The sequence below is a fragment of the Bacillus sp. FSL R5-0443 genome (assembly GCF_038608285.1).
Taxonomy (GTDB): Bacteria; Bacillota; Bacilli; order Bacillales; family Bacillaceae; genus Bacillus; species Bacillus velezensis.
The window spans coordinates 12,501-70,171 of record NZ_CP152013.1; the positions used below are offsets into that span (position 1 = coordinate 12,501).

At 46.1% G+C, this 57,671-nt stretch carries 56 protein-coding genes, 3 tRNA genes, 5 rRNA genes, 1 other RNA gene and 1 other annotated feature (2 of these 66 cut by a window edge); of the genes, 58 read left to right on the top strand and 7 right to left on the bottom strand.

Annotated features, from left to right (window positions below):
- Together NYE28_RS00055 and rrf (NYE28_RS00060) are read left to right on the top strand one after the other, a co-directional pair.
- Positions 1–1,678 (top strand): 23S ribosomal RNA (locus NYE28_RS00055); it begins 1,252 nt to the left of the window's first position.
- Between the two features lie 50 nt (positions 1,679–1,728).
- Positions 1,729–1,844, top strand: a 5S ribosomal RNA gene (gene rrf / locus NYE28_RS00060).
- 44 nt (positions 1,845–1,888) lie between these two features.
- Here the strand turns inward: rrf (NYE28_RS00060) and NYE28_RS00065 are convergent.
- Positions 1,889–2,839 carry a YaaC family protein gene (locus NYE28_RS00065; RefSeq protein ID WP_069007427.1) on the bottom strand — a complete coding sequence of 317 codons (951 nt, stop codon included), beginning with the start codon at positions 2,837–2,839 and terminating at the stop codon, positions 1,889–1,891.
- Positions 2,840–2,959: 120 nt separating this feature from the next.
- Between NYE28_RS00065 and guaB the strand changes: the two genes are divergently transcribed.
- From guaB to serS, 5 genes are all read left to right on the top strand, one after another.
- Complete coding sequence (guaB, locus tag NYE28_RS00070; protein ID WP_007408741.1) at positions 2,960–4,426, top strand: IMP dehydrogenase; 1,467 nt, start codon at positions 2,960–2,962, stop codon at positions 4,424–4,426.
- A gap of 152 nt (positions 4,427–4,578) precedes the next feature.
- Complete coding sequence (gene dacA, locus NYE28_RS00075; protein WP_015239011.1) at positions 4,579–5,910, top strand: D-alanyl-D-alanine carboxypeptidase; 1,332 nt, start codon at positions 4,579–4,581, stop codon at positions 5,908–5,910.
- A gap of 197 nt (positions 5,911–6,107) precedes the next feature.
- Positions 6,108–6,992 carry a pyridoxal 5'-phosphate synthase lyase subunit PdxS gene (pdxS, locus tag NYE28_RS00080; protein WP_003150714.1) on the top strand — a complete coding sequence of 295 codons (885 nt, stop codon included), beginning with the start codon at positions 6,108–6,110 and terminating at the stop codon, positions 6,990–6,992.
- A gap of 21 nt (positions 6,993–7,013) precedes the next feature.
- On the top strand, positions 7,014–7,604 hold the full coding sequence (gene pdxT, locus NYE28_RS00085; RefSeq protein WP_007615126.1) for a pyridoxal 5'-phosphate synthase glutaminase subunit PdxT: 591 nt from the start codon (positions 7,014–7,016) through the stop codon (positions 7,602–7,604).
- A 52-nt stretch (positions 7,605–7,656) separates the two neighbouring features.
- Positions 7,657–7,869 (top strand) — a binding site (T-box leader).
- A gap of 54 nt (positions 7,870–7,923) precedes the next feature.
- Entirely contained in the window at positions 7,924–9,201 is a 1,278-nt protein-coding gene (serS, locus tag NYE28_RS00090) for a serine--tRNA ligase (protein WP_007408744.1), read from the top strand.
- A 10-nt stretch (positions 9,202–9,211) separates the two neighbouring features.
- Here serS and NYE28_RS00095 read toward each other — a convergent pair whose 3' ends face one another.
- A complete protein-coding gene (locus tag NYE28_RS00095; RefSeq protein ID WP_220007658.1) occupies positions 9,212–10,357 on the bottom strand; it encodes a glycerate kinase in 1,146 nt (381 codons plus the stop codon).
- Between the two features lie 217 nt (positions 10,358–10,574).
- Between NYE28_RS00095 and NYE28_RS00100 the strand changes: the two genes are divergently transcribed.
- Positions 10,575–10,667, top strand: a tRNA-Ser gene (locus NYE28_RS00100).
- 130 nt (positions 10,668–10,797) lie between these two features.
- Here the strand turns inward: NYE28_RS00100 and dck are convergent.
- The 4 genes from dck to NYE28_RS00120 form a co-directional block, all read right to left on the bottom strand.
- Positions 10,798–11,451, bottom strand: a complete 654-nt coding sequence (gene dck / locus NYE28_RS00105) for a deoxyadenosine/deoxycytidine kinase (RefSeq protein WP_007615132.1) — start codon at positions 11,449–11,451, stop codon at positions 10,798–10,800.
- Positions 11,448–12,071, bottom strand: coding sequence for a deoxyguanosine kinase (gene dgk, locus NYE28_RS00110; protein WP_011996159.1), 624 nt, complete (start codon positions 12,069–12,071; stop codon positions 11,448–11,450). The genes dck and dgk overlap by 4 nt, the downstream gene beginning before the upstream one ends.
- A 95-nt stretch (positions 12,072–12,166) precedes the next feature.
- Positions 12,167–13,450 carry a glycoside hydrolase family 18 protein gene (locus tag NYE28_RS00115; protein ID WP_151298032.1) on the bottom strand — a complete coding sequence of 428 codons (1,284 nt, stop codon included), beginning with the start codon at positions 13,448–13,450 and terminating at the stop codon, positions 12,167–12,169.
- A 71-nt stretch (positions 13,451–13,521) separates the two neighbouring features.
- Positions 13,522–14,073, bottom strand: a complete 552-nt coding sequence (locus NYE28_RS00120) for an isochorismatase family cysteine hydrolase (RefSeq protein ID WP_025284073.1) — start codon at positions 14,071–14,073, stop codon at positions 13,522–13,524.
- Between the two features lie 82 nt (positions 14,074–14,155).
- On the opposite strand from NYE28_RS00120, the gene tadA reads away from it, so the two are divergent.
- From tadA to rsmI, 25 genes are all read left to right on the top strand, one after another.
- The gene (gene tadA, locus NYE28_RS00125) at positions 14,156–14,638 is read left to right on the top strand and encodes a tRNA adenosine(34) deaminase TadA (protein WP_206584437.1); all 483 of its coding nucleotides are present in this window, start codon (positions 14,156–14,158) and stop codon (positions 14,636–14,638) included.
- 84 nt (positions 14,639–14,722) lie between these two features.
- An RNA gene (gene ffs, locus NYE28_RS00130) (signal recognition particle sRNA large type) lies at positions 14,723–14,987 on the top strand.
- A 133-nt stretch (positions 14,988–15,120) separates the two neighbouring features.
- Complete coding sequence (dnaX, locus tag NYE28_RS00135; RefSeq protein WP_011996162.1) at positions 15,121–16,812, top strand: DNA polymerase III subunit gamma/tau; 1,692 nt, start codon at positions 15,121–15,123, stop codon at positions 16,810–16,812.
- Positions 16,813–16,836: 24 nt separating this feature from the next.
- Positions 16,837–17,160, top strand: a complete 324-nt coding sequence (locus tag NYE28_RS00140; protein WP_007408754.1) for a YbaB/EbfC family nucleoid-associated protein — start codon at positions 16,837–16,839, stop codon at positions 17,158–17,160.
- Positions 17,161–17,174: 14 nt separating this feature from the next.
- On the top strand, positions 17,175–17,771 hold the full coding sequence (gene recR / locus NYE28_RS00145) for a recombination protein RecR (RefSeq protein WP_003150697.1): 597 nt from the start codon (positions 17,175–17,177) through the stop codon (positions 17,769–17,771).
- An 18-nt stretch (positions 17,772–17,789) separates the two neighbouring features.
- Entirely contained in the window at positions 17,790–18,014 is a 225-nt protein-coding gene (locus NYE28_RS00150; protein WP_007408755.1) for a YaaL family protein, read from the top strand.
- A gap of 60 nt (positions 18,015–18,074) precedes the next feature.
- The gene (locus NYE28_RS00155; protein ID WP_003150686.1) at positions 18,075–18,338 is read left to right on the top strand and encodes a pro-sigmaK processing inhibitor BofA family protein; all 264 of its coding nucleotides are present in this window, start codon (positions 18,075–18,077) and stop codon (positions 18,336–18,338) included.
- A gap of 248 nt (positions 18,339–18,586) precedes the next feature.
- Positions 18,587–20,136: ribosomal RNA gene (locus NYE28_RS00160) — 16S ribosomal RNA — on the top strand.
- Positions 20,137–20,236: 100 nt separating this feature from the next.
- Positions 20,237–20,313 (top strand) — tRNA-Ile (locus tag NYE28_RS00165).
- A gap of 14 nt (positions 20,314–20,327) precedes the next feature.
- Positions 20,328–20,403 (top strand) — tRNA-Ala (locus NYE28_RS00170).
- Positions 20,404–20,485: 82 nt separating this feature from the next.
- Positions 20,486–23,415: ribosomal RNA gene (locus tag NYE28_RS00175) — 23S ribosomal RNA — on the top strand.
- A 50-nt stretch (positions 23,416–23,465) separates the two neighbouring features.
- Positions 23,466–23,581 (top strand): 5S ribosomal RNA (rrf, locus tag NYE28_RS00180).
- Together the 16S, 23S and 5S rRNA genes with 2 tRNA genes alongside form the textbook arrangement of a ribosomal RNA operon.
- A gap of 174 nt (positions 23,582–23,755) precedes the next feature.
- Positions 23,756–23,950, top strand: a complete 195-nt coding sequence (locus NYE28_RS00185; protein ID WP_007409914.1) for a sigma factor G inhibitor Gin — start codon at positions 23,756–23,758, stop codon at positions 23,948–23,950.
- A 148-nt stretch (positions 23,951–24,098) separates the two neighbouring features.
- Positions 24,099–24,713 carry a 5-bromo-4-chloroindolyl phosphate hydrolysis family protein gene (locus NYE28_RS00190; protein WP_337681425.1) on the top strand — a complete coding sequence of 205 codons (615 nt, stop codon included), beginning with the start codon at positions 24,099–24,101 and terminating at the stop codon, positions 24,711–24,713.
- 15 nt (positions 24,714–24,728) lie between these two features.
- Positions 24,729–25,847, top strand: coding sequence for a toxic anion resistance protein (locus NYE28_RS00195; protein WP_305175968.1), 1,119 nt, complete (start codon positions 24,729–24,731; stop codon positions 25,845–25,847).
- Between the two features lie 77 nt (positions 25,848–25,924).
- Positions 25,925–27,358, top strand: coding sequence for an aminotransferase class I/II-fold pyridoxal phosphate-dependent enzyme (locus NYE28_RS00200; RefSeq protein ID WP_337681424.1), 1,434 nt, complete (start codon positions 25,925–25,927; stop codon positions 27,356–27,358).
- On the top strand, positions 27,355–27,993 hold the full coding sequence (gene tmk / locus NYE28_RS00205) for a dTMP kinase (RefSeq protein WP_007409918.1): 639 nt from the start codon (positions 27,355–27,357) through the stop codon (positions 27,991–27,993). Before NYE28_RS00200 ends, tmk begins: the two co-directional genes overlap by 4 nt.
- Before the next feature lie 70 nt (positions 27,994–28,063).
- Entirely contained in the window at positions 28,064–28,393 is a 330-nt protein-coding gene (gene darA / locus NYE28_RS00210) for a cyclic di-AMP receptor DarA (protein ID WP_004264734.1), read from the top strand.
- Between the two features lie 12 nt (positions 28,394–28,405).
- Positions 28,406–28,846: a DUF327 family protein gene (locus NYE28_RS00215; protein WP_004264730.1), complete on the top strand. Its 441-nt coding sequence runs from the start codon at positions 28,406–28,408 to the stop codon at positions 28,844–28,846.
- Positions 28,847–28,857: 11 nt separating this feature from the next.
- Positions 28,858–29,847: a DNA polymerase III subunit delta' gene (gene holB / locus NYE28_RS00220; protein ID WP_007409919.1), complete on the top strand. Its 990-nt coding sequence runs from the start codon at positions 28,858–28,860 to the stop codon at positions 29,845–29,847.
- A gap of 2 nt (positions 29,848–29,849) precedes the next feature.
- Positions 29,850–30,677, top strand: a complete 828-nt coding sequence (ricT, locus tag NYE28_RS00225) for a competence/sporulation regulator complex protein RicT (protein ID WP_004264723.1) — start codon at positions 29,850–29,852, stop codon at positions 30,675–30,677.
- A gap of 14 nt (positions 30,678–30,691) precedes the next feature.
- Entirely contained in the window at positions 30,692–31,051 is a 360-nt protein-coding gene (gene yabA / locus NYE28_RS00230) for a replication initiation-control protein YabA (protein ID WP_004264720.1), read from the top strand.
- A gap of 60 nt (positions 31,052–31,111) precedes the next feature.
- Entirely contained in the window at positions 31,112–31,855 is a 744-nt protein-coding gene (locus tag NYE28_RS00235; protein WP_342490247.1) for a tRNA1(Val) (adenine(37)-N6)-methyltransferase, read from the top strand.
- Positions 31,842–32,141, top strand: a complete 300-nt coding sequence (locus NYE28_RS00240) for a GIY-YIG nuclease family protein (protein WP_060561981.1) — start codon at positions 31,842–31,844, stop codon at positions 32,139–32,141. The genes NYE28_RS00235 and NYE28_RS00240 overlap by 14 nt, the downstream gene beginning before the upstream one ends.
- Positions 32,116–32,997 carry a 16S rRNA (cytidine(1402)-2'-O)-methyltransferase gene (gene rsmI / locus NYE28_RS00245; RefSeq protein WP_043020647.1) on the top strand — a complete coding sequence of 294 codons (882 nt, stop codon included), beginning with the start codon at positions 32,116–32,118 and terminating at the stop codon, positions 32,995–32,997. Before NYE28_RS00240 ends, rsmI begins: the two co-directional genes overlap by 26 nt.
- A gap of 49 nt (positions 32,998–33,046) precedes the next feature.
- Here the strand turns inward: rsmI and abrB are convergent, their stop codons facing one another.
- Positions 33,047–33,337 carry a transition state genes transcriptional regulator AbrB gene (abrB, locus tag NYE28_RS00250; RefSeq protein WP_169510469.1) on the bottom strand — a complete coding sequence of 97 codons (291 nt, stop codon included), beginning with the start codon at positions 33,335–33,337 and terminating at the stop codon, positions 33,047–33,049.
- 483 nt (positions 33,338–33,820) lie between these two features.
- Here abrB and metG point away from each other — a divergent pair, with 483 nt between their 5' ends.
- The 25 genes from metG to divIC all read left to right on the top strand — a co-directional run.
- Positions 33,821–35,812 carry a methionine--tRNA ligase gene (gene metG, locus NYE28_RS00255; RefSeq protein WP_011996169.1) on the top strand — a complete coding sequence of 664 codons (1,992 nt, stop codon included), beginning with the start codon at positions 33,821–33,823 and terminating at the stop codon, positions 35,810–35,812.
- 75 nt (positions 35,813–35,887) lie between these two features.
- A complete protein-coding gene (locus tag NYE28_RS00260; protein ID WP_025284081.1) occupies positions 35,888–36,655 on the top strand; it encodes a TatD family hydrolase in 768 nt (255 codons plus the stop codon).
- Between the two features lie 134 nt (positions 36,656–36,789).
- Positions 36,790–38,115: a G5 and 3D domain-containing protein gene (locus tag NYE28_RS00265; RefSeq protein ID WP_023356663.1), complete on the top strand. Its 1,326-nt coding sequence runs from the start codon at positions 36,790–36,792 to the stop codon at positions 38,113–38,115.
- A 134-nt stretch (positions 38,116–38,249) separates the two neighbouring features.
- On the top strand, positions 38,250–38,813 hold the full coding sequence (gene rnmV / locus NYE28_RS00270; protein WP_004264696.1) for a ribonuclease M5: 564 nt from the start codon (positions 38,250–38,252) through the stop codon (positions 38,811–38,813).
- A complete protein-coding gene (gene rsmA / locus NYE28_RS00275) occupies positions 38,803–39,684 on the top strand; it encodes a 16S rRNA (adenine(1518)-N(6)/adenine(1519)-N(6))-dimethyltransferase RsmA (RefSeq protein ID WP_015239023.1) in 882 nt (293 codons plus the stop codon). The genes rnmV and rsmA overlap by 11 nt, the downstream gene beginning before the upstream one ends.
- 172 nt (positions 39,685–39,856) lie before the next feature.
- The gene (gene yabG / locus NYE28_RS00280) at positions 39,857–40,732 is read left to right on the top strand and encodes a sporulation peptidase YabG (RefSeq protein WP_025284083.1); all 876 of its coding nucleotides are present in this window, start codon (positions 39,857–39,859) and stop codon (positions 40,730–40,732) included.
- A 211-nt stretch (positions 40,733–40,943) separates the two neighbouring features.
- Positions 40,944–41,204 (top strand): Veg family protein, encoded by a 261-nt coding sequence (locus tag NYE28_RS00285; RefSeq protein ID WP_003218330.1) that lies wholly within the window; start codon positions 40,944–40,946, stop codon positions 41,202–41,204.
- A 162-nt stretch (positions 41,205–41,366) separates the two neighbouring features.
- On the top strand, positions 41,367–41,555 hold the full coding sequence (locus NYE28_RS00290; RefSeq protein WP_011996172.1) for a small, acid-soluble spore protein, alpha/beta type: 189 nt from the start codon (positions 41,367–41,369) through the stop codon (positions 41,553–41,555).
- A 143-nt stretch (positions 41,556–41,698) separates the two neighbouring features.
- Entirely contained in the window at positions 41,699–42,568 is an 870-nt protein-coding gene (ispE, locus tag NYE28_RS00295) for a 4-(cytidine 5'-diphospho)-2-C-methyl-D-erythritol kinase (RefSeq protein WP_007409927.1), read from the top strand.
- 55 nt (positions 42,569–42,623) lie between these two features.
- Positions 42,624–43,481 carry a pur operon repressor gene (gene purR / locus NYE28_RS00300; protein ID WP_004264666.1) on the top strand — a complete coding sequence of 286 codons (858 nt, stop codon included), beginning with the start codon at positions 42,624–42,626 and terminating at the stop codon, positions 43,479–43,481.
- The gene (gene ridA / locus NYE28_RS00305; RefSeq protein WP_004264663.1) at positions 43,478–43,858 is read left to right on the top strand and encodes a 2-iminobutanoate/2-iminopropanoate deaminase; all 381 of its coding nucleotides are present in this window, start codon (positions 43,478–43,480) and stop codon (positions 43,856–43,858) included. Before purR ends, ridA begins: the two co-directional genes overlap by 4 nt.
- Before the next feature lie 195 nt (positions 43,859–44,053).
- Positions 44,054–44,347: a septation regulator SpoVG gene (gene spoVG / locus NYE28_RS00310; RefSeq protein WP_004264660.1), complete on the top strand. Its 294-nt coding sequence runs from the start codon at positions 44,054–44,056 to the stop codon at positions 44,345–44,347.
- Positions 44,348–44,538: 191 nt separating this feature from the next.
- Positions 44,539–45,909 carry a bifunctional UDP-N-acetylglucosamine diphosphorylase/glucosamine-1-phosphate N-acetyltransferase GlmU gene (gene glmU / locus NYE28_RS00315; RefSeq protein WP_004264658.1) on the top strand — a complete coding sequence of 457 codons (1,371 nt, stop codon included), beginning with the start codon at positions 44,539–44,541 and terminating at the stop codon, positions 45,907–45,909.
- Positions 45,910–45,930: 21 nt separating this feature from the next.
- Positions 45,931–46,884 (top strand): ribose-phosphate diphosphokinase, encoded by a 954-nt coding sequence (locus NYE28_RS00320; RefSeq protein ID WP_007409928.1) that lies wholly within the window; start codon positions 45,931–45,933, stop codon positions 46,882–46,884.
- An 84-nt stretch (positions 46,885–46,968) separates the two neighbouring features.
- Positions 46,969–47,577 (top strand): 50S ribosomal protein L25/general stress protein Ctc, encoded by a 609-nt coding sequence (locus NYE28_RS00325; RefSeq protein WP_011996173.1) that lies wholly within the window; start codon positions 46,969–46,971, stop codon positions 47,575–47,577.
- Between the two features lie 84 nt (positions 47,578–47,661).
- A complete protein-coding gene (gene pth / locus NYE28_RS00330; protein WP_004264652.1) occupies positions 47,662–48,228 on the top strand; it encodes an aminoacyl-tRNA hydrolase in 567 nt (188 codons plus the stop codon).
- 61 nt (positions 48,229–48,289) lie between these two features.
- Complete coding sequence (locus NYE28_RS00335) at positions 48,290–48,520, top strand: anti-sigma-F factor Fin family protein (RefSeq protein ID WP_004264650.1); 231 nt, start codon at positions 48,290–48,292, stop codon at positions 48,518–48,520.
- 69 nt (positions 48,521–48,589) lie between these two features.
- Positions 48,590–52,123 carry a transcription-repair coupling factor gene (mfd, locus tag NYE28_RS00340; protein ID WP_342490248.1) on the top strand — a complete coding sequence of 1,178 codons (3,534 nt, stop codon included), beginning with the start codon at positions 48,590–48,592 and terminating at the stop codon, positions 52,121–52,123.
- A 136-nt stretch (positions 52,124–52,259) separates the two neighbouring features.
- Positions 52,260–52,796 carry a stage V sporulation protein T gene (gene spoVT, locus NYE28_RS00345; RefSeq protein WP_004264646.1) on the top strand — a complete coding sequence of 179 codons (537 nt, stop codon included), beginning with the start codon at positions 52,260–52,262 and terminating at the stop codon, positions 52,794–52,796.
- 168 nt (positions 52,797–52,964) lie between these two features.
- Positions 52,965–54,545 carry a polysaccharide biosynthesis protein gene (locus tag NYE28_RS00350; protein ID WP_337681422.1) on the top strand — a complete coding sequence of 527 codons (1,581 nt, stop codon included), beginning with the start codon at positions 52,965–52,967 and terminating at the stop codon, positions 54,543–54,545.
- Complete coding sequence (gene mazG / locus NYE28_RS00355; RefSeq protein WP_337681421.1) at positions 54,535–56,010, top strand: nucleoside triphosphate pyrophosphohydrolase; 1,476 nt, start codon at positions 54,535–54,537, stop codon at positions 56,008–56,010. The genes NYE28_RS00350 and mazG overlap by 11 nt, the downstream gene beginning before the upstream one ends.
- 1 nt (position 56,011) lies before the next feature.
- Positions 56,012–56,272, top strand: a complete 261-nt coding sequence (locus NYE28_RS00360; protein ID WP_007409934.1) for an RNA-binding S4 domain-containing protein — start codon at positions 56,012–56,014, stop codon at positions 56,270–56,272.
- Between the two features lie 78 nt (positions 56,273–56,350).
- Entirely contained in the window at positions 56,351–56,653 is a 303-nt protein-coding gene (yabP, locus tag NYE28_RS00365) for a sporulation protein YabP (RefSeq protein ID WP_004264638.1), read from the top strand.
- On the top strand, positions 56,650–57,285 hold the full coding sequence (gene yabQ, locus NYE28_RS00370; RefSeq protein WP_025284087.1) for a spore cortex biosynthesis protein YabQ: 636 nt from the start codon (positions 56,650–56,652) through the stop codon (positions 57,283–57,285). The genes yabP and yabQ overlap by 4 nt, the downstream gene beginning before the upstream one ends.
- A 17-nt stretch (positions 57,286–57,302) precedes the next feature.
- A protein-coding gene (divIC, locus tag NYE28_RS00375) for a cell division protein DivIC (RefSeq protein ID WP_004264632.1) crosses the window boundary here: on the top strand, positions 57,303–57,671 show its 5' portion. 9 nt of this gene lie beyond the right edge of the window; 369 of the gene's 378 nt are visible here — the first part of the coding sequence; the start codon lies at positions 57,303–57,305; its stop codon lies off the right edge, out of view.

The following is a 57,671-nucleotide window of genomic DNA, read 5'->3' on the forward strand; positions in this document are numbered from 1 at the left end:
GAAGCAAGACCGGAAGGACTTGTGGAGCGCTTAGAAGTGAGAATGCCGGTATGAGTAGCGAAAGAGGGGTGAGAATCCCCTCCACCGAATGCCTAAGGTTTCCTGAGGAAGGCTCGTCCGCTCAGGGTTAGTCGGGACCTAAGCCGAGGCCGAAAGGCGTAGGCGATGGATAACAGGTTGATATTCCTGTACCACCTCCTCACCATTTGAGCAATGGGGGGACGCAGGAGGATAGGGTAAGCGCGGTATTGGATATCCGCGTCCAAGCAGTTAGGCTGGGAAATAGGCAAATCCGTTTCCCGTGAAGGCTGAGCTGTGATGGCGAGCGAATTATAGTAGCGAAGTTCCTGATTCCACACTGCCAAGAAAAGCCTCTAGCGAGGTGAGAGGTGCCCGTACCGCAAACCGACACAGGTAGGCGAGGAGAGAATCCTAAGGTGATCGAGAGAACTCTCGTTAAGGAACTCGGCAAAATGACCCCGTAACTTCGGGAGAAGGGGTGCTCTGTTAGGGTGCAAGCCCGAGAGAGCCGCAGTGAATAGGCCCAGGCGACTGTTTAGCAAAAACACAGGTCTCTGCGAAGCCGTAAGGCGAAGTATAGGGGCTGACGCCTGCCCGGTGCTGGAAGGTTAAGAGGAGCGCTTAGCGTAAGCGAAGGTGCGAATTGAAGCCCCAGTAAACGGCGGCCGTAACTATAACGGTCCTAAGGTAGCGAAATTCCTTGTCGGGTAAGTTCCGACCCGCACGAAAGGCGCAACGATCTGGGCACTGTCTCAACGAGAGACTCGGTGAAATTATAGTACCTGTGAAGATGCAGGTTACCCGCGACAGGACGGAAAGACCCCGTGGAGCTTTACTGCAGCCTGATATTGAATGTTGGTACAGCTTGTACAGGATAGGTAGGAGCCTTGGAAACCGGAGCGCCAGCTTCGGTGGAGGCATCGGTGGGATACTACCCTGGCTGTATTGACCTTCTAACCCGCCGCCCTTATCGGGCGGGGAGACAGTGTCAGGTGGGCAGTTTGACTGGGGCGGTCGCCTCCTAAAAGGTAACGGAGGCGCCCAAAGGTTCCCTCAGAATGGTTGGAAATCATTCGCAGAGTGTAAAGGCACAAGGGAGCTTGACTGCGAGACCTACAAGTCGAGCAGGGACGAAAGTCGGGCTTAGTGATCCGGTGGTTCCGCATGGAAGGGCCATCGCTCAACGGATAAAAGCTACCCCGGGGATAACAGGCTTATCTCCCCCAAGAGTCCACATCGACGGGGAGGTTTGGCACCTCGATGTCGGCTCATCGCATCCTGGGGCTGTAGTCGGTCCCAAGGGTTGGGCTGTTCGCCCATTAAAGCGGTACGCGAGCTGGGTTCAGAACGTCGTGAGACAGTTCGGTCCCTATCCGTCGCGGGCGCAGGAAATTTGAGAGGAGCTGTCCTTAGTACGAGAGGACCGGGATGGACGCACCGCTGGTGTACCAGTTGTTCTGCCAAGGGCATCGCTGGGTAGCTATGTGCGGACGGGATAAGTGCTGAAAGCATCTAAGCATGAAGCCCCCCTCAAGATGAGATTTCCCATTCCGCAAGGAAGTAAGATCCCTGAAAGATGATCAGGTTGATAGGTCTGAGGTGGAAGTGTGGCGACACATGGAGCTGACAGATACTAATCGATCGAGGACTTAACCAATTTGAATGTATGCTTACTGTTATCTAGTTTTGAGAGAACACTCTCAATGGTTTGGTGGCGATAGCGAAGAGGTCACACCCGTTCCCATGCCGAACACGGAAGTTAAGCTCTTCAGCGCCGATGGTAGTCGGGGGTTTCCCCCTGTGAGAGTAGGACGCCGCCAAGCTATCATTACGGTAAAGGCAGCTCATCATGAGCTGCCTTTTTTGTTTATAAGTATTGCTTTAGAAAATTAGAAACGTAATACGGAAATTTTCGTTCCGTGACCTCTAAGAACCGGCGGATCATCACATAATCATCACTGACATGCTGTGTCAGCAGTTCATACCACCACTCCGTTTCATATCTCGCAATCATCCCGATATTGTAGAGGACCAAATAATGAATAATCATTTCCGGAAGATGGAGGAAGTGATCACGCTGAGAGGGAATATAATATTGATTTTTCTCCAAGTGAAACAATAAATTTGGCGAAGACCAAGGTTCTCTGTCTATCGGGTCAGCCTCAAAAACCAAGTGGTTATGGTCTTTCCTCAGAAAAGACCACTTCAAATGATGGCTGATATATTCAGCAAAGCGGGAATCAGACATATTGTAATGAATTACCGCATGCTCAGGCACTGAAATAAGGTCATCTTTGAGCTCTACTCGGGTCAGCCAATTCTTTTTCTCTTGGAAGTAAAAGACAGTATGCAATTCAGGTATGGCTGTCAGCAATTTCTTCATTGTGTACCGTTCTTCCTCAAGACCAGCTATCCCGAATAAGTGCTTCATTACATGAATACATAAGCCATTGCGCTGCACCTTCACTTCATCATCCCTAAAGGAGTAATTTTGCTTTTTGCGTTTCCGGGCAGTCACGCCATGCGCGAGTACTGAGGCATGGCTTGGATAGCTTGGATCTGTGGTCAGAAGACAGGCTTTCAGCAATTGTGACATCCCATAAAACAACAGAATAGGCTTAATTTCTAAAGGGGAAAGAGATGCCTGCTTATAAAAGGACTCGGCGTGTTTGATAAAGAATATGAAGCGCTCACTGTTCTTAAACGCATATCGTTTTGGTTCTTCCATGCCGCTTTCTGTATAGATTTTATTTAGAAATTTCTGGGAAGATTCTACGGAATAAAATAATGATAACTCTTTCCACTCATGATCTCTCATATGTATTTTTAAACCCTTTCCTTTATCTAAATATTTCAACTCTTTTTCGCTTCCTTGACATGCTGTTTTCTAGTTGATAATCTACATATAATATTTTGCCGAAAAGAGGGGGATTTACTAATGTGGGAAAGTAAATTTTCAAAAGAAGGCTTAACGTTCGATGATGTACTGCTCGTACCGGCTCAATCAGACGTACTTCCGCGTGATGTGGATTTATCTGTTGAACTGACAAAGACGTTAAAGCTTAACATTCCTGTCATCAGTGCGGGAATGGATACAGTAACAGAATCAGCTATGGCGATTGCGATGGCCAGACAGGGCGGCTTGGGCATTATCCATAAAAACATGTCCATCGAACAGCAGGCTGAACATGTTGACAAAGTCAAACGTTCTGAACGGGGCGTTATTACAAATCCCTTCTTTTTAACACCTGATCATCAAGTATTCGATGCGGAGCATTTGATGGGGAAATACAGAATTTCCGGTGTTCCGATCGTAGATAATAAAGACGATCAAAAGCTTGTCGGTATCATTACAAACCGTGATCTTCGCTTTATCTCTGATTATTCAATGAAAATCAGTGATGTCATGACAAAAGAAGAGCTGGTTACGGCTTCTGTGGGAACCACATTAGACGAAGCAGAAAAAATCTTACAGAAACATAAAATTGAAAAACTTCCGTTAGTGGATGACCAAAACAAATTAAAAGGTCTTATCACGATCAAAGATATTGAAAAGGTTATCGAATTCCCGAATTCATCTAAAGATGAACATGGACGCCTTATTGTCGGCGCTGCGGTAGGCGTGACAGGCGATACAATGACACGCGTCAGCAAGCTTGTTGAAGCGAATGTCGACGTTATCGTGGTTGATACGGCTCACGGACATTCCAGAGGCGTACTGAACACAGTCGCGAAAATCCGTGAAACATATCCTGAACTGAACATTATCGCAGGAAATGTTGCAACGGCTGAAGCGACAAAAGCTCTGATTGAAGCCGGAGCAAATATTGTCAAAGTGGGAATCGGACCTGGTTCAATCTGTACGACACGCGTCGTTGCAGGTGTAGGCGTACCGCAGATCACTGCCATTTATGATTGTGCCACTGAAGCGAGAAAACACGGCGCGACAATTATCGCAGACGGCGGTATTAAATTCTCCGGAGATATTACGAAAGCGTTGGCTTCAGGCGGACATGCCGTAATGCTCGGAAGCCTGCTTGCCGGTACTTCAGAAAGCCCGGGAGAGACTGAAATCTATCAAGGCAGAAGATTTAAAGTGTATCGGGGTATGGGTTCTGTCGCTGCCATGGAAAAAGGCAGTAAAGACCGATATTTCCAAGAAGAAAATAAGAAATTCGTCCCTGAAGGTATCGAAGGACGGACTCCGTACAAAGGTCCTGTAGAAGAAACAGTGTATCAGCTTGTCGGCGGTCTTCGTTCAGGTATGGGATATTGCGGTTCAAAAGACTTGCGCGCTTTAAGAGAAGAGGCTCAATTCATCCGCATGACAGGTGCCGGACTTCGCGAAAGTCATCCGCATGATGTCCAAATTACGAAAGAATCACCAAACTACACAATCTCATAATTGTTACAAATAAAAAACATTTGACAGGGTCGCTGACTCTGTCTATTTTTTTTATATCGAGTGTGATAAAATTTATACTGTTGTGTTTTGAATTTGAATATGTCCTTAACGGCTTAATTATAGATTTAAAATGAATGACGGAGGTCGTAAGATTGAACATCACGAAATGGAAACAGCTGTTGGTGTCATTAGTGGTACTGGCACTGGCCGCAACTTGCTTTGTTCCAATGTCTAAAGCGGAGGCAGCCGGCAATGACCCGATTGATGTCAACGCATCAGCTGCGATAATGATTGAGGCTTCATCGGGAAAAATTTTATACAGTAAAAATGCAGACAAAAGACTGCCGATTGCCAGCATGACAAAAATGATGACTGAATATCTGCTTCTGGAAGCCATTAAAGAAGGAAAAGTGAAATGGGATCAAACGTATACTCCTGATGATTATGTCTATGAAATTTCTCAAGACAACAGTTTATCAAACGTCCCCCTTCGAAAAGACGGCAAATACACGGTTAAAGAACTGTATCAGGCTATGGCGATTTACTCTGCCAACGGAGCCGCGATTGCAGTTGCCGAAATTCTTGCCGGAACTGAAACGAAATTTGTCGCTGAAATGAATGCGAAAGCCAAAGAATTAGGCATGACAAACTATGATTTTAAAAATGCCACAGGGCTTGTGAATGAAGACCTTCACGGCAAGCAGCCGCAAGGAGAAGGCGTTAAAGAAGAGAGTGAAGTTTCTGCTAAAGACATGGCGCTTCTTGCAGACCGCCTGATCACTGATTATCCGGAAGTTCTCAAAACAACAAGCATCGCTAAAACGAAATTCAGAGCCGGCACTGATGATGAAATGGACATGCCGAACTGGAACTTCATGTTAAAAGGTCTTGTTTCTGAATACCCTGGCGTTGACGGCTTAAAAACGGGTTCTACTGATTCTGCGGGATCTTGTTTTACAAGCACAGCACAGCGGAACGGAATGCGGGTCATCACGGTTGTATTAGACGCAAAAGGCAACCTGCATACCGGACGTTTTGATGAAACGAAAAAAATGCTCGATTACGCATTTAACAGCAATTTCTCCATGAAAGATCTTTACCCTGAAGGCTCTCAAGTAAAAGGGCACAAAACGATTGACGTTGAAAAAGGGAAAGACAAGCAAGTCGATATTGTTACTGACAAGGCGCTTTCTATTCCTGTGAAAAGCGGGGATGAAAAGAACTATAAAGCCGAAGTGACTTTAGATAAAAAAGAAATCACGGCTCCTGTGAAAAAGGGAACGAAAGTCGGAACGCTGACAGTTACATACAAAGGCAGTGACAAAGACTATGGCTTCCTCAAATCCAAAGAGTTCAGCGTGAATCTTGTAACGAAAAATGATGTAGATAAAGCAAACTGGTTTGTTCAGATGATGCGCGGCATCGGCGGATTCTTCTCCGGAATCTGGAACAGCGCCGTTGACACGGTAACAGGCTGGTTTTAAGAAATAAGAAAGAGCTCTGATGAAAGTTAGGGCTCTTTTGCTTAATATACTGAAAAAACCAAATTATTAGTAAAAAAAAGATATCTATCTTATTCATCTCGCTGTAAAATAAGAATACCCATATGAAATATTGTATTTCTGGGATACAATAAGAGATAGAAATTATCTAACTATACATTGACTAGGGGGACCAAATAATGGCTCAAACAGGTACTGATCGTGTAAAACGCGGCATGGCGGAAATGCAAAAAGGCGGCGTCATCATGGACGTTGTAAATGCTGAACAAGCGAAGATTGCGGAAGAGGCGGGAGCTGTTGCCGTAATGGCGTTAGAACGCGTTCCGGCTGATATTCGCGCTGCCGGCGGTGTTGCCCGCATGGCTGATCCGACAATCGTTGAAGAAGTAATGAATGCTGTATCCATTCCCGTAATGGCAAAAGCGCGTATCGGACATATCGTTGAAGCGCGTGTCCTTGAAGCAATGGGAGTAGATTACATCGATGAAAGTGAAGTTCTGACTCCGGCTGACGAAGAATTTCATTTAAATAAAAACGAATATACAGTCCCGTTCGTATGCGGCTGCCGTGATCTCGGCGAAGCAACGCGCCGTATCGCCGAAGGAGCTTCCATGCTTCGTACAAAAGGCGAACCGGGAACAGGAAACATTGTGGAAGCTGTCCGCCATATGAGAAAAGTAAACGCGCAAGTGCGCAAAGTTGTTGCGATGAGCGATGACGAGCTGATGACTGAAGCTAAAAACCTCGGCGCTCCTTATGAACTGCTTCTTCAAATCAAGCGTGACGGCAAACTGCCTGTAGTGAACTTTGCTGCCGGCGGAGTAGCGACGCCTGCTGACGCGGCATTGATGATGCAGCTTGGCGCTGACGGCGTATTTGTCGGTTCAGGTATTTTCAAATCAGACAACCCTGCTAAATTCGCCAAAGCAATTGTTGAAGCAACGACTCATTACACAGACTACAAACTGATCGCTGAGCTTTCTAAAGAATTAGGCACAGCAATGAAAGGAATCGAAATCTCAAATCTATTGCCGGAACAGCGTATGCAAGAACGCGGCTGGTAAAACCATAGGAGAGCTGGAAGCATGTTAACAATTGGTGTACTTGGACTTCAAGGAGCAGTAAGAGAACATATTCGTTCAATTGAAGCATGTGGTTCAAAAGGTGTCGTCATTAAGCGTCCTGAACAGCTGAATGACATCGACGGCTTAATCCTGCCGGGCGGGGAAAGCACGACGATGCGACGTTTAATGGATACGTATCATTTTATGGAGCCGCTTCGCGAGTTTGCCGCCCAAGGCAAGCCGATGTTCGGCACATGCGCCGGTCTGATTATTTTAGCCAAAGAGATAGCAGGAACGGATAACGCTCATCTAGGGCTGTTGAACGTTGTCGTCGAGCGTAATTCCTTTGGCCGTCAGGTCGACAGCTTTGAAGCTGATCTGACGATTAAAGGCCTTGATGAGCCGTTTACGGGTGTATTTATTCGCGCGCCGCATATTTTAGAAGCCGGAGAAGATGTTGAAGTGCTTTGTGAGCATAACGGACGCATCGTGGCTGCAAAGCAGGGGAATTTCCTCGGCTGCTCGTTCCATCCTGAACTGACGGATGATCACCGGGTGACAGAGCTGTTTGTGAAGATGGCGGAAAAGCATAAGCAGGAAACAGCTGTATAAAACAGTTGAAAACCGCTGATACTTATAGTACATTATAAACACAAATAAAGATCGAAAAGCGTTGACAGGAAGCAGTAGGAAGCCTCTCTTTCAAAGAGAGCCGATGGGTGGTGCGAATCGGTGAAAGATGCTGTCCGAATCCGTCCTTGAGCGAAATGCTGAAACCAAGTAGGCATTTACGGGAAAACCGTTATGTGTTAAAGCGGGAAGCAAGTGTGAGCTTGTTTTCAATCAGGGTGGCAACGCGAGAGCTCTCGTCCCTTTTAGGGGATGAGGGCTCTTTTTTATTTTCGATAAAAACAGATAGGAGTTGTTAGACATGATTGATACGAAGGTGCTGAGAGCCAATTTTCAAGAGGTGAAAGCGAAGCTCATTCCAAAAGGCGAAGACTTATCTGACTTTGACAAGTTTGAAGAGCTGGACGAAAAGAGAAGAGAGCTTATCGGTAAAGTAGAAGAACTGAAGGGAAAACGCAATGAAGTATCTCAGCAGGTCGCCGTTTTGAAACGGGAGAAAAAAGACGCTGATCATATTATTAAAGAGATGCGCGAAGTGGGCGAAGAAATTAAGAAGCTTGATGAAGAGCTTCGTACTGTCGAAACGACGCTCGAAACCATCCTTCTGTCTATTCCGAACATCCCGCACGATTCAGTGCCCGTCGGGGAAACGGAAGATGATAACATTGAAATCCGCAAGTGGGGAGAGGCGCCGGCATTTTCATATGAGCCGAAACCGCATTGGGATATCGCAGACCATTTAAACATTCTTGATTTCGAACGCGCTTCAAAAGTAACAGGCAGCCGGTTTGTGTTTTATAAAGGATTAGGCGCCCGCCTCGAACGCGCGCTCTACAACTTTATGCTGGATCTTCACGTTGATGAATATGATTACACGGAAGTCATTCCTCCTTATATGGTAAACCGTACGAGCATGACAGGCACGGGACAGCTTCCTAAATTTGAAGAGGATGCTTTTAAAATCAGAGAAGAGGATTATTTCTTAATTCCGACGGCGGAAGTGCCGATTACAAATATGCACCGCGATGAAATCTTATCCGGTGAAAACCTGCCGATCAATTATGCCGCATTCAGCGCTTGCTTCCGTTCAGAAGCGGGATCTGCCGGCCGTGATACACGCGGTTTGATCCGCCAGCATCAGTTCAACAAGGTTGAGCTTGTGAAATTCGTGAAGCCGGAAGATTCTTATGAGGAGCTTGAAAAACTGACGAATCAAGCTGAGCGGGTGCTTCAGCTGCTTGAACTGCCGTATCGTGTCATGAGCATGTGTACCGGTGATCTCGGCTTTACAGCCGCGAAAAAGTACGATATTGAGGTATGGATTCCAAGCCAAGACACATACCGTGAAATTTCTTCTTGCAGTAACTTTGAGGCCTTCCAGGCGAGACGCGCAAACATTCGATTCAGACGCGAAGCGAAAGGCAAGCCGGAGCATGTGCATACATTAAACGGTTCAGGTCTTGCAGTCGGCAGAACAGTAGCTGCCATCTTAGAAAACTATCAGCAGGAAGACGGAAGTGTCATCATTCCGAAAGTGCTTCGTCCTTATATGGGAAATAAAGAAGTCATCAAACCGTAAAAGGTGCGCCCTAGAGGCGCGCCTTTTTTGCTGCCCGGTATAGAGCGGCGGCATTCCGGGCTGTGCTTTCAAGGTTAAAACGGCCGGATGCTAAGGCGTCTTCAAGACTTACAGCGCCGGGCACGATAGAAAATACAGCCGTTATTCCTGCGCTGTAAACATGCTCGAAATTTTTGCCTAAGGAACCCGCCAATGCGATAACGGGAATTTCTTGAGCAGATGCGCGTGCGGCGATCCCGGCGGGGGTTTTGCCGAATATCGTTTGTCCGTCAATCTGCCCCTCTCCGGTAATGACAAGGTCAGCGCCTCTTATCTGATCTGAGAAGGACAGTGTATCTAATACAACGTCAATCCCGCTTTGAAGTTCTGCCTGTAAGAAAGCGATCAGTCCGGCGCCGAGTCCCCCTGCGGCGCCCGCACCTTTTACGGTATCCGCTTCGATATCGTGCTGACGTCTCAATACGTCAGCGAAATGGCGTAAGTTGCGATCCAATACAACTTTAGTCTTCTCGGATGCCCCTTTTTGCGGGCCGAAGACATATGAAGCGCCGTTTTCACCAGTCAGAGGATTTTCGACATCACATGCGGCACGGATACGGATATGTTTCAGTTCAGGAGAGAGACCGCTTATATCAATAGAAGCTAGGGTGTGCAGAGCGCCTCCGCCGTCAGGTATCTCCTGACCTTCCTCATTTAAGAAACGCACACCGAGCGCGCTCGCCATTCCTGTTCCGCCGTCATTGGTTGCGCTCCCGCCAAGCCCGATGATGATCTCGCCCGCCCCGCGGGAAGCTGCATCTGCTATCAGTTCACCCGTTCCTCTTGTCGTTGTGATCAACGGATCTCTGAGATGGCGGGGAACGAGATGAAGTCCCGATGCTTCCGCCATTTCAATGACTGCCGTGCGTCCGTCTCCCAGAAGTCCATATGCGGCGTTTACCGGCGTTCCCAGCGGACCGGTCACAGTTTTTTTGATGATGCTTCCGCCAGTGGCATCCGTCAAAGCCTGAACGGTTCCTTCTCCGCCGTCGGCCGCGGGTATCTTGATATATTCCGCGTCAGGGAGGACCGCTTTGAATCCTTTTTCTATGCTGTCAGCGGCTTCTTTTGATGTCATGCTTTCTTTGAAAGAATCCGGTGCAATAATGATTTTCATTATGTTCTCCACCTTTATGAGCAGGTTATCTGTTTGAATCTATTCTTGATTTTTACTGTGTTTTCCTGCCCGTATGGCATACTGAGGTTGAATTGGACGCAAGACTTTTGTATGATAGTAAAGCTGACGGACAAGCCGTTTAAGAAATGAAATAAAAAATATGAAAAAGCGCTTGACTGAAATTTAGGTCATGTGTTATATTATTAAATGTCGATACGGAGGAATACCCAAGTCTGGCTGAAGGGATCGGTCTTGAAAACCGACAGGGGTGTCAAAGCCCGCGGGGGTTCGAATCCCTCTTCCTCCGCCATATTGATTTTAAACCTAATGAAACTCGAGCATATATTGGAGATTGTTTTGTCCGCTGCATGTGATGCAGCGGATTTTTTATATGCAAAAAAAGCGATTTTCTCTGTCCGGGGAAAATCGCTTTGCTGTTTTTATTTATTTCTGTTTTCGTTGATCACGTGACTGATTTTTTCGATCAAAGGTTCCAGTGACTGTTCATCAGCTTCAAGGTCATAATCTTCAATGCGCACTTTCAGCACAGGGCAGGCGTTAAAACCGCTGATCCAGTCTTCGTACCGTGTATACATCTCTTCCCAATAAGAGCGGTTTGTCTGCAGCTCCATCTCGCGGCCCCGCTTTTCAATCCGGTTTATAATGTTTTCAAGGTCGCCTTCTAAATAGATCAAAACATCAGGATGGGGGAAGTACGGCGTCATGACCATCGCCTCAAATAGACTTGTGTATGTTGTGTAATCTGTCAGCGACATGGTTCCTTTATCGGCATGCATTTTTGCGAATATGCCTGTATCTTCATAAATCGAACGGTCCTGCACGAATCCGCCGCCTGATTCAAACATGTTTTTCTGCTCTTTGAACCGCTCAGCCAGAAAATAAATTTGTAAATGGAAGCTCCAGCGTTCAAAATCATGATAAAACTTCTCTAAATAAGGGTTTTCATCCACTTCTTCGAGTGAGGTATGAAACCCGAGCCGTTTTGCTAAAGCTTTGGTCAAAGTCGATTTTCCGACTCCTACCGTTCCCGCTACTGTGATAATGGCGTTGTTTGGAATATGAATGTCTTTCATTTAATAAGCTCCTTTACCTGACGGGCAATTCTTTCATAGTCTGTCTTATTCAAAACAAAGTCTTCAGTATCACCGTCAATGGTCAGTACAGATATATCCGGGTCTTCTTCCTGAAGCTGTCTGATGGCTGTGTCGTAATCTGTAATGAGACGTTCCAGATATTGATGTTCGATATTTTTCTCAAACGGGCGTCCGCGTTTTTCAATGCGTTGAAGCAATGTCGGCAGGCTTGCCTTTATGTATACAATGATATTCGGTTTCGGCAGGTCGTGAGTGAGCAGATGATAAATCTGCTTATATTTCTCAAGCTTTTGGCCGTGCAATGTACGCTCTGCGAAAATAACATTTTTATAAATATGATAATCGGACAATACGGGCTGTCCTTGTTTTAAATAATCTCGATCGGTGTCCTCAAGCTGTTTATACCTGTGACATAGAAAAAACATTTCAAGCTGGAAACTCCACTCCTCGATATTGTCATAAAACTTATCGAGATAAGGGTTGTCTTCCACAATCTCATTAATCATAGGAAAACCGAGCTCTTCAGAAAGCATCGTAGCGAGTGTCGTTTTTCCTGCCCCGATAGGACCTTCTACCGCGATAAAAGGGGCTCTGTTCATTGAAAATCCTCCTTAATTCTGCAAACATCCGTCAGCTGCCGGCCTTTATATTGTATCACACTCTCAGAAAAGCCCATGAAAAAAGACGCTTCCAATTAACGAAACGTCTCTTTTACAATATGAAATTGATCGTTGAGCAAAAGCCAGTTTTGCGGGAAAGAAAGGCCGAGTTTCCAATAGCTGATTCCTCTTAAATGAAGTTCTTTAATTAAATTGAATTTCGCTTGAATGGATCGTGCGTCTTCAAACCATACTTCATGCCGTCTCTGATTTTCATCCGTGTATCGGAAGAATGGAGCCTGGGCGGTTTCGTCATATTGAATGTCGACTTTATAGCGTGCTGCCAGAGCGATTGCCTGCTGAGGACTGACGGCTTTGGCTGTCGTTCCCTGTTTAAAAGGCAGTGTCCAATCATAGCCGTACATATTTTGGCCCATGACGATTTTTGAAGAAGGCATTTCCGTCAGCGCGTACTCAATGACATTTCTTACAGGGCCGATAGGTGATACGGCCTGAGCCGGGCCTCCGCTGTACCCCCACTCATATGTCATGATCACGACAAAATCGACGATTTCTCCATGTGCCCTATAGTCATGTGCTTCGTACCATTTGCCGGCCTGAGTCGCGCTCGTTTTCGGAGCAAGCGCCGTTGAAATCTTCCAGCCTTCCCGATGAAAAATCGTCCTCGCTTCACGTAAAAAACGATTGTAGGCTTCTCTGTCCTGTGGACGTAAATATTCGAAATCAAAGTGAATATCGCGAAAGCCGTACTTTTTAGCCGTGGAGACGATTTCCTGAAAGAGTTTTGTTTTCACTGTATTGTCATTCAAGATGAGCCGCCCGAGTTCATCGCTGAATGCGTCATTTTCAAGGTTGGTGATGATCATCATCAGTGTGGTGTTGTGCCTGTCACTGATGCTTTTTAAATTGGTCAGAGGCGGTTCCTTTAAAGTCCCGTTCCGCTGCACTTGAAAACTGAATGCGCCGAGGTATGTTAAATAAGGAGAGGCCTCCCTTGCCGCCTGTTGGAGATTAGCGCTTACGCTCGTTCCCCGCGGTTCTATATATGCATTTGATTCGATATCGGGCTTATTCGCCTGCTGCGGAATGTAAAGGCGGGTTCCGGCTCTCAATGTGGTGCTTGGCTGAATTCCGTTCACCCTCGCAAGCTCCGCGGCCGATATATGAAAACGGCCGGCGATTGCAGCGAGAGTATCACCTTGTTTCACTTCGTAATATTGACCCTCAATCGGGATGACAAGGGTTTGTCCGACAACCAATGTATTTGGATTAGGCAGTTTATTTGCTTCCGCAATGACATTTGCGGCAGTCCGGTAGCGCGCCGCAATAGCGGAAAGCGTGTCGCCCCGTTTCACTATATAGATCTGAATGAAAAACGCCTCCTTTCATATCCGCTATCAAATATATGAAAAAAGGAGGCTGATCATGTTTATTTTTCGGCGGTAATTTGTTTTTCCGTGGTTATTTCTGCGAAGAGAACATTCTCCATCATGGTCAAAGCGAAATCATTGTCTTCGTCGTTATTGGAAGCGGTGCAGTCTTTCGGAATGGCAATGCTGTATTCTCTCATATAGGCGTCGTTGGCCGTGAACAGCACACAAATGTTCCCGGCAATCCCCGTGATGATTAATTGGTTCACTTGTAATTCGGTCAGAAGGGTGTGAAGCGCCGTTTCGTAAAAAGCGGAATGCTTCGGTTTAATGAGAAAATAATCATCCGGCTGAGGCGAAATATCTTTTATAATGGGGGCGCTTCTGTCGTTGCTGCATTCCTCCCTGATGGCATCAATATCAGCCTTCCAGAGCCCGTAATGATCATTAATATAAATAATCGGCCAGTTGCTTTGTTTTGCATGCTTCTTTAATGATAAAATACGGGGGACAATTTGTTTGGTTTTTTCAGCAAGACGTTCGCCCATATCAAATTGAAAATTGTTAATCATATCGACAATCAGAAGGGCTGTGTTGTTAGGTTCAGACAATACCGGCAACTCCTTTCTGCTGGGGTATTCCTATTTTAACCTTTATGAGACATGAAAAAACTTAAGAAGAGAGCTCGAACCTATGAATGATGAATATTATATGAGAGAAGCCATAAAAGAAGCGAAGAAAGCCGAAGCGAAAGGTGAAGTGCCGATCGGAGCAGTTCTTGTTCTGCACGATGAGATCGTGGCGCGGGCGCATAATCTGAGGGAGACTGAACAGAGGTCGCTTGCCCACGCCGAAATGCTGGCGATAGACGAAGCGTGCCGTAAGCTGGGGACATGGAGACTTGAGGATGCCGTTCTTTATGTCACTCTGGAGCCGTGTCCGATGTGCGCGGGAGCCGTCGTGCTTTCGAGAGTCAATAAGGTCGTATTCGGCGCATTTGATCCCAAGGGGGGCTGTACAGGAACGCTGATGAACCTCTTGCAGGAAGAGCGGTTCAACCACCAAGCGGAAGTGGTGAGCGGCGTGCTCGGAGAAGAGTGCGGAGAAATGCTCAGCGCTTTTTTCAGAAAGCTGCGCCGGCAAAAGAAAGACATGAGGAAAAAGTTGTCTGAGTAGTACGGTTGCATTTTCTGCCTGAAGCAGATATACTTATGTGTGCATCATGAATGGTGCTCATATAAAAATTTGATATTTATTTTGCCGTGCTAAGCGGGGAGGTAGCGGTGCCCTGTACCCGCAATCCGCTCTAGCGGGGCCGAATCCCTTCTCGAGGTTCGTTTACTGTAAGGTCTGCCTTAAGTAAGTGGCGTTGACGTCTGGGTCCTGCGCAATGGGAATTCATGAACCATGTCAGGTCCGGAAGGAAGCAGCATTAAGTGAAACCTCTCATGTGCCGCAGGGTTGCCTGGGCTGAGCTAACTGCTTAAGTAACGCTTAGGGTAGCGAATCGACAGAAGGTGCACGGTAAATCAATCATCAAATTTCAGACTCACCTGTTTATGGCAGGTGAGTTTTTTCGTATATGAAAAACGGGTTTTGGCGTTAAAAGCACGTTCATGTATAATAAACATGATGAATAACAGAGGAGGGCGCATCCTGTGGGTTACCAAGCTTTATATCGAGTATTTAGGCCTCAGCAGTTTGAAGATGTGGTCGGACAGGAACACATTACGAAAACGCTGCAAAATGCCCTTTTGCAAAAGAAATTTTCTCATGCATATCTGTTTTCTGGACCGCGGGGAACGGGAAAAACCAGTGCAGCTAAAATATTTGCGAAAGCAGTCAACTGTGAGCACGCCCCCGTAGAAGAACCGTGCAATGAATGTGCGGCGTGCAAGGGGATCACAAACGGCTCTATATCAGATGTGATTGAAATAGATGCGGCGTCGAATAACGGCGTAGACGAAATCCGCGACATCCGTGACAAAGTAAAATTCGCCCCGTCGGCCGTCACCTACAAAGTATATATTATAGATGAGGTGCATATGCTCTCTATCGGCGCATTCAATGCGCTTCTGAAAACGCTGGAAGAACCGCCGGCACATTGCATTTTCATATTAGCTACGACTGAGCCTCATAAGATTCCTTTAACCATTATCTCCAGATGTCAGCGTTTTGACTTCAAACGGATTACATCCAAAGCAATTGTCGGACGAATGAAGACAATCGTCGATGCAGAGCAGCTGAAGGTGGAAGAAGGAGCCCTTGATATCATAGCGAGTGCTGCGGACGGAGGAATGAGGGACGCGCTGAGCCTGCTCGATCAAGCCGTATCATTCAGCGGCGAGGAGCTGTCGGTGGATGACGCATTGCTCATTACCGGAGCCGTTTCTCAGCACTATATTGGGAAACTGGCATCTGCTCTTCACCGCAAACAGGTTTCCGAGGCATTGGAGACACTGAATGAATTGCTCCAGCAAGGGAAAGATGCGGCCAAACTGATTGAAGATATGATTTTCTATTTCAGGGATATGCTCTTGTACCAGGCCGCTCCCGGTTTAGAAGGAGTCCTGGAGAAGGTGAAGGTCGATGAAACGTTTCGGAATCTGAGCGGTGACATACCGGCCCCCGCTTTATATGAGATGATTGATATCCTGAATAAAAGCCATCAGGAAATGAAGTGGACGAACCACCCAAGAATCTTTTTTGAAGTGGCTGTCGTGAAAATATGCCAGACGGCACAGCAATCCGCCGGAGACATCCCTGAGGTCGGCATGCTGATGAATAAGATTCAGCAGCTTGAGCAGGAAGTAGAAAGGCTGAAAACCTCCGGTGTGAAGGTTCAGATGGAAAGCGCTCCGAAAGAAGCTCCGCGTCCTCAAAAAGGCGGAAAAAGCCATTACAAAGCTCCGGTCGGAAGAATTCATGAGATATTGAAGGAAGCTACAAGACCTGAACTTGAACAGCTTAAAAGCAGCTGGGGCAAGCTTCTGGCACACCTGAAACAGCAGAATAAGGTGTCTCATGCGGCTCTTTTGAATGACAGTGAACCGGTGGCTGCTGCTCAAAAGGCATTTGTGCTTAAATTTAAATACGAAATCCATTGTAAAATGGTTGCAGAAGACAATAACGGAGTCCGTACGAATCTTGAACAGATTCTCGAATCAATGCTCGGGAAAAGAATGGATTTGATTGGCGTTCCGGAAGCACAATGGGGTAAAATAAGAGAAGAATTTTTAAATGATCACCAGCAGGAAAGTGAAGGATCAAACGAACCGGCTGAAGAAGATCCGCTGATTGCAGAGGCGAAAAAACTTGTCGGAGCGGATTTAATCGAAATAAAAGACTAATAAGATGAAAGAGAGTGATTGAATATGCGTGGCGGAATGGGAAACATGCAAAAAATGATGAAACAAATGCAAAAAATGCAAAAGGATATGGCGAAGGCTCAGGAGGAGCTTGCTGAAAAAGTGCTTGAAGGCACAGCAGGCGGCGGTATGGTGACTGTAAAAGTCAACGGCCAAAAAGAAGTTGTAGACATTGCCATTAAAGAAGAAGTCGTTGATCCGGAAGATATCGAAATGCTTCAGGACCTGGTTCTTGCTGCGACAAACGACGCCCTCAAAAAAGTGGATGACATGACGAATGAGACAATGGGACAATTTACAAAAGGAATGAACATACCGGGTTTATTCTAGGGGGATAAATAAACATGCAGTATCCTGAACCAATATCAAAGCTGATTGACAGCTTTATGAAATTGCCAGGGATCGGACCGAAAACAGCGGTTCGTCTGGCTTTTTTTGTTCTAGGTATGAAAGAAGACACAGTATTGGATTTTGCTAAGGCGCTTGTCAATGCGAAGCGGAATCTGACATATTGCTCGATTTGCGGACATATAACAGATCAAGACCCTTGTTATATATGTGAGGACACAAGAAGGGATAAGTCTGTTATTTGTGTCGTGCAGGACCCTAAGGATGTGATCGCAATGGAGAAAATGAAGGAATATAACGGCCAGTACCATGTTCTTCACGGCGCGATTTCACCAATGGACGGCATCGGCCCGGAGGATATTAAGATTCCGGAGCTGCTGAAACGTCTTCAGGATGATCAAGTGACAGAAGTTATTCTCGCAACCAACCCTAATATTGAAGGGGAAGCAACAGCGATGTATATATCAAGGCTGTTAAAGCCCTCAGGCATCAAGCTCTCCCGTATTGCCCACGGTCTGCCCGTCGGCGGTGATTTGGAATATGCTGATGAGGTCACTCTTTCAAAAGCTCTTGAAGGAAGACGTGAATTGTAAGGGAGGAAAAAGCAAGGCATGGGTTTTCTTCGCAGAAATACATTAAGAAAAGAGTTTGATGAGAAGCTGATAGAACAGCTCTTTAAACAAAAAGAAGAATGGAACAGACAGAAGAGTCTGGTCGAGAAAAGTCTCGAGCCCTCCGCTGAGGTGTTGTTTGAGCTGAAAGTCGCTGAATCTAAGTACTTTTTTTATTTGAAAGAAGCGAAGCAGCGGAATTTGAAAATGAGCAGATGGAAGTAAGAGGTCTATTCTCCGGGATCTTCTCATAAGCTTGTACTAAACAAGCGAGGGGGAAGATTCATGGAGCCTTTTTTCATTATCGGTTTGATTGTCGGTCTGGTTGCTTTGCTTTTTTTATGGGGAGTATCTTCAAAACCGCTAAGATGGATTGGTGTGACTGCCATTAAATTTATTGCCGGCGCGATTCTGCTGGTGGGTGTGAACTTGTTCGGAGGCAGTCTCGGTATTCATATCCCTGTTAACCTGATTACAACGGGCATCAGCGGGATTCTGGGGATTCCCGGCATCGCAGCTTTGATAGTCATTAAACGCTTCATCATTTAATTTATCAATTATTGTTGACATGTTGGATCAAGGGTGGTATTCTAATATACGTCGCTGATGACGAAACGAATTCTAAAAAAGAAATTTTAAAAAGTTGTTGACGACATTGAAGTTGATATGTTACAATAATTAAGTCGCTTCAAGAGCGATGGACAAAGTTCTTTGAAAACTAAACAAGACAAAACGTACCTGTTAATTCAAAGTTTTAAATAAATCGCACAACGATGTGCGTAGTCAGTCAAACTACTTTATCGGAGAGTTTGATCCTGGCTCAGGACGAACGCTGGCGGCGTGCCTAATACATGCAAGTCGAGCGGACAGATGGGAGCTTGCTCCCTGATGTTAGCGGCGGACGGGTGAGTAACACGTGGGTAACCTGCCTGTAAGACTGGGATAACTCCGGGAAACCGGGGCTAATACCGGATGGTTGTCTGAACCGCATGGTTCAGACATAAAAGGTGGCTTCGGCTACCACTTACAGATGGACCCGCGGCGCATTAGCTAGTTGGTGAGGTAACGGCTCACCAAGGCGACGATGCGTAGCCGACCTGAGAGGGTGATCGGCCACACTGGGACTGAGACACGGCCCAGACTCCTACGGGAGGCAGCAGTAGGGAATCTTCCGCAATGGACGAAAGTCTGACGGAGCAACGCCGCGTGAGTGATGAAGGTTTTCGGATCGTAAAGCTCTGTTGTTAGGGAAGAACAAGTGCCGTTCAAATAGGGCGGCACCTTGACGGTACCTAACCAGAAAGCCACGGCTAACTACGTGCCAGCAGCCGCGGTAATACGTAGGTGGCAAGCGTTGTCCGGAATTATTGGGCGTAAAGGGCTCGCAGGCGGTTTCTTAAGTCTGATGTGAAAGCCCCCGGCTCAACCGGGGAGGGTCATTGGAAACTGGGGAACTTGAGTGCAGAAGAGGAGAGTGGAATTCCACGTGTAGCGGTGAAATGCGTAGAGATGTGGAGGAACACCAGTGGCGAAGGCGACTCTCTGGTCTGTAACTGACGCTGAGGAGCGAAAGCGTGGGGAGCGAACAGGATTAGATACCCTGGTAGTCCACGCCGTAAACGATGAGTGCTAAGTGTTAGGGGGTTTCCGCCCCTTAGTGCTGCAGCTAACGCATTAAGCACTCCGCCTGGGGAGTACGGTCGCAAGACTGAAACTCAAAGGAATTGACGGGGGCCCGCACAAGCGGTGGAGCATGTGGTTTAATTCGAAGCAACGCGAAGAACCTTACCAGGTCTTGACATCCTCTGACAATCCTAGAGATAGGACGTCCCCTTCGGGGGCAGAGTGACAGGTGGTGCATGGTTGTCGTCAGCTCGTGTCGTGAGATGTTGGGTTAAGTCCCGCAACGAGCGCAACCCTTGATCTTAGTTGCCAGCATTCAGTTGGGCACTCTAAGGTGACTGCCGGTGACAAACCGGAGGAAGGTGGGGATGACGTCAAATCATCATGCCCCTTATGACCTGGGCTACACACGTGCTACAATGGACAGAACAAAGGGCAGCGAAACCGCGAGGTTAAGCCAATCCCACAAATCTGTTCTCAGTTCGGATCGCAGTCTGCAACTCGACTGCGTGAAGCTGGAATCGCTAGTAATCGCGGATCAGCATGCCGCGGTGAATACGTTCCCGGGCCTTGTACACACCGCCCGTCACACCACGAGAGTTTGTAACACCCGAAGTCGGTGAGGTAACCTTTTAGGAGCCAGCCGCCGAAGGTGGGACAGATGATTGGGGTGAAGTCGTAACAAGGTAGCCGTATCGGAAGGTGCGGCTGGATCACCTCCTTTCTAAGGATTTTAACGGAATATAAGACCTTGGGTCTTATAAACAGAACGTTCCCTGTCTTGTTTAGTTTTGAAGGAACTTTGATTCTTTCATATGGTAGATGGGCCTGTAGCTCAGCTGGTTAGAGCGCACGCCTGATAAGCGTGAGGTCGGTGGTTCGAGTCCACTCAGGCCCACCATCTTTACCCAATACGGGGCCTTAGCTCAGCTGGGAGAGCGCCTGCTTTGCACGCAGGAGGTCAGCGGTTCGATCCCGCTAGGCTCCACCAACGTGTTCTTTGAAAACTAGATAACAGAAGTAATTCACATTCAATTAGTAATGCAAGATATCACGTAGTGATTCTTTTTAACGGTTAAGTTAGAAAGGGCGCACGGTGGATGCCTTGGCACTAGGAGCCGATGAAGGACGGGACGAACACCGATATGCTTCGGGGAGCTGTAAGCAAGCTTTGATCCGGAGATTTCCGAATGGGGAAACCCACCACTCGTAATGGAGTGGTATCCATATCTGAATACATAGGATATGAGAAGGCAGACCCGGGGAACTGAAACATCTAAGTACCCGGAGGAAGAGAAAGCAAATGCGATTCCCTGAGTAGCGGCGAGCGAAACGGGACCAGCCCAAACCAAGAGGCTTGCCTCTTGGGGTTGTAGGACACTCTGTACGGAGTTACAAAGGAACGAGGTAGATGAAGAGGTCTGGAAAGGCCCGCCATAGGAGGTAACAGCCCTGTAGTCAAAACTTCGTTCTCTCCTGAGTGGATCCTGAGTACGGCGGAACACGTGAAATTCCGTCGGAATCCGGGAGGACCATCTCCCAAGGCTAAATACTCCCTAGTGACCGATAGTGAACCAGTACCGTGAGGGAAAGGTGAAAAGCACCCCGGAAGGGGAGTGAAAGAGATCCTGAAACCGTGTGCCTACAAGTAGTCAGAGCCCGTTAACGGGTGATGGCGTGCCTTTTGTAGAATGAACCGGCGAGTTACGATCCCGTGCAAGGTTAAGCAGAAGATGCGGAGCCGCAGCGAAAGCGAGTCTGAATAGGGCGAATTGAGTACGTGGTCGTAGACCCGAAACCAGGTGATCTACCCATGTCCAGGGTGAAGTTCAGGTAACACTGAATGGAGGCCCGAACCCACGCACGTTGAAAAGTGCGGGGATGAGGTGTGGGTAGGGGTGAAATGCCAATCGAACCTGGAGATAGCTGGTTCTCTCCGAAATAGCTTTAGGGCTAGCCTCAAGGTAAGAGTCTCGGAGGTAGAGCACTGATTGGACTAGGGGCCCCTACCGGGTTACCGAATTCAGTCAAACTCCGAATGCCGATGACTTATCCTTGGGAGTCAGACTGCGAGTGATAAGATCCGTAGTCGAAAGGGAAACAGCCCAGACCGCCAGCTAAGGTCCCAAAGTATACGTTAAGTGGAAAAGGATGTGGAGTTGCTTAGACAACCAGGATGTTGGCTTAGAAGCAGCCACCATTTAAAGAGTGCGTAATAGCTCACTGGTCGAGTGACTCTGCGCCGAAAATGTACCGGGGCTAAACGTATCACCGAAGCTGCGGACTGTTCTTCGAACAGTGGTAGGAGAGCGTTCTAAGGGCTGTGAAGCAAGACCGGAAGGACTTGTGGAGCGCTTAGAAGTGAGAATGCCGGTATGAGTAGCGAAAGAGGGGTGAGAATCCCCTCCACCGAATGCCTAAGGTTTCCTGAGGAAGGCTCGTCCGCTCAGGGTTAGTCGGGACCTAAGCCGAGGCCGAAAGGCGTAGGCGATGGATAACAGGTTGATATTCCTGTACCACCTCCTCACCATTTGAGCAATGGGGGGACGCAGGAGGATAGGGTAAGCGCGGTATTGGATATCCGCGTCCAAGCAGTTAGGCTGGGAAATAGGCAAATCCGTTTCCCGTGAAGGCTGAGCTGTGATGGCGAGCGAATTATAGTAGCGAAGTTCCTGATTCCACACTGCCAAGAAAAGCCTCTAGCGAGGTGAGAGGTGCCCGTACCGCAAACCGACACAGGTAGGCGAGGAGAGAATCCTAAGGTGATCGAGAGAACTCTCGTTAAGGAACTCGGCAAAATGACCCCGTAACTTCGGGAGAAGGGGTGCTCTGTTAGGGTGCAAGCCCGAGAGAGCCGCAGTGAATAGGCCCAGGCGACTGTTTAGCAAAAACACAGGTCTCTGCGAAGCCGTAAGGCGAAGTATAGGGGCTGACGCCTGCCCGGTGCTGGAAGGTTAAGAGGAGCGCTTAGCGTAAGCGAAGGTGCGAATTGAAGCCCCAGTAAACGGCGGCCGTAACTATAACGGTCCTAAGGTAGCGAAATTCCTTGTCGGGTAAGTTCCGACCCGCACGAAAGGCGCAACGATCTGGGCACTGTCTCAACGAGAGACTCGGTGAAATTATAGTACCTGTGAAGATGCAGGTTACCCGCGACAGGACGGAAAGACCCCGTGGAGCTTTACTGCAGCCTGATATTGAATGTTGGTACAGCTTGTACAGGATAGGTAGGAGCCTTGGAAACCGGAGCGCCAGCTTCGGTGGAGGCATCGGTGGGATACTACCCTGGCTGTATTGACCTTCTAACCCGCCGCCCTTATCGGGCGGGGAGACAGTGTCAGGTGGGCAGTTTGACTGGGGCGGTCGCCTCCTAAAAGGTAACGGAGGCGCCCAAAGGTTCCCTCAGAATGGTTGGAAATCATTCGCAGAGTGTAAAGGCACAAGGGAGCTTGACTGCGAGACCTACAAGTCGAGCAGGGACGAAAGTCGGGCTTAGTGATCCGGTGGTTCCGCATGGAAGGGCCATCGCTCAACGGATAAAAGCTACCCCGGGGATAACAGGCTTATCTCCCCCAAGAGTCCACATCGACGGGGAGGTTTGGCACCTCGATGTCGGCTCATCGCATCCTGGGGCTGTAGTCGGTCCCAAGGGTTGGGCTGTTCGCCCATTAAAGCGGTACGCGAGCTGGGTTCAGAACGTCGTGAGACAGTTCGGTCCCTATCCGTCGCGGGCGCAGGAAATTTGAGAGGAGCTGTCCTTAGTACGAGAGGACCGGGATGGACGCACCGCTGGTGTACCAGTTGTTCTGCCAAGGGCATCGCTGGGTAGCTATGTGCGGACGGGATAAGTGCTGAAAGCATCTAAGCATGAAGCCCCCCTCAAGATGAGATTTCCCATTCCGCAAGGAAGTAAGATCCCTGAAAGATGATCAGGTTGATAGGTCTGAGGTGGAAGTGTGGCGACACATGGAGCTGACAGATACTAATCGATCGAGGACTTAACCAATTTGAATGTATGCTTACTGTTATCTAGTTTTGAGAGAACACTCTCAATGGTTTGGTGGCGATAGCGAAGAGGTCACACCCGTTCCCATGCCGAACACGGAAGTTAAGCTCTTCAGCGCCGATGGTAGTCGGGGGTTTCCCCCTGTGAGAGTAGGACGCCGCCAAGCTATCATTACGGTAAAGGCAGCTCATCATGAGCTGCCTTTTTTGTTTTTGAATAAAAACAAAACAAACACCGAAATACGGAAACGCCCATATACTAATTGCAAACTTCAAAAAGGTCCAAATTGTGTATACAATCAACAGCTTAAGGGAAGGCTATTCATACGGAGGTGGGCAAAATGAATGAAACGTCCAGCCATGAAGAAACATGTATTGTGTGTGAAACCAAAAAAAGCAGGGGAATCCATATTTATACGAAATTTATATGTTTAGAGTGTGAGAAGAAAGTAGTTTCCACTCCGACCTCTGATCCAAATTATGAATTTTTCGTTCGTAAACTGAAAAGCCTTCATACACCGACGTTATATTCTTAACCCTGAAAAGGGTCTTTTTTTTGCCTGAAATCAGAGGAGTTTTTACACTTTTTATAAAAGAACTGATACGATAAGAAGAGGAACTTGTTTAGACATGGAATGTAATAGATAATACTGATAAAAGTGAATAAATAGGAGTCGATCAAGTATGAAACCGTTTATTCAATATATGAAATGGACGCTTTGCGGCAGCACAGTTTTTGTATTAGCGGGGATAACCTTCTTTACGATAGGGCATCAGCCTTTTTTGTATTCGTTTTTATACGGGGCAGCCAGCGGAGCCGCAGCCAGTGCGGCCGGACTATGGAATGCGAAGCGTCTCTTTTTAAAAAAACACCGGCTGACAAGAAAAGAATATGTTTATATCAAGGAAAATCTTGAGGAAGCAAAGGGTAAAATCATCCGATTACGCAGGGCGCTTTTTCGCTCTAAAAGTATACAAATGCTGAAGCAGAATGCAGAGATACTGCGGATAACCCGACGAATATATCTGCTCACAAAGCAAGAGCCGAAGCGTTTTTATCAGGCAGAGCGTTTCTATTATCAAACGCTTGATTCTGTTGTGGAACTGACGGAAAAGTATGCTCTGCTCTCCTCACAGCCGCGAAAAAATAAAGATTTATCAATGTCCTTGAGTGAGACGAGGATGACTCTGGCAGAGCTCTCCAGAAGGCTGGAAGAGGATCTTCATGAACTGATGAAGGAGGACATCGACGACCTGCACTTTGAATTAGATATGGCAAAGCATTCACTGAGAAAATAAGAAAGGAAGAAGGAAATGGCCAAAGACCGTTCCGACGACAGCATGGGCGCCCAAAATGACCAGACCCCTCTAAAGCATGCAGATACGCTGCCGGAAGAAAAAAGAGAGGCGGCACTTCAGCTCGCTGAAAAACTGGACCCTGAGAACATGCAAAGCATTGTTCTGTTTGGTTCACAGGCGCAGGCGAATCTTCTGGAATTTTCCCATACGATGATAGAGCACGTGCAAAGAAAAGATGCAGGAGAGATGGGACAAATATTGGCTGATCTGATGATGAAGCTTGACCAGGTAAACCCTGATGATCTGCAGATGAAGAACAAAGGGTTTTTCGCCCGGCTGTTTAAAAGGGTATCCGGTTCTGTGCAGGAAGTGCTTTCGAAATATCAAAAGACAAGTGTGCAGATTGACCGTATCAGCAGAAGGCTGGAACATTCTAAAAATGTGCTGTTGAGTGACAATAAATTGTTAGATCAGCTGTACGCCCAAAATAAACAATACTTTTCTGATTTAACTATGTATATAGCAGCGGGGGAATTAAAATTAGATGAGCTGAAAACAAAGATGATACCCGAAGCGGCAAGAAAAGCCGAATTACAAGAACACAATCAAATGGCCGCGCAGGAAGTGAATGATCTTCGCCAGTTTGCCGACCGTCTGGATAAGAGGGTGCATGATCTGCTGCTGAGCAGGCAGATTACGCTTCAGAGTGCGCCGCAAATCCGCCTGATTCAAAACACGAATCAGGCACTGGCAGAGAAAATCCAGTCCTCCATTGTTACGGCTATTCCTTTATGGAAGAATCAAGTCGCCATCGCGCTGACGCTTATGAGGCAGCGGAGTGCGGCAGATGTGCAGCAGAAGGCGGCGGATACGACAAATCAATTGCTGCTGAAAAACGCTGAACTTCTGAAAACAAGTACAGTCGAGACCGCCAAAGCCAATGAGCGCGGACTTGTTGAGGCAGAAACCCTCAAAAAAGTGCAGGAAAGCTTAATCAGCACACTTGAAGAAATCATGTCTATTCAAGAAGAAGGCAGAATGAAACGCAGGCGTGCCGAGGAGGAGCTTGTTATCATGGAAGGCGATTTAAAAAAGAAGCTGCTTGATATGAGGTCCGGCCGGGATAACGGCTAGATGGCAAAAAGTCTTAGCTTTAAGTTGGCTCGCAGGCACGATATAATAAGAAAGACAGGCAAAGGATTTGTTTAAAAATGGAGACACCTTTATATACAGCGCTGATGAAGCATGCGCACCGAAATACGTATTCTTTTCATGTTCCGGGACATCACAATGGAGATGTCTTTTTTGATGAAGCCAAATCTGTATATCAATCTCTTTTATCTATTGATATGACTGAGATCACGGGTCTTGATGACTTGCATCACCCGACGGGGGTCATTAAGGAAGCGCAGGATTTGGTGAGCAGATTTTACGGCTCTCAGGAAAGTTTCTTTCTCGTCAATGGAACGACCGCCGGCAATCTGGCGATGATTTTAGCTGTTTGTGAACCGGGTGAACCCATTCTGATCCAGCGTAATTGTCACAAGTCTGTTTTCCATGCGGCGGCATTGGCCGGAGCCAAGCCGGTTTATTTGGCGCCGGAAATCGATGAAAACATGCATGTGCCGGCACATGTATCCCTTTCAGTCATCGAAAAAGCGCTGGCGTCATATCCGAACGCGAAAGGACTTGTTCTGACCAATCCGACTTACTACGGACACGCCGCCGATTTGACCGCGGCAGTTAACAAAGCCCATTCATACGGCGTTCCTGTACTGGTGGATGAGGCTCATGGGGCTCACTTTGTGTTAGGCCAGCCTTTCCCGCCTTCATCATTGGCTATGGGGGCGGACGCCGTTGTTCAATCGGCTCATAAAACGCTTCCGGCTATGACAATGGGGTCTTACTTTCATTTGAACAGCACCAGAATTGACAGAGATCGATTAACTTATTATGTAAGCAGTTTGCAAAGCAGCAGCCCGTCATACCCGATTATGGCATCTTTAGATACGGCGCGCGCTTATGTGCAGGATATTGCTGAAAAAGGGACACTTCCCGTTCATATGGAGCACATTGAGAAAATCAAACGAAGGTTCGCATCAATTTCTTCTATTGAAATAATCGAGCCTTCCGGATATGGGCTGCGGGCGGACCCGTTAAAATTAATTCTTCGGTCAAAGCTCGGACATTCCGGCTATTCATTACAACGGATTTTGGAGAGTGAAGGCATTGTTGCCGAGCTGGCTGACGAGTACCAAGTATTGCTCGTACTGCCGATAGGCGGCCGGCGGATGATAGAACAGGCAACCGTAAGAAACATACAGCAGAAACTGGAGAATACACCGCCCGATAAATTGCCGGATGCCGTGAATTGGACATTTCCGTCCATTTCGACACTTGAATATCCGCAAAATGAGATGCGGAAGTTTACAAAAGAGCCTGCAGATATAAATAAGGCGGCCGGGCGCTTGCATGCGGGCAACATTATTCCTTATCCGCCGGGAATTCCGCTGATCATGGACGGAGAACGGATAACAGAAGAGATCGTACAAAAGCTTTCCCGTTTAATCGGCATGGACGCGCATATTCAAGGCTTGTTAAACGGGGAACAATTACTTGTCTATATAGAAGAGGAGAAATCATGAGCGGTTTATTTATAACATTTGAAGGTCCTGAAGGTGCAGGGAAAACGACTGTGCTTCAGGAAATGAAAGAGATTCTGTCGGCAGAGGGGCTCCCGGTGACAGCGACAAGAGAACCGGGCGGCATCGACATTGCGGAACAGATCAGAGAAGTGATCTTAAATAAAAACAATACACTGATGGATGCAAAAACGGAGGCGCTGCTTTACGCTGCGGCGAGAAGACAGCATTTAGTCGAAAAGGTGCAGCCTGCATTGAAAGAAGGCCGCATTGTGCTGTGCGATCGTTTCATCGACAGTTCGCTGGCTTACCAAGGCTATGCGAGAGGGCTCGGCATTGATGAAGTCCTTTCTATTAACCAGTTTGCAATCGGCGATACGATGCCTGATGTCACCATCTATTTTTCTATTGAGCCGGAAGAAGGGTTGAAACGGATTACGTCGAATGATTCAAGAGAGAAGAATCGTCTCGATCTTGAGGCCCTGCACTTTCACACGAAAGTACGGGAAGGATACCAAAAGGTAATGCAGCGTTTTCCGGAAAGATTCCATACAATCGACGCATCGAAAAAGAAGGAACTCGTCATTCAGGACGCACTTCAAGTGATAAATGAAGCATTGAAAAAAATTCAGTTGTGACCTGTTTCTCATAAGTTGCTATAATGAATGTAACGATAATGTTCTTTCCAACCTAAAGGGGGCCTAGAGAATGAAACTAATAGTGGCAGTGGTGCAGGATCAGGACAGCAACAGGCTTTTGAAAGTATTAACCGACCACAACTTCAGGGTGACGAAGCTTGCGACAACAGGCGGATTCCTTAAATCAGGCAATACGACGTTTATGATCGGGGTGGAAGATATCCGTGTCGATAAAGCGCTCAGCCTCATTAAAGAGAATGGCTGTAAACGTGATCAGATGATTGCCCCGGTATCCCCGATGGGCGGGAATGCGGATTCCTACGTTCCATATCCCGTCGAAGTGGAAGTCGGCGGAGCGACGGTCTTTGTCCTCCCGGTCGATGAATTTCATCAATTTTAAGGATTTGACGACGTGAAAATAAATTCTGACTTACGTACATTTATTGAGAAAAAGCAGCAGCCTGCTTATAAAGCGGCAGAGCTTTCCGGAACATTTAAAAGTTCAATGGACAGCCAAAGCAGCAAGCTGAAATTTGATCAGCTGAGCAGGTTCTTAACGGATATAGAAACGTTCGGGAAAAGGCTGACGAAGTCGAGAAACTTCAAAGACTTAGCGAAATTCAAAGGATTGGTAAAACGTTTTGTAAAAGAGGCCGTAGACAGCGGATTATCGCATGAGACGGAGAAAAGCTTTGACCTGTACGGCAGCAGCCGGACTCTGGGGCTTGTGAAAGAAATAGATGAAAAACTGCTTCAGCTGACGGAAGAAATGTTAGATCAGGAAAAACCGGCAATTGATTTGCTGGATCGAATCGGAGAAATAAAAGGTTTATTGATTAACCTTTACACATAGAGAGTGATACAATGGCAATATCATGGAAGGAAATGACCGGGCAGCAGCCCAGAGTGATGCGGCTTTTGCATAACAGCATTGAAAAGAAAAGGCTTTCTCACGCATATCTGTTTGAAGGCAAAAAAGGAACGGGCAAATTGGATGCCGCACTGCTTCTCGCAAAAAGCTTTTTTTGCCTTGAAGACGGGACTGAGCCTTGCGGGGAGTGCCGGAACTGTAAGCGTATTGAATCCGGAAACCATCCCGACCTGCATGTGGTTCAGCCCGACGGATTATCCATTAAAAAGGCTCAGATCCAATCGCTTCAGGAAGAGTTTTCCAAAACAGGACTGGAATCGCATAAAAAGCTGTACATTATATCCCATGCGGATCAAATGACGACAAATGCGGCAAACAGTCTGCTGAAATTTTTAGAGGAGCCGAGTCAAGATACCATCGCAATTCTTATTACTGAGCAGCTCCACCGAATACTGGATACCATCGTTTCGAGATGTCAGGTCCTTCCGTTCCAGCCGCTTCAGCCGAAAGCCATAGAAGAAAGACTGATTGAACAGGAAGTGAGCCCTCACATGGCCCGGCTCTTAGCAAATATGACAAATAATATTGCGGAAGCAGTCGAATTAAGTCGAAATGATGAGTTTGCAGAGTCCAGAGCGAAAGTGATAAAATTGTATGAAGTCTTACATCAGCGGAAAGGACATGCCTTTTTCTTCATTCAGGATCAGTGGGTGCCCTTTTTCAAAGAAAAAACCCATCAAGAAATGGGTCTTGATATGCTCTTATTGATATACCGTGATGTATTATCCATCCAAATTGGAAATGAAGATAAACTGATTTATCAAGACTTATTCCAATCAATAAAACAGCATGCGCTGCAATTTACACAACAAAGCGTTACGAACCAAATTCTCGCTGTTTTAGAAGCAAAAAAACGGCTTCATTCCAATGTGAATGTGCAGGGATTAATGGAGCACTTGGTGTTAACGTTGCAGGAGGGATAAGCTTGTACAACGTAATAGGCGTCCGCTTTAAAAAAGCGGGGAAAATTTATTATTTTGATCCGAACGGATTTGATATAGAACAAGACAGCTGCGTCATTGTTGAAACCGTAAGAGGTGTCGAATACGGGCAGGTTGTCATCGCAAATAAACAAGTGGACGAGCATGATGTTGTGCTTCCGCTTCGAAAGGTCATACGCGTTGCTGATGAACGCGATCTTCTCATTGTAGAAGAAAACAAACAGGAGGCCCTGTCCGCTTTTGAAGTCTGTCAGAAAAAAGTGGCTGACCACGGCTTAGATATGAAGCTGGTTGATGTTGAGTTTACATTTGACCGCAATAAAGTCATTTTTTACTTTACAGCAGACGGACGGGTTGATTTCAGGGAATTGGTCAAAGACTTGGCTTCTATCTTTAAAACGAGAATCGAATTGCGCCAAATCGGGGTGAGGGACGAGGCGAAAATGCTCGGCGGTATCGGACCATGCGGTAGAATGCTTTGCTGCTCCACGTTCCTCGGTGATTTTGAACCGGTGTCCATCAAAATGGCGAAGGATCAAAATTTATCGTTGAACCCAACGAAGATTTCCGGTCTGTGCGGCCGTTTGATGTGCTGTTTGAAGTACGAAAATGATGAGTATGAGACGGCAAAAGAACAGCTGCCGGATTTAGGCGAAATGATTACGACGGCAAACGGCCCCGCAAAGGTTGTCGGTCTTAATATTCTGGAACGGGTGCTTCAGGTGGAACTGAAGAATCGTGAAAAAGTGATAGAATATACTTGGGAAGAGCTCTTGGAAGAGGGCGTCGTATCCGCACAAACCACAGATTAACGAGGTGTGGAACCTTGGATAAAAAAGAGTTATTTGATACTGTCATAAACCTGGAGGAACAAATCGGTTCGCTGTACCGTCAGCTGGGTGACTTAAAGCAGCATATCGGCGAAATGATTGAAGAGAATCACCATCTTCAGCTTGAAAATAAGCATTTGCGTAAGCGGCTTGATGACACGACAGAGCAAATTGAAAAATTCAAAGCCGATCAGAAAGAAACAAAAACACAGAAGGCAGAGCAGAGTGATATAGGAGAAGGGTACGACAATCTGGCCCGGCTGTATCAAGAAGGCTTTCATATTTGCAACGTCCATTATGGGAGCGTCCGCAAGGGAGATTGCCTTTTTTGTCTGTCCTTCTTAAATAAAAAATAAGGAAAAGGCTTCCGCTGATGTCGGAAGCCTTTTTCAAAGAGTGCCGAAAGGAATAAGATTATGGTTTCATTACGTGATGATGAAAGATTGGATTACTTATTAGCAGAGGATATGAAAATAGTACAGAGTCCGACGGTTTTCGCTTTTTCATTAGATGCCGTGCTGCTGTCTAAGTTTGCATACGTTCCGATTCAAAAGGGAAACATCGTTGATTTATGCACGGGGAACGGCATTGTGCCGCTTTTGCTCAGCACAAGGTCAAAAGCCGATATCACCGGGGTTGAAATTCAGGAACGCTTGTATGATATGGCGCTCCGAAGCGTGGAATACAACGGGCTGGGCGGTCAGATCAGTCTCATTCATGATGATCTGAAAAATATGCCGGAAAGACTCGGACATAATAAATATGATATTGTCACCTGCAATCCGCCTTATTTTAAAACACCGAAAGAGGCGGAGCAGAACCTGAACGAGCATCTCAGAATCGCAAGGCACGAAATCCTTTGCACGCTTGAAGATGTGATTTCCGTCAGCAGCAAACTGCTGAAGCAAGGCGGAAAAGCGGCTATCGTTCATCGGCCGGGGAGGCTTTTGGAAATCTTTGAATTAATGAAAGCGTACCGAATAGAACCGAAACGGGTTCAGTTTATTTATCCGAAACAAGGTAAAGAAGCGAATACCATTTTGGTTGAAGGAATTAAAGGCGGCCGCCCTGATCTCAAAATTCTTCCCCCGCTGTTCGTATACAATGAACAAAATGAATATACGAAAGAGATCCGCACGATTTTATATGGAGACAAATAGTCATTTCTTTTATGTGCTGCTGTGCAATGACAACAGTCTGTATGCCGGTTATACAAATGATCTGCAAAAACGGCTGAAAACCCACAATGAGGGAAAGGGCGCGAAATATACAAGGGCGAGAAGGCCGGTTTCGTTATGCCATGCGGAATCATTTGAAACAAAACGGGAAGCGATGCAGGCGGAATACCGTTTTAAACAGCTGACCCGAAAGAAAAAAGAGCAATATATAGAAGAAAAACGACGCAGCAAGGAGGCTGTATATGTTAAGACGCCAGATGAGCTTTAACGGAAAATCTGAAATGGGAACTCTGTACCTTGTTCCTACACCGATCGGTAATTTGGAGGATATGACCTTTCGTGCAGTAGAGACGCTGAAATCGGCCGATGTCATAGCTGCCGAAGATACGAGACAGACGAAAAAGCTGTGCCATGTTTATGACATAGAAACATCTCTCATCAGCTATCATGAACATAATAAAGAAAGCAGCGGCCATAAAATCATTGAATGGCTGAAAAGCGGAAAGAATGTGGCATTGGTCAGTGATGCCGGTATGCCGACAATTTCCGACCCGGGGGCTGAGATTGTGAGAGATTTCACCCAAATCGGCGGATATGTCGTTCCGCTCCCGGGTGCTAATGCGGCATTAACCGCGCTGACCGCATCAGGCATCACCCCGCAGCCGTTTTTCTTCTACGGATTTTTAAACAGACAGAAAAAAGAAAAGAAGAAAGAACTCGAAATCCTGAAAAAACGGCAGGAAACGATGATATTTTACGAAGCGCCGCACAGATTAAAAGAAACATTAACAGCAATGCATGACGTTTTGGGTAATCGAACCATCGCCGTCACGAGAGAATTAACGAAAAAGTACGAGGAATTTATCAGAGGAACCATCGCCGAGGTGATGGAATGGGCAAATGAAGATCAAATCCGCGGTGAGTTCTGTCTCGTTGTCGAAGGAAATCAAACCGCTGAACCGGAGGAAGAGGAAAAGCCTTGGTGGACGGAGCTTTCTGAGAACGAGCATGTGGAGCATTACATAAACGAAGGAGCATCTTCCAAACAGGCCATAAAACAAACAGCGGTAGATCGGGGCGTTCCGAAACGCGAGATTTATGACGCTTATCACATTCAATCATAAAAAAAACCGTTCTTGTATCGTAACAAGAACGGTTTTTGTATGAAATAGCTTATTTTTGGTTTTGAAGCTGGTTTTGAATTTCAGAGATGATTTGCTCAGCGCCTTCTTTGCTGAGTACCAATTTGCCGCCGGCAAGTTTAAGGTTATCATCAGAAACTTCACCAGTTACTTGGCAAGTCATGTTTGGTTTATATTTTTTAAGGATGATTTTTTCATCATCAACATAAATTTCAAGAGCGTCTTTTTCTGCGATGCCCAGTGTACGGCGAAGTTCGATAGGGATAACGACGCGTCCAAGTTCATCAACTTTACGTACGATACCAGTAGATTTCATTAACAGTCTCCTCCCGAGAGATAATTATTTTGTAGTTTATATTTTTCTTCGTCATTATTCGACAAAATTCCTTACATTCCTAGCATAACAAGGTTTCCAATAATCGTCAATCTTTTTGTTTACTATTGATTGTAAGAATTAGTTCTTATAGTAAGTAAAGCCTTGGAAATCCTGAAATAACAGGCTTTTTGACTGCTTTTTCGAACCTATTATCCTACTGAAAATCCTTTTAAATCAAGACTTTCGAACCAAGATGTTTTATATTAGTAGATTATATACGACAAATTTCGACATGTTAAGACTTTTTTTAATTTCAATAAAAATTTTTAATTTTATTTACTCTTTTACGCGCAGTACGTATATATCCTTGATCTTAAAGGCTAAGATGGTATCATAGATAGAGGACAAATATCAATATTGTATATCAAATAAAACCGCTCTCGTCCTTTGGGCGTGAGCTTTTCGACATTCTGAATGGGAGGTTGCAACATGCCGCAAGACAATAATACTTTTTATATTACAACCCCGATATATTATCCGAGCGGAAAATTACATATCGGCCATGCTTATACTACCGTGGCCGGCGATGCGATGGCGCGTTACAAAAGATTAAAAGGATTTGACGTACGCTACTTAACCGGAACGGATGAGCACGGACAGAAAATCCAGCAGAAAGCGGAGGAAGAGAATATCACGCCTCAAGCTTATGTGGATCGTGCAGTTGCTGAAATCCAAAAACTATGGAAGCAGCTCGACATTTCTCACGATGATTTCATCCGGACGACGGAAAGCCGGCACAAAGAAATTATCGAGAAAGTGTTTCAAAAACTTCTTGATAATGGTGACATTTACCTGGATGAGTATGAGGGCTGGTACAGCATCCCTGATGAAACATTCTATACGGAAACACAGCTGGTGGATGTGGAAAGAAATGAGAAGGGTGAGGTTGTCGGCGGAAAAAGCCCGGACAGCGGCCACCCGGTCGAATTAATCAAAGAGGAGTCATACTTCTTCCGCATGAGCAAATACGCAGACCGCCTGCTGAAGTTTTATGAGGAAAATCCTTCTTTCATCCAGCCTGAATCACGCAAAAATGAAATGATTAACAACTTCATTAAACCGGGGCTTGAAGATTTGGCCGTTTCCAGAACGACGTTCGACTGGGGCGTAAAAGTGCCGGGAAATCCGAAGCATGTCGTGTATGTATGGATTGACGCACTGTTCAACTATATTACAGCGCTCGGTTACGATACGGAAAATGATGAGCTTTACAAAAAGTACTGGCCGGCTGACGTCCACCTTGTCGGTAAAGAAATTGTCCGTTTTCATACCATTTACTGGCCGATTATGCTGATGGCGCTTGATCTCCCGCTGCCTAAGCAAGTCTTCGCGCATGGCTGGTTATTGATGAAAGACGGAAAAATGTCGAAATCAAAAGGAAATGTCGTTGATCCGGTAACGTTAATTGAACGTTACGGCTTGGATGAACTTCGCTATTACCTGCTTCGCGAAGTACCGTTCGGTTCAGACGGTGTCTTTACGCCGGAAGGTTTCGTAGAACGGATTAATTATGACTTGGCGAACGACTTAGGAAACCTTCTGAATCGTACAGTCGCGATGATCCAAAAATATTTTGACGGTGAGATTGGTTCATATGAAGGAAATGTGACCGATTTTGATTCAGAGCTTTCTTCTGTAGCCGGTGAAACGGTTAAAGCTTATGAAAAGGCAATGGAAAACATGGAGTTTTCAGTCGCTTTATCAACGCTATGGCAATTAATCAGCCGTACGAACAAATATATTGATGAAACTGCTCCGTGGGTGCTTGCTAAAGACCAGGAAAAAGAAAAAGAATTACGTTCTGTCATGTATCATTTAGCTGAATCTTTACGTATCTCAGCCGTATTGCTCCAGCCTTTCTTGACACAAACGCCTGAAAAAATGTTTGCCCAGCTCGGAGTTGAGGATCAGTCTCTTAAAGCATGGGACAGCATTCAGACATTCGGTCAATTGAAGAACGCGAAAGTGAAAAAAGGGGAGCCGCTTTTCCCTCGTCTTGAAGCTGAAGAAGAAGTAGCTTACATCAAGCAAAAAATGCAAGGAACTGCTCCTGCTAAAGAAGAAAAGGCGGAAGAGCCGCAAGAAGCAGAGCGTCTTCCTGAAATTACGTTTGATCAATTTATGGATACAGAACTTCGCGTCGCAGAGGTCTTGTCCGCAGAGCCGGTGAAAAAAGCAGATCGGCTGCTGAAATTGCAAATTGATCTGGGCTTTGAACAGCGCCAAGTTGTATCAGGTATCGCGAAGCATTACACACCGGATCAGCTTGTGGGAATGAAGATCATTTGTGTAACGAATCTAAAACCGGTAAAACTGAGAGGCGAGCTTTCTCAAGGAATGATACTGGCAGGAGAATCGGACGGCGTACTTAAAGTTGTAGCTGTCGACCAGTCATTACCGAAAGGCACTCGAATTAAATAATAGATGCAAAAGGTGTTTCACGTGTAACATTCCGTCGAACACCTTTTGTTTTTCAACAAGAAAGGAGTTTTTATGATGCTTTTTGATACACATGCGCACTTAAATGCCGAGCAATTTGACACAGACTTAGAGGAAGTCATTGCGCGTGCAAAGGCTGAAAAAGTTGAACGAATCGTCGTTGTCGGCTTCGACAAACCCACTATCACGCGTGCGATGGAGCTGATTGAGGAATATGACTTTATATACGCTGCGATCGGCTGGCATCCGGTAGACGCAATTGACATGACAGAGGAAGATTTATCATGGATTAAGGAACTGTCCTCTCACGAAAAAGTCGTGGCAATCGGAGAGATGGGCCTTGATTATCACTGGGATAAATCACCAAAAGACGTTCAGAAAGAAGTATTCCGGAAACAAATCGCTCTCGCCAAAGAAGTGAACCTTCCAATTATCATTCATAATCGTGATGCAACGGAAGATGTTGTCACGATTTTGAAAGAAGAGGGGGCGGAAGAAGTCGGCGGTATTATGCACTGCTTTACAGGGAGCGCGGAGGTTGCGCGGCAGTGTATGGATATGAATTTTTATATTTCATTCGGCGGACCGGTTACCTTCAAAAATGCGAAGAAACCAAAAGAAGTAGCAAAGGAAATTCCGAATGACCGTTTGCTGATTGAAACGGACTGCCCTTTCCTGACACCGCATCCTTTCCGCGGCAAAAGAAATGAGCCAAGCTATGTAAAATATGTTGCTGAACAGCTCGCTGAATTAAAAGGGCTGACATATGAAGAAATTGCCTCAATTACAACCGAAAACGCAAAAAGACTTTTCCGCATAAACTGACAGAATGCGCTGTCGTAACGTGTAAAGGCTTGTCCGATTCAGTGGATATGTAAAACGGTTCTACAAGCTTCCTTCTCTTCATAAGATAGGTTGTCGATATGTCTCTCTTCCTTTTTTTGCTTTGTTTTTGCATAATGAGGGATACGCTGAAGGTTTTTCATCTTCGAGATGGGAGGGTTGACAGCATTTTAGATACTCTATATAATCTCTCCGAGGAGAAGGAGGCGTTTTTCATCACACAAAAAATGAAAAAACTGTTTTCCGTAAAGCTTGGTAAAAGCAAGGTTATTCTTATTGCAGCTATTATTCTGCTGGGCGGAACCGGGACTGCATACGGGGCACATGAGCTCTCAAAACAATCAGTTTCTGTTTCTATCAACGGCAAGAAAAAGCAAATACGCACTCATGCAAAAACGGTTGGGGAACTTCTGGAAGATTTACATATAGAGACGAGAAATGAAGACCGGATTACCCCGTCTAAGCAGACAGCATTGGCAGACAACATGAATGTCGTGTATGAAGCTGCAAAGCAGATCCGTGTGACAAGAGGCGGAGAAGAAAAGACTTTATGGTCAACGGCAAAAACAGTCGGCGCATTTCTGAACGAACAGCATACACCTGTGAATCAGCACGATAAAATAGATCCAGCAGCAGATACGAAAGTGACAAACGGCATGAAAGTCACGGTCGACCCGGCTTTTCAGGTCACTGTAAATGATGCGGGAAAGAAAAAGAAAATATGGACGACTTCGACTACGGTCGCTGACTTTTTAACGCAGCATAAGATGGACATGAAAGACGAAGATAAAGTAAAACCGGCATTACACGAAAAGCTCACAAAAAATCAGGCCGGCATACAAATCACTCGTATCGAAAAAGTCACCGATGTAGTTGAGGAAAAAATAGCGTATCAAGTGAAAGAAAAAGAAGATGCGTCTCTCGACAGCGGGAAAGAAAAGATCGTTCAAAAAGGAAAAGAAGGCAAACTTAAAAAGCATTTTCATGTTGTCAAAGAAAATGGAAAAGAAGTTTCAAGAAAGCTTGTTAAAGAAGAAACATCTGAAAAAAGCAAAGATCAAATCATTGCGGTCGGCACAAAGCGGCACAGTCCCAAGATTGAGCAGCTCAGTGCACCTGTGAAGGCATCTTCTGGCGAAACCGGATCTTCCGGTAAAGTGATTACCGTGTCTTCCACGGCTTATACCGCAAGCTGCAGCGGCTGTTCCGGCCATACGGCTACAGGCGTTAACCTGACAAGCAATCCGAATGCCAAAGTCATTGCGGTAGACCCAAGCGTCATTCCGCTCGGCACAAGAGTCCACGTAGACGGATACGGGGATGCCGTGGCCGCTGATACAGGCTCAGCCATTAAAGGAAGACGGATTGATGTCTTTTTCCCTGAAAAATCTTCAGCTTACCGCTGGGGAAAGAAACAGGTCAAAATAAAAATCTTAAATTAATTCCGATTCACTCAGAGGGTTTTGCGCCCTCTGTTTTTTTCGTTATAATAGGTAAAGTGTATTTTCAGTATATTAGACGTGACATGCAAGCAAAGGTTTCGTTTTGGATATAAAAAGTTTTTTTGGAGGAAGTAATGAAAATTAAAGAAATTATTGTAGTCGAGGGACGCGATGACACTGCGCGCATAAAACTTGCCGTTGATGCGGATACGATCGAGACAAACGGTTCCGCAATCGGAGACGAAGTCATCAGGCAGATTCGGCTGGCGCAGGAAACGAGAGGGGTCATCGTGCTGACGGACCCGGATTTTCCGGGGGAAAAGATCCGGAAAACCATTTCTGAAGCAGTACCCGGCTGTAAACACGCATTTCTGCCCAAACATCTTGCCAAACCGAAAAATAAGCGCGGCATTGGCGTTGAGCACGCATCCATTGAAAGCATCAGAGCATGTCTGGAAAATGTGCATGAAGAGATGGAGGCAAAGCCGAGTGAGATTTCAGCTGAAGATGTCATACAGGCCGGTCTGATCGGCGGACCGGCTGCCAAAAGACGCCGCGAACGATTGGGCGACCTGCTGAAGATCGGCTATACAAACGGCAAGCAGCTTCAAAAACGGCTGCAAATGTTTCAAATCAAAAGAAGTGATTTTATTGATGCGCTCGATGCTATGAGGCAGGAGGAACAGGATGAACAATAAAGATATCGCGACACCTATCAGAACGAAGGAAATTCTGAAAAAGTACGGTTTTTCTTTTAAAAAGAGTCTGGGACAGAATTTCTTAATTGATACAAATATATTGGACAGAATTGTGGACCATGCGGAAATTACGGATCGGACCGGAGTCATTGAAATCGGGCCCGGGATCGGCGCGCTGACAGAGCAGCTTGCCAAACGGGCGAAAAAGGTCGTCGCGTTTGAAATTGATCAGCGCCTGCTGCCCATTCTCAATGATACGCTGTCTCCATATGACAATGTAACGATCATTCATCAAGATGTGCTGAAAGCAGACGTTAAATCTGTCATTGAAGAGCATTTTCAGGATTGTGATGAAATTATGGTGACGGCGAATCTCCCATATTATGTGACGACGCCGATCATCATGAAGCTCTTGGAAGAACATCTTCCGTTAAAAGGGATTGTCGTGATGCTGCAAAAAGAGGTCGCTGAGCGGATGGCCGCTGATCCTTCCTCTAAGGAGTACGGATCGCTTTCCATTGCGGTTCAGTTCTATACGGAGGCCAAAACCGTCATGACCGTCCCGAAAACGGTGTTTGTGCCTCAGCCTAATGTCGATTCCGCGGTTATCCGGCTTTTACTGCGTGACGGCCCGGCGGTTGACGTCGATAATGAACCGTTTTTCTTCCAGCTGATTAAAGCAAGCTTCGCACAGCGCCGGAAAACCTTGCTGAACAACCTTGTGAACAATCTTCCGGGCGGAAAAGAAAAAAAAGCTCAAATTGAAGAAGTTCTTCAAGAAACGAATATTGACGGAAAGCGGCGCGGTGAATCCCTGTCCATAGAAGAATTCGCGCTCCTGTCCAACGGATTGCATAAAGCCCTTTTCTAAGAGGGCTTTTTGTTTTGCGTCACCACTTGGACTGCCGCTACATAGGCTAGAGGAGAACCTTATTCATTCAACTGCAAGAAAAGCTTGAAACATCAAGCGCCGCAGCGGAAAGAGGTGTATTTGCCAAGACTTCTTTCATGATGAGGCTTAGTCTATTTGTGGAGTGGGTAACGTGCAATTTCAAATAGGAGATATGGTAGCCAGGAAATCCTATCAAATGGATGTTTTATTTCGCATTATCGGTATAGAGCAAACAAGCAACGGAAATTCAATTGCCATCCTGCATGGTGACGAAGTCAGATTGATTGCGGATGCTGATTTTTCTGATTTGGAGCCTGTCAGAAAAGACGAACAGGCCATGAGAAAGAAAAGAGATGAAAGCAGGATGAATGAATCTCTCGAGCTGCTCCGCCAGGATTATAAGCTGCTTCGGGAAAAACAGGAATATTATGCGACAAATCAATATCAGCATCAGGAGCACTACTTTCATATGCCCGGAAAGGTATTGCATCTGGACGGCGATGAGGCCTATTTGAAAAAGTGCCTGAACTTTTATGAAAAAATCGGTGTGCCGGTATACGGAATTCATTGCCATGAGAAAAAAATGCCGGCATCAATTGACGAGCTGCTTGATAAATACAGGCCGGATATTTTAGTCATCACCGGCCATGATGCATATTCCAAGCATAAGGGAGGCGTGAACGATTTAAGCGCCTACAGGCATTCCAAACACTTTGTCGAAACCGTTCAAAAAGCGAGGCGTAAAGTCCCTCATTTGGATCAGCTGGTCATATTCGCGGGTGCCTGCCAATCTCATTTCGAGTCTTTAATCAGAGCGGGCGCGAATTTCGCAAGTTCTCCGTCACGCGTCAATATCCACGCGCTTGACCCGGTATATATTGTCGCGAAAATCAGCTTCACTCCGTTTATGGAGCGGATCAATGTATGGGATGTCCTGAGAAATACGCTGACGAGAGAGAAAGGGCTGGGAGGAATTGAAACGAAGGGTGTGCTGCGTGTCGGTATGCCGTATAAATCAAATGGATGAGTGATAAAACCCGCATATATTTCGCTATGCGGGTTAATTATTTTACATATTGATACATAAATTTCCGGAACTTGTGAAAAATAACGCAGAAATCAATAGAATTTTGTCAAAATAATTTTGTTGACAATGACTTATTAACGTTGATATAATTTAAATTTTATTTGACAAAATTGGGCTCTTGTTGTACAATAAATGTAGTGAGGTGGATGCAATGGCGAAGACGTTGTCCGATATAAAAAGATCGCTTGATGGGAATTTAGGTAAACGGCTTACGTTAAAAGCAAACGGCGGCCGCCGAAAAACGATTGAGCGTTCGGGCATTTTAGCTGAGACGTACCCTTCTGTTTTTGTGATACAACTAGATCAAGACGAGAATTCGTTTGAAAGAGTTTCATACAGTTATGCTGATATTCTGACTGAGACTGTTGAATTGACATTCAATGACGATGCGGCAAGCTCAGTAGCATTTTAATGGGCAGTGAACCTTTTGTTTACTGCTTTTTGTTTTGCCTTCTAAAGCTCTTCTAATTATTCCCTCGAAAGTTTCAGCCGATTAAACGGAAGCTATAAGTGTCACATGTTTTATCGTGGCGTGCACGAATGGTGATCAATTCTATAAAAGGGGTTGTTTCGTTTGGGCAGACGTCGTGGAGTTATGTCAGATGAGTTCAAATATGAGCTGGCGAAGGACCTTGGTTTTTACGATACGGTGAAAAACGAGGGCTGGGGAGGCATTCGGGCGCGTGACGCCGGGAATATGGTAAAGCGCGCGATTGAGATTGCCGAACAGCAGATGGCGGCTCAGAACCAAAATAACCGATAATGCAGTGGCCCGGGGGACAAACCGTTCCCCGGTTTTTTCTATCGGCTGTCAAAACCGGCGTCAATTTCGGATAAGTACCTCCGGGTCTCCAAATGTGATACAATGTTCATACTTATGTTTAGATGGAGAAGTAGGTGAAAGCTATGCGTATTTTAGAAAAAGCGCCGGCCAAAATCAATCTGTCCCTCGATGTGACGAGTAAACGCCCGGATGGTTATCACGAAGTGGAGATGATCATGACGACAATTGATTTGGCAGATCGGATTGAACTGACAGAACTGCCCGAAAACGTTATCAGAGTGGCGTCGCATAACCGCTTTGTTCCGGATGATCAAAGGAATCTGGCTTATCAGGCAGCCAAACTGCTTAAAGAACGGTTTCAAGTCAAAAAAGGCGTTTCCATTATGATTACAAAAGTGATCCCTGTAGCGGCAGGGCTTGCCGGCGGAAGCAGCGATGCGGCAGCCACGCTCAGAGGGCTGAACAGGCTTTGGGATTTAAAGCTTTCTGTCGAAGAGCTCGCGGAGCTTGGAGCTGAAATCGGTTCAGACGTGTCCTTCTGTGTATACGGAGGCACTGCCCTGGCAACCGGACGCGGTGAGAAGATCAGGCACATCAGTGCTCCGCCTCATTGCTGGGTCGTGCTCGCCAAACCGACGATCGGGGTATCGACTGCCGAAGTGTACCGCCGGCTGAACTTACAGCAGGTTCGGCATCCTGATGTGCAGGCGATGATTGACGCGATTGAAGAAAAAAGCTTCCAAAAGGTATGCGGACAATTAGGAAACGTATTGGAGTCGGTTACGCTCAGCCTCCATCCCGAGGTGGCGATGATTAAAAATCAAATGAAACGCTTCGGCGCTGATGCGGTGTTAATGAGCGGAAGCGGACCGACTGTATTCGGTTTGGTTCAATACGAATCGAAGGTGCAGCGGATTTATAACGGGTTAAGAGGTTTCTGTGATCAAGTGTACGCGGTGCGGATGATCGGCGAACAGAATGCTCTTGATTAAATCCGTATGTTAAGTTATATTATTTTTAAATTATTCGGATTTTGGGGGTAAGTTCATGAAGTTTCGTCGCAGCGGCAGATTGGTGGACTTAACAAATTATTTGTTAACCCATCCGCATGAATTAATACCGTTAACGTTTTTCTCAGAACGGTATCAATCAGCAAAGTCATCAATCAGTGAAGATTTAACGATTATTAAACAGACCTTTGAACAGCAAGGCATTGGGACGCTGCTTACAGTGCCGGGAGCTGCCGGAGGCGTCAAATACATTCCGAAAGTGAAACAGGCTGAAGCAGAAGCGTTTATACAGGAGCTGGGACAGTCTTTAGTAAATCCTGAGCGTATCCTTCCGGGCGGTTATGTATATTTAACGGATATCTTAGGAAAACCATCTGTCCTCTCTCATGTAGGCAGGCTTTTTGCTTCCGTTTTTGCGGAGCGGGAGATTGATGTGGTGATGACCGTTGCGACAAAAGGAATCCCTCTTGCTTACGCAGCGGCCAGTTATCTGAACGTTCCGGTTGTCATCGTGCGAAAGGACAACAAAGTGACGGAAGGCTCCACGGTGAGCATCAATTATGTATCAGGGTCGTCTAACCGCATTCAAACGATGTCGCTTGCGAAAAGAAGTTTGGCTACGGGTTCGAACGTTTTGATTATTGACGATTTTATGAAAGCTGGCGGCACCATTAACGGCATGATCAGCCTGCTTGATGAGTTTAACGCAAACGTTGCGGGAATAGGCGTCTTGGTTGAAGCCGAGGGAGTGAATGAACGTCTTGTCGATGAATACATGTCACTGCTCACGCTTTCAACCATCAATATGAAAGACAAAACGATTGAGATTCAAAACGGCAATTTTCTGCGATTTTTTAAAGAACAGCATTTAAAGAATGGGGAGACAGAAAAATGACAAAAGCAATCCATACAAAACACGCGCCGGCAGCGATCGGGCCATATTCTCAGGGAATCATCGTAAACAACATGTTTTACAGCTCAGGCCAGATTCCTCTTACTGCTGAAGGAGAAATGGTAAACGGTGATATCACAGAGCAAACGCATCAGGTGTTCAGCAATTTAAAAGCTGTGCTGAAAGAAGCGGGCGCTTCTCTCGAGACGGTTGTCAAAGCAACGGTGTTTATTGCTGATATGGAGCAGTTTGCGGAAGTGAATGAAGTGTACGGACAATACTTTGATGTACATAAGCCGGCAAGGTCTTGTGTGGAAGTGGCGAGACTGCCGAAAGACGCTCTCGTGGAAATTGAAGTCATTGCGCTGGTGAAATCTTAAATCTCAGAAAAGTGGTTCCGGTCTCCGGGATCACTTTTTTTATGCAGTATATGATCCCCAAATATGGTTTATCACCTAATTGTGTATGTATATCCTATATTTTCAAAAAAACTTTTTGAAACGTGCAGGAATTTAAAAAGAATCGTGGAATTGTTAGACTAATGCTTTTATATAGGGAAAAGGTGGTGAACTACTGTGGAAGTTACTGACGTAAGATTACGCCGCGTGAATACCGATGGTCGCATGAGAGCGATTGCATCCATCACGCTGGATCACGAATTTGTTGTACATGATATTCGTGTGATTGATGGAAACAATGGTCTTTTCGTTGCGATGCCGAGTAAACGCACCCCTGATGGAGAATTCCGCGATATTGCTCATCCTATTAATTCCAGCACGCGGGGCAAGATCCAGGATGCTGTTTTAAATGAGTATCATCGTTTGGGTGATTCTGAAGCATTAGAATATGAAGAAGCCGGGGCTTCTTAAACATAACAAAATGTAAGGACTGCTGATAAAGGCTGACACAAGGCCTTTTCCGGCAGTCCTTTTTTAAATCTGATTTTTCAGTAATAAAGCGATTACATAGAAAATTCTTGCACTTTTTGATGTCTTCTTGAAATCAACAGCTATTTAGGATATATTTTTCTATGGATAAAAGGGATATTGGAGGCCATTAAATGGATAAGCGGTTTGCAGTGATTTTAGCTGCCGGAAAAGGAACGAGAATGAAATCGAAGCTTTACAAGGTCCTTCATCCGGTATGCGGAAAGCCTATGGTAGAGCACGTCGCAGACGAAGCTCTGAAATTATCTTTAGCGAAGCTTGTCACCATCGTAGGACACGGCGCCGAAGATGTGAAGAAGCAGCTCGGACAGAAAAGCGATTACGCTCTCCAAGCAGAACAGCTCGGTACGGCTCATGCGGTCAAACAGGCAAAACCATTTCTTCACGGAGAAAAGGGTGTCACGATCGTTATTTGCGGCGATACACCGCTTCTGACGGCGGAGACGATGGAAGCCATGCTGAATGAACATACAGACAAAGGTGCAAAAGCCACGGTGTTAACGGCCGTTGCCGACGATCCCGCCGGATACGGAAGAATCATCCGCAGTGAAGACGGCGCCGTTCAAAAAATCGTGGAGCACAAGGATGCTTCGGAGCAAGAACGTCTTGTGAAAGAAATTAACACGGGAACGTACTGTTTTGATAACGAGGCTCTTTTTCGTGTCATCGAACAGGTTTCGAATGAAAATGCCCAAGGCGAGTATTATCTGCCGGATGTGATCGAAATCCTCAAAGACGAAGGCGAAACTGTTGCCGCTTACCAGACTGGTAACTTCCAAGAGACGCTCGGAGTGAATGATAGAGTCGCTCTTTCTCAGGCTGAAATGTATATGAAAGAGCGTATTAACAAACGGCATATGCAGAACGGAGTCACTTTAATCGATCCGATGAATACGTACATCTCACCTGACGCGCGCATCGGACAAGATACAGTTATTTATCCCGGAACTGTGTTAAAGGGACAAGCTGAAATCGGCGATGAATGTGTCATCGGCCCTCACACTGAGATAGAGGACAGCTCAATCGGCAGCCGCACTGTGATTAAACAATCCGTTGTCAATCGCAGCAAAGTTGGGAATGATGTAAATATCGGTCCTTTTGCTCACATCAGACCCGATTCCGCAATCGGCAATGAAGTGAAGATCGGAAACTTTGTTGAAATCAAGAAAACACAATTCGGCGACCGAAGCAAAGCATCTCATTTAAGCTATATCGGTGATGCCGAAGTGGGCACGGATGTGAATCTGGGCTGCGGCTCCATCACGGTCAATTATGATGGGAAGAAAAAGTATTTAACCAAAATTGAAGACGGCGCCTTTATTGGCTGCAACTCCAATCTGGTCGCTCCTGTTACAGTGGGAGAAGGCGCGTACGTCGCTGCGGGTTCAACCGTAACTGAAGATGTGCCGGGCGAAGCGCTTGCCATTGCCAGAGCAAGACAAGTAAATAAAGAAGATTATGTGAAAAACATTCATAAAAAATAATCCTAAAATCGGAGGTTTACCATGTCTAACGAATACGGAGATAAGAATTTAAAGATTTTTTCTTTGAATTCAAATCCAGAACTTGCAAAAGAAATCGCGGATAATGTAGGGGTTCAATTAGGAAAGTGCTCTGTTACAAGATTCAGTGACGGAGAGGTCCAGATCAACATAGAAGAAAGTATTCGCGGCTGTGATTGCTATATCATTCAGTCTACAAGTGCGCCGGTCAACGAGCACATCATGGAATTGCTGATTATGGTTGACGCTTTAAAGCGAGCTTCCGCGAAAACAATCAACATTGTCATTCCGTACTACGGTTATGCGCGCCAGGACAGAAAAGCAAGATCACGTGAACCGATTACGGCAAAACTTTTTGCAAACCTGCTTGAAACAGCGGGTGCGACACGCGTGATCGCGCTTGATTTACACGCGCCGCAAATTCAAGGTTTCTTTGATATTCCGATTGACCACTTAATGGGTGTTCCGATTTTAGGCCATTACTTTGAAGGTAAAGACTTGAAAGATATCGTTATTGTTTCTCCAGACCACGGCGGTGTGACGCGCGCCCGCAAACTTGCGGACCGTCTGAAAGCGCCGATCGCGATTATCGACAAACGCCGTCCTAGACCGAATGAGGTAGAAGTGATGAACATCGTCGGTAACGTGGAAGGTAAAACAGCGATTCTGATCGATGATATTATTGATACGGCCGGCACAATCACACTTGCCGCTAACGCGCTGGTTGAAAACGGAGCTGCAGAAGTGTATGCATGCTGTACGCACCCTGTACTGTCAGGCCCTGCCGTTGAGCGGATCAATAACTCTAAAATCAAGGAGCTTGTCGTAACGAACAGCATTAAGCTTCCTGATGAGAAAAAAATCGAACGCTTTAAGCAGCTTTCTGTCGGACCGCTTCTGGCTGAAGCGATTATCCGCGTTCACGAGAAACAATCTGTCAGCTATTTATTCAGCTAAACCGAAATTTTAAGGTTTAAATCCCAGTTATTGTGGGTATTGTTCTAATAGGACGATAAAACGATAATTAGGATGGTGCTGAATATGGCAACTTTAAAAGCAAATGAAAGAACAGATTTTAAACGTTCGACGCTTCGGAAAATCCGTCATTCAGGACATGTTCCAGGGATTATATACGGTAAAGAAATAACAAACACGCCTGTCTCTTTAGACAGTGTCGAATTGCTTAAAACATTGCGGGACGAAGGAAAAAACACGATTATCACAATTGATGTCAACGGAAATCAGCAATCGGTTATGGTGACTGATCTTCAGACAGACCCGCTCAAAAACGAATTGACGCACGCCGATTTTCAAGTCGTGAATATGAGTGAGGAGCTGGAGGCCGAGGTGCCGATTCAGCTGACGGGAGAGGCGAAGGGAGTCAAAGACGGAGGCGTCATCCAGCAGCCGCTGCATGAGCTTTCGATTAAGGCTAAGCCGAAGGACATCCCTCAGACAATCAATGTTGATATTTCCGGGCTTGAAATGAATGATGTGCTGACCATCGCAGATCTGACTGCTGACGGCAATTATACATTTACAAACGACCCGGAAGAAGTCGTGGCTTCCATCCTTCCTCCTAAGCAGGAAGCATTCGAAGAAGATGCGGAACCGTCTCCTGGGGAAGAGCCCGAAGGAGAAAATCAATAAGCGCTTTAAGACGTAACCCGCCCGAGGTTACGTCTTTTGTGCTAGAATGAGAAGAATTACAGCGATGTTGAGGGAGGATTTACGATGCTTGTGATTGCCGGTCTGGGTAACCCGGGAAAAACCTACGAGAACACGAGACATAATGTCGGCTTTATGGCCATTGACGAGCTTTCTAAAGAATGGAATATTGAATTGAATAAAACGAAATTCAACGGACTTTACGGAATGGGGTTTGTTTCCGGAAAAAAAGTTCTACTTGTTAAACCGCTTACATATATGAATTTATCAGGGGAATGTTTGCGGCCGCTACTGGATTATTATGATGCCGATCATGAAGATCTGAAAGTCATATACGATGACCTTGATCTTCCGACGGGGAAAATCAGGCTCCGGACGAAGGGGAGCGCAGGCGGACATAACGGAATTAAATCGCTTATACAGCACCTCGGAACCCCTGAATTTGACCGGGTCAGAATCGGAATCGGCCGCCCCGTCAACGGAATGAAAGTCGTTGACTATGTACTGGGAGCTTTTACGAAGGAAGAAGCGCCGCATATCAATGATGCCGTCTCAAAAACTGTAAAAGCCTGCGAAGCTTCCTTAACGAAACCATTTTTAGAAGTCATGAACGAATTTAATGCAAATGTATAAGATAAATAATGGGAGACCATACTAGGGAAAAATGATTTTTTCACATCAGGAGGTCCAACGTATGGCTTTGCATTATTTCTGCCGCCACTGCGGCTTTAAGGTAGGGAGCCTGGAATATTCGACGGTGCCGACACAGTCACTTGGATTTCAGCACTTAACAAATGAGGAAAGAAACGATATGATTTCATATAAAGACAATGGAGATGTCCATGTTCTTACAATTTGTGAAGACTGCCAAGAGGCGCTGGAACGCAATCCGCACTACCATGAACACAACACATTTATTCAATAAGAAGCTTTGGTGTAGATTCTAGACCAAAGCGTTTTTCTGTTCTTGCAGAAAATAGAGAGGAGGGCCCATATGGACAACATTCAAACCTTTATTAAAGAAAGCGATGATTTTAAATCCATTGTCAACGGTTTACATGAGGGGCTGAAGGAACAGCTGCTTGCGGGTCTGTCAGGTTCCGCGCGTTCTGTTTTTACCTCCGCCCTTGCACAGGAAACGAAAAGGCCGATTTTCTTTATCACCCATAATTTATATCAGGCCCAAAAAGTGACGGAAGATCTGACGGCGCTTCTCGGGGATCAATCTGTTTTTTTATACCCCGTGAATGAATTGATTTCTTCAGAAATTGCGGTAGCGAGCCCTGAACTGCGCGCTCAGCGGCTTGATGTCATTAATAGATTAACAAACGGAGAAGCGCCGGTCGTTGTGGCGCCCGTTGCGGCAGTGAGAAGAATGCTTCCACCGAAGGAGCTGTGGAAAAGCAGCCAGCTCGTCATTTCACTCGGAGACGAAATAGAACCGGATCAGCTGTCCGCGCGCCTTGTAGAGGTGGGGTATGAGCGTTCCGATATGGTTTCTGCACCCGGTGAATTCAGTATTCGCGGCGGAATTATCGACATTTATCCGCTGACGTCGGAGCATCCGGTGCGAATTGAACTGTTTGATACGGAGGTCGATTCCATCAGAAGCTTCAATTCTGATGACCAGAGATCAATTGAGACGCTCAAACATGTGGCGATCGGACCGGCGAAGGAATTGATCATCAGGGCGGAAGAAAAAGCCCGGGCGATGGAAAGGCTCGATAAAGGGCTTGCCGACAGTCTGAAAAAGCTGAAGCAGGACAAACAAAAGGAAATGCTTCATATCAATATCTCACATGATAAAGAACGGTTATCAACGGGACAGACTGATCAGGAACTTGTGAAGTATCTCTCGTACTTTTACGGAAAACCTGCTAGTTTGCTAGATTATACACCGGCAGACACGTTGTTACTGTTAGACGAGGTCAGCCGCATTCATGAAATGGAGGATCAGCTGCAAAAAGAAGAGGCCGAATTTATGACAAGTCTGCTCGAGGAAGGGAAAATTCTGCATGACATTCATTTATCCTTCAGCTTTCAGGAGCTTATGAGCGAAAAGCGGCGCCCGGCTATTTATTATTCATTATTTTTGCGTCATGTCCAGCATACAAGCCCTCAGAATATCGTGAATGTGACAAGCCGGCAGATGCAGAGTTTTCACGGGCAGATGAATGTGCTCGCAGGTGAAATGGAGCGCTTTAAGAAATCAAACTTCACCGTCGTCTTTTTAGGCGCAAATAAGGACAGAACCGACAGATTGGCATCCGTGCTGGCTGATTACGAAATTGAAGCCGCAAAAACGGACAGTTCCAAAGCGCTTGTGCAAGGACAGGTCTATGTCATGGAAGGCGAGCTGCAATCCGGTTTTGAACTGCCGCTGATGAAGCTGGCCGTCATTACAGAGGAAGAGCTGTTCAAAAACCGAATTAAGAAAAAGCCGAGAAAGCAGAAGCTGACAAATGCCGAACGGATCAAGAGCTATTCCGAGCTTCAGGTCGGCGACTATGTCGTCCACGTCAACCACGGGATCGGTAAGTATTTGGGGATCGAAACACTAGAAATCAAAGGCATTCATAAAGATTACCTCAACATTCATTATCAGGGCAGCGATAAGCTGTACGTCCCCGTAGAACAAATCGACCAGGTGCAGAAGTACGTCGGCTCTGAAGGAAAAGAACCGAAGCTTTATAAACTGGGCGGCAGTGAATGGAAACGGGTGAAGAAAAAAGTTGAAAACTCCGTTCAGGATATTGCCGATGATCTGATTAAGCTTTATGCGGAACGGGAAGCAAGCAAGGGCTATGCGTTCTCGCCGGATCATGAAATGCAGCGGCAGTTCGAATCTGCTTTCCCTTATCAGGAAACAGAGGACCAGCTCCGTTCCATTCAGGAGATTAAAAAGGATATGGAAAGAGAGCGCCCGATGGACCGTTTGCTTTGCGGTGATGTGGGTTACGGGAAGACGGAGGTAGCCATCCGAGCGGCCTTTAAAGCGATCGCAGACGGAAAGCAGGTCGCGCTTCTTGTGCCGACGACAATACTCGCGCAGCAGCATTATGAAACCATTATGGAGCGTTTCCAGGACTATCCGATTAACATCGGTCTTCTCAGCCGATTCAGAACGAGAAAAGAATCCAATGAAACGATTAAAGGCCTGAAAAACGGAACGGTAGACATCGTAATCGGAACCCACAGGCTCTTATCTAAAGACGTCGTCTATAAAGATCTCGGCTTGCTCATCATTGATGAAGAGCAGCGCTTCGGCGTAACGCATAAGGAAAAAATCAAACAGATCAAAGCCAATGTCGATGTGCTGACTCTTACAGCGACGCCGATACCGCGTACGCTTCATATGTCCATGCTCGGTGTGCGGGACTTATCTGTTATTGAAACGCCGCCGGAAAACCGTTTCCCTGTTCAGACATATGTCGTGGAATACAACGGCGCGCTTGTGCGGGAAGCCATCGAAAGAGAACTGGCGCGCGGAGGACAGGTATATTTCTTGTACAACCGCGTGGATGACATCGAGCGGAAGGCTGATGAAATTTCCATGCTTGTTCCCGATGCGAAAGTGGCATATGCCCACGGAAAAATGACTGAAAATGAATTGGAAAGCGTCATGCTCAATTTTCTGGAAGGGGAATCAGACGTCCTTGTCAGCACGACCATTATTGAGACAGGCGTAGATATACCAAATGTCAACACCTTGATTGTGTTCGACGGAGACAAAATGGGGCTGTCTCAGCTGTATCAGCTGAGAGGACGGGTCGGCCGTTCCAACCGCGTCGCTTATGCGTATTTTACGTACCGCAGAGACAAAGTGCTCACTGAGGTGGCGGAAAAACGGCTGCAGGCGATTAAAGAATTTACCGAGCTGGGATCAGGCTTTAAAATCGCCATGCGTGACTTGACGATCAGGGGAGCGGGGAACCTTCTCGGCGCCCAGCAGCACGGCTTTATCGACTCGGTCGGTTTTGACCTGTACTCGCAAATGCTCAAGGAAGCGATTGAAGAGCGGAAAGGCGATATTCCGAAAAGCGAACAGTTTGAGACAGAAATCGATATCGAGCTTGACGCGTATATTCCTGAAAACTATATACAAGACGGCAAGCAAAAAATCGACATGTACAAACGGTTCAGGTCAATCGCCACAATTGAGGAGAAAAATGAGCTTCAAGATGAAATCATCGACAGGTTCGGCAGCTACCCTAAAGAGGTTGAATGGCTGTTTACGGTTGCTGAGATGAAGGTATACGGAAAATATGAACGCGTCGAACTCATCAAGCAGGATAAAGACGCGATCAGATTTACCATTTCTGAAGAGGCCAGCGCACAGATTGACGGTCAGAAATTGTTCGAACTCGGCAATAAATACGGCCGGCAGATCGGACTGGGAATGGAAGGGAAAAAGCTGAAAATCTCAGTACAGACGAAAGGCCGCAAAACGGAAGAGTGGCTGGAGACCGTGCTCGGCATGCTGAAAGGCCTTCAGGATGTGAAGAAAGAAACAATCGCGTCTTCATAAAAATTGTTACTCTCTGGTGTATATTACATTTGATGTGACGGATACTAATTTCAAGCGAGTGGCGGAAGCTACATAAAGTAAAGAGCTTTAGTACTTTCCCTTAAATATCATCACATGAAAGAGAGGCACCAGAGAGATGAAAGCTACAGGTATCGTACGTCGTATTGATGATCTAGGACGGGTCGTCATTCCTAAAGAAATTCGGAGAACACTGCGAATCAGGGAAGGAGACCCGCTTGAAATATTCGTTGACCGCGACGGAGAAGTTATATTGAAAAAGTATTCTCCTATCAGTGAGCTTGGCGATTTTGCGAAGGAATATGCAGATGCTTTGTATGACAGTCTCGGCCATTCCGTCTTGATTTGCGACCGTGACGCGTATATTGCCGTTTCAGGCAGTTCGAAAAAAGAATTTCTGAACAAAGCCATCAGCGATTTGCTCGAAAAAACGATGGATCAGCGCAGCTCAGTGGTAGAAAACGACGTGAAGTCCGCGCAGCTTGTTAATGACATTGATGAAGATATGAGCTCCTATACAATAGCTCCGATCGTGGCAAATGGCGATCCTATCGGTGCCGTGGTCATCTTTTCCAAGGAACAGGCACTTGGAGAAGTAGAACATAAAGCGGTAGAAACGGCAGCCAGTTTTTTGGCGAGACAAATGGAGCAGTAGGTCTTATTACCATTATTGAAATAAGAAAACGGAGAAAGAGCAGCTCTTATACAAGTGCTGTTCTTTTTCATATTCATATGTGCTCTCTATCGGTTCGGCCGTTAGGATTGTGATATAATAAGCTCGTTTTATAGACGTAATTTTCTAGCGGCTGGAAGGAGCTTTTGGATGAACGATTCAGTTGGCGCCAAGCGGCAATCGGCATGGAAAGGTGCTTTTGTGCTCGTCGTTGCGGGTATCGTGACGAAGATATTAAGCGCCGTGTACAGGGTTCCTTTTCAGAATATTGTCGGTGACGTCGGATTTTACATTTATCAGCAGGTGTATCCGTTTTTAGGGATCGCGGTCATGCTGTCAACATCCGGTTTTCCGGTAATCATCTCAAAATTAATGAACGATTATAGCGATCATAAACAAAAAATAATGAAAATTTCCGCCCTTTATGTCACGGCGGCCGGACTTGTTCTGTTTGCGCTCATGTATGCCGGCGCGGCGCCGTTGGCCGGTTTTATGGGTGACGCCCGCCTTGTGATGCTGATAAGGGTCGCGGCGTTCGCTTTCATACTGTTTCCGTTTACGGCGGTTTTCCGGGGGTATTTCCAAGGCGTGCATGATATGATGCCGTCAGCCTTATCCCAGATTACGGAACAGCTTCTTCGCGTGGCGGTGCTTCTCGGTTTATCCTTCTGGCTTTTGAAAAGCGGCCGTTCATTATACGCGGCTGGTGCGGGGGCGGCTTCGGGATCAATTGCCGGAAGCTTGGCAGCCCTTTGTGTATTGGCTGTTTTCTGGTATAAGCGGGAAGAAACAAAGAAAGACGGCGGACATATCGCAACGGCCGTCATTGTAAAAAAGCTGCTGCTTTATTCAGTCACCATCTGTATCAGCAGTGTACTCATGCTTTTGATTCAGCTTGTAGACGCCTTAAACTTATATTCACTGCTTTCAGACGGGACGGAGAGCTATGCCGCGAAACAGCTGAAAGGCATATATGACCGCGGACAGCCGCTCCTTCAGCTGGGAACCGTGTTTGCCGTCAGTATCGCCGCGTCATTGGTTCCTTCAATTTCAAAAGCGGTGCATGAGAATAAGCCGTTTATCATAAAAGAGAAAGCGACATCAGCCGTCAAGCTCTGCCTTGCGGTAGGGATCGGTGCATCAGCCGGGCTTTTTTGCATTTTAGAGCCGGTGAATATCATGCTTTTCCAAAACAGTGAGGGGACGCAGACCTTACAAATATTCAGCTTATCTATCTTTTTTGCCTCGATTGCGCTTACAGCAGCCGCGATTCTGCAAGGAGCGGGACATACCGTTTTCCCCGCCGTATCCGTTTTGGCGGGAGGGGCGCTGAAATGGGTGCTGAATGTTTGGCTGGTCCCCGGCTGGGGTATTACAGGAGCGGCACTGGCGACCGTCTTGGCATTTGCCGCAGTTGCGTGCCTGAATCTCCGGAGAATTTGGTCGAAGGGCTGGCTGACGAATATCGGCGGCGTGATTACCCGTCTGTGCTGGTGCAGTCTGCTGATGGTCTTCTTTCTGCTCGTATATATGAAGCTTTGGCAGTTATTTCTTCCCGTCAGCAGGGCCGGAGCTGTATGTGAGAGTCTGTCTGCGTCAGTCATCGGAGGGCTATTGTTTATTTATTGTATGATAAGAATGAAGATTTTCACGGACGAAGAGCTGAGCGGCCTTCCTTTCGGCAGTGCTTTAAGCAAATTGAAAAAGAGGAGAGAAAAACATGGCAGGTAACATTACGGTCGTCGGCCTCGGCGCCGGAGACATGGATCAGTTGACAGTGGGCGTACATAAGCTGCTGACTCAGGCGAAGCATTTATATATAAGAACGAAAGACCACCCTTTGATTCCGGAATTAGAGCAAGAGACGGAAGCGGACATCCGGTATTTTGATGATATTTATGAAAAACATGATCAGTTTGAAGCGGTCTATGAAGAGATCGCGGACATTCTGTTTGAAAAAGCGAAGCAAGAGGATGTCGTCTACGCTGTGCCCGGGCATCCATTTGTCGCTGAGAAAACCGTTCAGCTGTTATTTGAACGCCGGGAAGAACAACAGGTAGCTGTTCATACTGCCGGAGGGCAAAGCTTTTTGGATGCCACTTTTAATGCATTGCGAATTGATCCGATTGAAGGGTTTCAATTTACGGATGCGCAAACAATGACGCCGGATGAGCTCGAACTCCGCCATCACCTGATCATTTGCCAGGTTTATGACCAAATGACGGCCTCTGAGGTCAAGCTGACGCTTATGGAGAAATTGCCTGACGACTATGAAGTGGTCATCGTCACGGCAGCCGGAAGCAAGGGAAAAAAGATGACCAAGGTGCCTTTGTTTGAGCTTGACCGCAATGTAGAAATAAATAACTTAACAAGCGTGTATGTTCCGCCGATTAAAAAAGAAGAACTCCTTTACCAGGAATTTTCTGCATTCCGAAGTATTATTCGCGAGCTTCGCGGGCCGAACGGCTGTCCGTGGGATCAAAAGCAGACACACCAGTCATTAAAGAAATATATGATTGAGGAATGCTACGAACTGCTTGAGGCCATTGACGAAGAGGACACGGATCACATGATAGAAGAACTCGGGGACGTCATGCTTCAGGTTATGCTGCACGCCCAGATCGGAGAAGACGAGGGGTATTTCTCAATTGATGATGTCATCAGAGACATCAGTGCGAAGATGGTCAGACGGCACCCGCATGTGTTTAAAGATGTTAAGGTTCAGAATGAACATGATGTCGTCGCCAACTGGGAAGAAATCAAAAAGGCGGAAAAGCAAACAACATCCACTTCATTGCTGGATGCCGTGCCGAAAACACTGCCTTCTCTTGCAAAAGCAGCCAAGCTTCAGAAAAAAGCCGCAAAAACCGGCTTTGACTGGGATGACGTTCAGGATATATGGGATAAAGTAAATGAAGAGCTGAAGGAATTTTCTGCAGAGGCTTCCGCCGAATCAGCAGATGAAATCAGCTTAAAAGCTGAATTCGGCGATGTTTTATTTGCATTGGTCAATATCGGCCGATACTATAAAATTGAGCCTGAGGAAGCGCTCGCCATGACAAATGACAAATTTCGCAGACGCTTTGCTTATATTGAGAAAGAAGCGGCAGCAAAGGGCCTTGAATTGACCGCAATGTCACTTGAGGAAATGGACAAATTGTGGGATGAAGCAAAAGAAATGGAGAGGAGATTCTGATATGAGACTTGATAAGTTTTTAAAAGTATCCAGATTAATTAAACGCCGCACATTGGCGAAAGAGGTCGCCGATCAAGGGAGAATCACAGTTAACGGGAATCAGGCGAAAGCCAGCTCAGACGTAAAAGCCGGTGATGAACTGACGGTCCGCTTCGGCCAGAAACTTGTCACCGTGAAGGTAAACGAATTGAAAGAAACAACGAAAAAAGAAGAAGCAGCGGGCATGTATACAATCGTCAAGGAAGAAAAACTCGGCGAATAGGCTTGTTCTAAACAAGGCTCCCGCCTCATACAATGCAGTAATAATGCTAAAAGTATCGAGGATATGGGGGCTGAATAGATGAATTCATATTATGAGCAAAAAGGTTCTTCTTCTGTTCCGGAACAGCATGATGTAACGATGAAAGGGAGAAAGCATTTAGACATTTCGGGCGTCAAGCATGTAGAAAGTTTTGACAACGAAGAGTTTTTGCTGGAAACGGTTATGGGAATGCTTTCCGTCAGAGGCGAGAATCTGCAGATGAAAAACCTTGATGTGGAAAAAGGGATTGTATCTATAAAAGGCAGGGTGTTTGACCTTGTATATTTAGACGAGCAGCAAGGGGATAAAGCTAAAGGGTTTTTTAGCAAGTTGTTTAAATGACGCTGACCACCCAATTTTATACAATGCTGGCAATGACCGGTATGGGCGCCTGGCTCGGAGCGTCGCTTGATACATACAGGCTGTTTGTCAGCCGCGCCAAAACGGCCAGATGGCTGTTATTCATTCATGACATTCTCTTTTGGATTGTACAAGGTCTGCTGTTTTTCTATGTGCTGCTCAACGTGAATGAAGGAGAACTCAGGGTATACATTTTCTTGGCTGTCTTACTGGGGATTGCGACGTACCAAAGCCTGTTTAAACGAATGTATATAAAAATACTGAAATTTGCCATTCATCTTGCGGTGTCTCTTTACCAATTCGCAAAAAAGCTCATTCAGCACGTGCTGTTCCGTCCGGTGCTTCTGCTCTTTAAGCTGCTCATCGGGCTGATCACGGTTATTTCTTTATACTCCTATCGGGTGAGTGCCTTTTTTGCGAAGTGTCTTTTTAAGATCGTAACGTTTTTGCTGTATCCGCTGATTTTTCTGTTGAAACAATTATTGAAACTTCTTCCTGAAAAGTGGCGTCTTACTTTCAAACGATATTTTCAAAAAAGTGCAGGATTTTTACAAAAGAGCAAGAAACTAATCATAACAATCAGATCGACCATGATACGTATTTTGAAAAGGTGAAAGGAGGACCGTCTGGTTTGAATCTATCTAGAGAACGTACAATAACTGAAATCCAAAACGACTATAAAGAGCAGGTTGAACGGCAATCCCAGCTTATGAAAAGAAGGCGGAAAGGGCTTTTCAGACGGTTGATCGTATTCGGCGCCCTTGTGTTGTTGACGGCTATTGTCTTAGCGGGTTCTCTGTGGTCACAGACCTCTTCCCTTAGCGCAAACGAAGAAAAGAAAGCTCAGCTGGAAAAACAAGTGAAAGAATTGAACGCGAAACAGGCTGATTTAAAAGATGAAATTTCCAAATTAAAGGATGAGGATTACGTCACAGAGCTTGCCAGAAGAGACTTGTTTATGTCAGGAAATGGTGAGATTCTCTTCAATGTAGAAAAGAAG

Excerpts from the sequence above, each read along its gene's own strand:
- NYE28_RS00065 (WP_069007427.1), bottom strand. The coding sequence starts at position 2,839 with ATGAGAGATCATGAGTGGAAAGAGTTATCATTATTTTATTCCGTAGAA.
- guaB (WP_007408741.1), top strand. The coding sequence starts at position 2,960 with ATGTGGGAAAGTAAATTTTCAAAAGAAGGCTTAACGTTCGATGATGTA.
- pdxS (WP_003150714.1), top strand. The coding sequence starts at position 6,108 with ATGGCTCAAACAGGTACTGATCGTGTAAAACGCGGCATGGCGGAAATG.
- pdxT (WP_007615126.1), top strand. The coding sequence starts at position 7,014 with ATGTTAACAATTGGTGTACTTGGACTTCAAGGAGCAGTAAGAGAACAT.
- serS (WP_007408744.1), top strand. The coding sequence starts at position 7,924 with ATGATTGATACGAAGGTGCTGAGAGCCAATTTTCAAGAGGTGAAAGCG.
- NYE28_RS00095 (WP_220007658.1), bottom strand. The coding sequence starts at position 10,357 with ATGAAAATCATTATTGCACCGGATTCTTTCAAAGAAAGCATGACATCA.
- dck (WP_007615132.1), bottom strand. The coding sequence starts at position 11,451 with ATGAAAGACATTCATATTCCAAACAACGCCATTATCACAGTAGCGGGA.
- dgk (WP_011996159.1), bottom strand. The coding sequence starts at position 12,071 with ATGAACAGAGCCCCTTTTATCGCGGTAGAAGGTCCTATCGGGGCAGGA.
- tadA (WP_206584437.1), top strand. The coding sequence starts at position 14,156 with ATGAATGATGAATATTATATGAGAGAAGCCATAAAAGAAGCGAAGAAA.
- NYE28_RS00140 (WP_007408754.1), top strand. The coding sequence starts at position 16,837 with ATGCGTGGCGGAATGGGAAACATGCAAAAAATGATGAAACAAATGCAA.
- recR (WP_003150697.1), top strand. The coding sequence starts at position 17,175 with ATGCAGTATCCTGAACCAATATCAAAGCTGATTGACAGCTTTATGAAA.
- NYE28_RS00150 (WP_007408755.1), top strand. The coding sequence starts at position 17,790 with ATGGGTTTTCTTCGCAGAAATACATTAAGAAAAGAGTTTGATGAGAAG.
- NYE28_RS00155 (WP_003150686.1), top strand. The coding sequence starts at position 18,075 with ATGGAGCCTTTTTTCATTATCGGTTTGATTGTCGGTCTGGTTGCTTTG.
- NYE28_RS00185 (WP_007409914.1), top strand. The coding sequence starts at position 23,756 with ATGAATGAAACGTCCAGCCATGAAGAAACATGTATTGTGTGTGAAACC.
- NYE28_RS00190 (WP_337681425.1), top strand. The coding sequence starts at position 24,099 with ATGAAACCGTTTATTCAATATATGAAATGGACGCTTTGCGGCAGCACA.
- NYE28_RS00195 (WP_305175968.1), top strand. The coding sequence starts at position 24,729 with ATGGCCAAAGACCGTTCCGACGACAGCATGGGCGCCCAAAATGACCAG.
- NYE28_RS00200 (WP_337681424.1), top strand. The coding sequence starts at position 25,925 with ATGGAGACACCTTTATATACAGCGCTGATGAAGCATGCGCACCGAAAT.
- tmk (WP_007409918.1), top strand. The coding sequence starts at position 27,355 with ATGAGCGGTTTATTTATAACATTTGAAGGTCCTGAAGGTGCAGGGAAA.
- darA (WP_004264734.1), top strand. The coding sequence starts at position 28,064 with ATGAAACTAATAGTGGCAGTGGTGCAGGATCAGGACAGCAACAGGCTT.
- holB (WP_007409919.1), top strand. The coding sequence starts at position 28,858 with ATGGCAATATCATGGAAGGAAATGACCGGGCAGCAGCCCAGAGTGATG.
- NYE28_RS00235 (WP_342490247.1), top strand. The coding sequence starts at position 31,112 with ATGGTTTCATTACGTGATGATGAAAGATTGGATTACTTATTAGCAGAG.
- NYE28_RS00240 (WP_060561981.1), top strand. The coding sequence starts at position 31,842 with ATGGAGACAAATAGTCATTTCTTTTATGTGCTGCTGTGCAATGACAAC.
- rsmI (WP_043020647.1), top strand. The coding sequence starts at position 32,116 with ATGTTAAGACGCCAGATGAGCTTTAACGGAAAATCTGAAATGGGAACT.
- metG (WP_011996169.1), top strand. The coding sequence starts at position 33,821 with ATGCCGCAAGACAATAATACTTTTTATATTACAACCCCGATATATTAT.
- NYE28_RS00260 (WP_025284081.1), top strand. The coding sequence starts at position 35,888 with ATGCTTTTTGATACACATGCGCACTTAAATGCCGAGCAATTTGACACA.
- NYE28_RS00265 (WP_023356663.1), top strand. The coding sequence starts at position 36,790 with ATGAGGGATACGCTGAAGGTTTTTCATCTTCGAGATGGGAGGGTTGAC.
- rnmV (WP_004264696.1), top strand. The coding sequence starts at position 38,250 with ATGAAAATTAAAGAAATTATTGTAGTCGAGGGACGCGATGACACTGCG.
- rsmA (WP_015239023.1), top strand. The coding sequence starts at position 38,803 with ATGAACAATAAAGATATCGCGACACCTATCAGAACGAAGGAAATTCTG.
- NYE28_RS00285 (WP_003218330.1), top strand. The coding sequence starts at position 40,944 with ATGGCGAAGACGTTGTCCGATATAAAAAGATCGCTTGATGGGAATTTA.
- ispE (WP_007409927.1), top strand. The coding sequence starts at position 41,699 with ATGCGTATTTTAGAAAAAGCGCCGGCCAAAATCAATCTGTCCCTCGAT.
- purR (WP_004264666.1), top strand. The coding sequence starts at position 42,624 with ATGAAGTTTCGTCGCAGCGGCAGATTGGTGGACTTAACAAATTATTTG.
- ridA (WP_004264663.1), top strand. The coding sequence starts at position 43,478 with ATGACAAAAGCAATCCATACAAAACACGCGCCGGCAGCGATCGGGCCA.
- glmU (WP_004264658.1), top strand. The coding sequence starts at position 44,539 with ATGGATAAGCGGTTTGCAGTGATTTTAGCTGCCGGAAAAGGAACGAGA.
- NYE28_RS00320 (WP_007409928.1), top strand. The coding sequence starts at position 45,931 with ATGTCTAACGAATACGGAGATAAGAATTTAAAGATTTTTTCTTTGAAT.
- NYE28_RS00325 (WP_011996173.1), top strand. The coding sequence starts at position 46,969 with ATGGCAACTTTAAAAGCAAATGAAAGAACAGATTTTAAACGTTCGACG.
- pth (WP_004264652.1), top strand. The coding sequence starts at position 47,662 with ATGCTTGTGATTGCCGGTCTGGGTAACCCGGGAAAAACCTACGAGAAC.
- NYE28_RS00335 (WP_004264650.1), top strand. The coding sequence starts at position 48,290 with ATGGCTTTGCATTATTTCTGCCGCCACTGCGGCTTTAAGGTAGGGAGC.
- mfd (WP_342490248.1), top strand. The coding sequence starts at position 48,590 with ATGGACAACATTCAAACCTTTATTAAAGAAAGCGATGATTTTAAATCC.
- spoVT (WP_004264646.1), top strand. The coding sequence starts at position 52,260 with ATGAAAGCTACAGGTATCGTACGTCGTATTGATGATCTAGGACGGGTC.
- NYE28_RS00350 (WP_337681422.1), top strand. The coding sequence starts at position 52,965 with ATGAACGATTCAGTTGGCGCCAAGCGGCAATCGGCATGGAAAGGTGCT.
- mazG (WP_337681421.1), top strand. The coding sequence starts at position 54,535 with ATGGCAGGTAACATTACGGTCGTCGGCCTCGGCGCCGGAGACATGGAT.
- NYE28_RS00360 (WP_007409934.1), top strand. The coding sequence starts at position 56,012 with ATGAGACTTGATAAGTTTTTAAAAGTATCCAGATTAATTAAACGCCGC.
- yabP (WP_004264638.1), top strand. The coding sequence starts at position 56,351 with ATGAATTCATATTATGAGCAAAAAGGTTCTTCTTCTGTTCCGGAACAG.
- yabQ (WP_025284087.1), top strand. The coding sequence starts at position 56,650 with ATGACGCTGACCACCCAATTTTATACAATGCTGGCAATGACCGGTATG.